This window comes from Undibacterium sp. Ji49W (genome assembly GCF_049340205.1).
Classification (GTDB): domain Bacteria; phylum Pseudomonadota; class Gammaproteobacteria; order Burkholderiales; family Burkholderiaceae_D; genus Undibacterium.
In genome coordinates, this window is sequence record NZ_JBMPOW010000008.1 from 173015 (window position 1) to 230685 (window position 57671).

Here is a 57671-nt window from a genome sequence, read left to right on the forward strand (position 1 = left end):
GGGCAGCCGTCAGGGTGCGCATGCATCACAACAAAGCCAGCCTATTGCCAGCCGCGATGTGCTGGAGCAGCAACTGGCGGCAGTAGTAAGTCAATTCGGAGATGCGCCACCAAGACCGGCGCATTGGGGTGGCTATCGCCTTGTGCCTGAGAAAATCGAGTTCTGGCAAGGCCGTAGCTCGCGCCTGCATGATCGTATCGTGTACATCCGCGACGCCAGCAATACCAGCGATATCAGCGACAATTGGAGTATCGTGCGTCTGCAACCTTAAGAACATCCGTCTGCAAGGCCCCAATTTTGGCGGGGGTCTTGCGGAGCATGGTATTCTCGGTGTTTTTTTATCATTTCGCCGATGCCCATGCAGAAGAAAAAAATCTTGTTATTAAGCGTTTCCGCTGGTGCCGGTCATAAGCGGGCCGCCGAAGCAATACGGGCAACGGCATTGCAACAGTCTGACGAACTGGAAGTCAGTCACCTTGATGTGATGGACTTTGTGACCGCCGGTTTTCGTAAGGTCTATACCGATTTTTATATCAAACTGGTCAACAAGGCACCGACCTTGTGGGGCTATCTTTACCATGCGACGAATGAGGCACAGGCTGACGGCACCATGGAAAAACTCCGGCGTGGGATAGAGCGCCTGAATGCGCGGCCACTGCTACAGGCGATTGCCGATTTCCAGCCGGATGTCATCATCTGCACACACTTTTTGCCGGCTGAAATGCTGTCGCGCCTGTTGCGCAAGGAAAGACTGCATTGCCCGGTGTGGGTACAGGTCACCGATTTTGATCTGCACCGCATGTGGGTGCATGAACACATGGCAGGTTATTTTGCCGCCAGCGAAGAAGTCGCTGACCGCATGCGGGCAAATGGCATCGCTGCCGCACAGATACATGTCACCGGCATCCCCATCATGCCCGCCTTTACCCAGCAACTTGACCGGACTGTCTGTGCCCGCGAATATGGACTGGACCCGGCATGCCAGACCTTCATGCTGATGGGTGGCGGTGCTGGCCTGGGTGGCCTTGACAAGGTGGCGGAACGCCTGTTGTCGCTACCAGGACGTTTCCAGTTGATTGTCATGGCAGGCAATAATGCTCCTGCCCTGCACGCCTTGCAACAACTGGCACAGCGCTATCCTGGCCGTCTTTTGCCCCAGGGATTTACGGACAAGGTGGAACGCCTGATGGCTTGCTCTGATCTGGTGATCACAAAGCCGGGTGGCCTGACAACCTCAGAATGCCTGGCCATGGGTTTGCCCATGATAGTCAATTCACCGATACCCGGGCAGGAAGAACGCAATGCTGATTTCTTGCTGGAACAGGGTGTGGCAATGAAGGCGTATGATGATGTCAGCCTGACGTACCGGGTCAATTATCTGTTGCAGCACCCTGACAAACTCAGGGACATGCATGACAAGGCCAGGGCATTGGGCAAACCCCATGCCGCCAGCCAGGTTTTGCAGCAGATTCTGGGCCAGGCATCATAAGCAGGGACAAGATGATGAAATCTTCATTCAAATCCTTTGTGCTGACATTTGTCTTCGCTGTTGTACTGGCTGTGTTTTTTGCCCAGGTAGAAATACAGATAGAGGGCAGCGCAGGCTGGGCCGCCAACTTGCCGACCTGGCGCATAGAAAAACACTGGCTGCTGGATATTTTTTGGGGTGGGCGCGCCATGACGGGCTACCACGCCTGGGTGTTTCCCTTCATCGCCCTGTTCTTCCATTTTCCGTTTGTCATGATGCAGCAATGGACGGGGAAGCTGGAATGCCGTGCCATCGCCAATATCATCACCTTCTGGATAGTCGAAGATTTTATGTGGTTCATCCTTAACCCAGCCTATGGATTTGCCCGCTTTAATCCACTGGAAGTGAAATGGCATGTCCACTGGCTGCTGGGCTTTCCAGTTGATTACTGGGCGGGCCTGATTGCCGGATTTTTTCTTTATCGTTTTTCTTATAAGACACATGCGCAAGTACACGCTTAAACTCGAGTCAAAATCTCTGCTGCAACTATTACTGACTTGCATGACAGCGCTCAGTATCAGTCTGCCGGCATCCGCCGCCATCGCTGAGGATGCCCGTCCTGCTGAATGGGCCAGCCCGGTAGCCACTACACAGAACCTGTTTCGCGTGACACCGGTGTTTTATCGCAGCGCCCAATTGCAAAGCAAGGACCTGGGACTATTGCAGGCGTTGGGTATCAAGACGGTAGTCAGCTTACGGTCCTTTCACTCTGATGATAAGGTACTGAAAAATTCCGGTATCAAGCTACAACGTATAGGTATCAATACCTGGGATATCAATGACAAGAATGTGATTGCCGCCCTGCGCGCATTGCAGGCCGCAGAAAAAGATGGCCCGGTACTATTGCACTGCATGCATGGTGCTGACCGCACCGGGCTGGTGACCGCCATGTACCGCATACTAAACCAGGGCTGGACCAAAGATCAGGCGCTGGAAGAGTTGACCAAGGGTGGGTATGGCTACCATAGCCTGTGGAAAAACATCCCTGATTATCTGCACAAAGTGGATATCGATAAAATTCGACAAGCTGTAGTTCAGCCATGAGTCCCTAAGTGATATCAACCATGACATCAACTTTGACATCAACCATGAAGATCACAAGACATGTATTCATCGCCTGCCTGCTGGCAGGTACACAGGCGGAAGCGGCCCAACTGGATGTCAGCAAATTCAATGAGACTGAAGTGCAGTTGCTGGACCAGAGCAAGCCCGACAGCAACGGCAAAACCTTTGCCGCAGGCACCATCTTGAATGCACCAGTCAGCAAGGTATGCGCCATATTGCAGGCATATGAAGATTATCCCAGCTTCATGCCGAATACCGCCAAAGCCAAAGTCGCGCGTCAGCCCGATGAATCTGCACTGGTAGATTTCACCCTGAACCTGCCGCTGGGCAAAGTAAAAAAATACCGCCTGAAAATGATGCCCAAGGCCAGCCCGGCCACTTGCTACCTGAGCTGGAAATTACAGCCATGGGAAGGTTTGAAACAGGAAGAAACCATTGCCGATACCAGCGGTTACTGGGACTTGACGACAGTGGCTGGCAATCCCAATAAAACAGTGGTCAAATACCAGGTCTTTACTGATCCAGGCCCGGTGCCAATGGGACTAGGCTGGATCGTTGACAGCATGAGCAAGGACAGCATACCGAAGATGATGGATGCATTGCGAAACAAGCTGCGCTGATCGTTATCTCCCACTCCTGTTACTCCTGTTTTTCCTCCGCTTCCTCTTCCTGCAATAAAAAAACGGGGAACCCAGGGTTCCCCGTTTTGACATCTGCTGCGTATTTTCTGAGCTTAAGTCTCCGGGGTATAGCCAGCCTTGGGATCATCGGACGCGGCCTTGGCGCCATCCGGCGCAGCCTTGCCCTGTTGCTCAGGGATTTTGAAGCCTGCATAAGTACCTGCACTCATCCCCAGCAATGTCAGGATATTGCCATCAAACAAGGGCATATCGAAGTGCTGTATCACGTAGACCAGGAACAACACGCCAATCAGGACATTGAATACCAGCATCTGGAAACGATGCAAGGTCAGACCCTGGCTATCACTAAGGATATCCTTGAAAAAGCCTTTGCTTTCACCAAACTGGTTTTGCTTGCTGACATCCACACCAGCTGCCGTCAGGTAAGTAGCGCTGCCTATGCCAAGCAAACCCAGAGCCTGGGGTGAAATGGTAGGAATGCCTTCAGCCACGATCCACAGCCAGATATACGATACCAGCACAATGAAGAACCACCACGCCATTTGTACGCGTGCCAGGCTGAAAGTACGTTCACCGACCGCTGCCGAGGAGCTGTCACGCAGCAAGCCAGAGTCGCGCCCCAGCCGGAACAGGGCATAGCCCACAATAGCGATAAACCCGAAACCGAATAAAACACAAATCGGCTTCAATACCTGGAAACGCAAGATTCCGCTTGCCAGAATACTGGTACTGCCACCATTTTTGAAGCTGACGTTGAACGGCAAGTCCCGATGGTAATTGTGTCGCATTTCCTGCCAGGGAGAACCCATCAGGGATTCACGTTCCAGCGCCGAATTGCCTGTATCTGCCTGCGGCAAATGAAAGACCAGCTTGTTCATGGCAGGATCAGGATTGCAGTCTTTCAGTTTTCGTTGACTGAGTATGCCATTGATACGCAGTTCAACCAGATCGTACTGGTCATTTGCCAGGGTGGCACAGACGCCGGGGGCCGGAATTTCGAAATCACCACTCAGTTCAATTTCTATCGGCCCACCAGGTTTGACGACCTCATTTGCCTGTACCAGACCAGCGCACAGGACCAGCGTACAAATCAGTATTTTTTTTAACAGGAGCGGCATCTTGTTCTCTCTTCAGTTGGTTACTGGCAATACAAACAAAGCACGTTCCGCGGCGCGACGTGTGACCAGTCCCGGCAATGTCTTGCCACCGGCCATGCTCCAGCGACCAAACTGGTCAGCGGCCCCTGCCCTGTCATTCGCATTGAGTTTTTTCAGAAGTGTGGAACTTCTCAGGTTGCCTATACCCAGGTTAAAAGTAAAACTGGTCAGCGCGCCATATTCATTGTCGTTCAGGGCCACCGTCACCACCGATAGCACGTCACGACCTGCACTCATCAAATCGGTCTGCAACAGGGCAGTGGCTTGCGCCAGGGTAATGCCATCCGGATATAAGGCTTTCACTTGCAGGCTATCTGCCTGCCCTTTCATAAAGCGCCCCTGATAGGTGATGGCATGGCCCCAGCCTATGGTCCAGATATTGACGGGGTCAAGATAGGGGTCGATATTGCTGGTGGCTGGATTGCCGTCTGGTATGCCTTCAAACTGCTTGACCAGATTAACCGTTGCCTGATTCACTTCACGAAGCGCCATTTTCTTCTCCCTGTTATTGGCATGGGTAAGCCATGCAAGGATGAAAAGCAGAGTGAACCTGATTATGGATCAGCAATCACCAACAGCATTCAGCACCTATGCACAGGCTGGGAGAATCATATCAAATAAACAAACAAGTATGACAATTTTTTAAGTTGTCTGTATTGATACTCAAATGCATGCTCGTGTGGCAAGGCAAACCCGTGGCGGGCAGGTATCATGCCTGGTTTCAGCGCTGCGCCGTTGCGGTCAGTGGCTGCAAGAAATCGCTGTTTTTGATTTTTTCTGCGTAACGGTATAAAACTTCCAGCCCGGGTTCCTTGCGCGGCGAGGTCAGATCTACCCCATCGCCCAGATACCTGGGTAATACATGCAGGTGCAGATGTGGCACGGTTTGCCAGCCAGCTTCGCGGTTGGCCTGCAAGACGGTAATGCCTTCAGGTTGATACACATCCTGTACCGCCCTAGCGATATAACGGGCGGCACGCATCATGGCCATGGCAGATGCTTCGTCAGCATCCATCAATGTCTGGTAGGGCTGACGCGTGGCAACCAGTACATGCCCAGGGTTGACCTGCCCTGCATCCATGAAGGCAAACACCAGTTCATCTTCATAGACGATGGCGCAGGGCAAGTCGCCCGACATCAGTCTTTCAAATATCGTGGGCATGGGCATATTTGTTTTCAGGCAATCAGCTTGCTGGCAAACAGTTTCCTCGCCTTTGCCACTTTCGGTGCCACGACGAAAGAGCAATAACCTTGCTGCGGGTTCTGGCGATAATAATTCTGGTGATAAGCTTCTGCCAGATAAAACACGGGGGCCGGGCTGATTTCAGTGACGATGGGGTCATCCCAGACTTTAGCCATGTCTGCCACCACCTGTCTGGCGGTTGCCTGTTGCTGTTCATCATGAAAGAAAATGACTGAACGATATTGCGTACCCGCATCATTGCCCTGGCGATTCAGCGTCGTCGGGTCATGAATGGTAAAGAATATCTGTAGCAAATCATGGTAGCTGACAACTGCCGGGTCAAAAGTCAGGCGCACAACTTCGGCGTGGCCAGTCCTGCCGGTGCATATCTGTTCATAGCTGGGCTGGTGCACACTACCGCCAGCGTAGCCGGATTCCACTTTCGATACACCACGGATTTGCTGGAATACCGCCTCGGTACACCAGAAACAGCCGCCGCCCAATGTGGCAAATTCAGTTGATGTCGTGTTCATTACATTCTCCCTGTCAAGACTCATTAGTCGTCATGGGGAGCATTTTCTTACAATTACAGGAAGTCTGCCCGCCATTATCAGGGAATGATTCGCTTTGATCCCACTCAGGCAAGCGCCTGTTCTATCTGCTCAATGAAAAGTCTGCCATCCTGGTAGGCTGCACTGTGATCAAGCCGCAGGAATTGTCCATTGGCTTCAAGGATAAATGTAGGGAAACCTTGCGCGCCCACCTGGCGCAATAGCTGATGAGCCAGCCTGGTCTGTCCCGGCAAATCTGCCTGCGCCTTGGCATAGCAATCCTTGAACATCTCTGCCGTGACATCGAGCCCGGCTGCCAGTTGACTGAGCAGCCACAGGTCACTGACATCTGCGGCATCGACATAATGGGCATGCTGGATTTTTTCCAGCATGCTGAGTCCGGCATCCGCGGCGATTTCGCCCACAGCAGCAAGGGCAGCCACACCGCTTACGGCAGTGGCTGCCGGCACGGAATAATAACTGAGCGAGGCAGTGGTTTTTACCTTGTTCAGGTAAGCAGAACCAAACAGCACGCCCGAAAGTTTGGCGATATGTTGATCGGCAGAAATAATATGCTCGCGATAGGCGGCAGGAATGACATTGATTTCGGGAAACAGCAAGCCGGGATGAAGCACCATCGTCAGGCGCTCAGCAAAATGTGTTTGCGACTGCCGCAGGAAAGGGCTGGCGGCATAACACCAGCCACAAAGTGGGTCAAACACGATATGTAATCTGGCTTCCATGCCGACGTCCTCTCAGTTTGAATGTTGTTGCTATTGTATACATTACCAGATGTAAGAAAAAGCGGGTATGATAAAAATCATCTTTCTTAAAAACAGAACAATCACAATGAATTCTTCGCATAATGCATTTTGATCAACTGCGCCGCATGGCCCTGTTTGCGCAGGTAGTACGCCACGGTTCATTCTCAGCCGCTGCCAGGGCGATGAATCTTGCCACTTCGGTACTTAGCACCGCAGTTTCTCAACTGGAAGATGAATTAGGCGTACGCCTGCTGCACCGGACCACCCGTCGCCTGTCGCTGACCGAACTTGGGCAAGATTTTTATAGCCGCTGCACAGACATGCTGGCATCTGCTGAAGCCGCGCAAAACCTGATCGCAGAAAGCTCGGGCGAAATCGCTGGCAGGCTGCGCATTTCTGCGGCCTCCGATGTTGCCGACAATATTCTGCTGCCGGCGCTGACACCGCTGACGCTGAAACACCCCAAACTTTTGCTGGATATACAGGTAGCTGACAATATCGTCGATATGGCAGCACAGCAGATAGATTTGTCGATACGCTCCGGCTGGATGCGTGATTCTTCATTGGTGGCACGCAAACTGGCAGACCTACACGAGGTGCTGGTGGCAGCCCCATCCTATCTACAGAAACGGGGCATTCCACAGACACCGGAAGATTTATCGCAACATCACATGATCGGTATGACAAGATTGAATGATCCTTGCACCCTGAACCTGAAAAACGCAGCAGAGCATACTGTCAAAGTCAGCCTGCCTGCGGCAGCCATGACGGACAGTGTGCGACTGTCTTCAGAAATGGCGATCAGCGGCTTTGGCCTGGCCCGTTTGCCTAGTTATGCAGCCGCTAACGCCCTGCGTGATGGCAGGCTGATTGCCGTGCTGAAAGACTGGACACTGCCGCTGGCCGGGGTGTATGCCGTCACGCTGAAACGTGCCCTGCAACCGCAAAAGGTACAAGCTGCCATTGAGGCTCTGGGAGATTTTTTGACACCCAGCACGACCTGAACCAGGCTTGATCCACCACGAATCAGCATCCATACCGAAAATGTAACTTCAATGCCATTTGCTTACAAAAAATTACACAACTATTTATATAGTTAAACTTAATATACGCATAGAATATCGAACCCGATTTTCTTGCTTTTTAGCAAAGATTCCTCGTACTTGCTCCTGAAAAAGTACATCAATGTGCAAATCATGAAGCACGGGTTTTATTCCAGGGTTGCTGCTTGCGCAGCATTGATTACTTTTCTGTTATTGAATTAAATGCCATGCTAATCGACGTCATCAAAAACAGTCTCAGAAATATTTTCAGGGTACGCAACCAGCGGGCGATCATACCGGCTGGCCCGAAACCTGCGTTTGGCAGCACCATTGTGCTCAAGCGCCTGAAAATGCAATTAATCGTTCCCATCGACTATGAGCAATGGGACTGGCTGACCGAAAAAGGCTGGCGCACGCTGGACATGCGCCAAAACCGCCGTCGTTACTTCCGGGTACAAAGAAAAGCCGTCACCCGCCTGCTGCACGCCAATCAGGACGACCGCGAAGCATTGCATCAGCAAATCGTGGAGTATCGCTACGACAAAAAGCGTCTGCACTGAGCAATCTTTTATATCATCTTCTTGAAATGCCATGGCAGGCGTCGTGGTGCGAAAACATATTTTTTTAACATCGAAAATATAGTCAACATAAGCCCTGAGCTGCTGCTGAATGCCGACAAGTTAATTTTCTAATACCACCAGCCGCTTGCAGGTGTAGAAAATTAAAATCCTGACAATACTCAAGCAGGCTGCAAGCGGTTAAAATGCCGCATGCAAAATTTTAGTGACGACGCTCACGTCCAGACCGGGGAAGACCTCGCTCTGCAGACGTATTTCAAAACTGGCATCACTCCTGACGACGTTTCCGCTGTATTCCCCCTGAGACGTGCCCAGCCTGTATTGCAGGCATTCACGGCGCTGTTTCATGGCGGATTCAACGGTGTATTGCTGCGCCTGCTGGTCTTGCGTGAACTGACCGCCGACGTGGAAACACCGTCGCTGAGCCGTGCCGATATCAATACCAAGCTGGCTTATCTGGAACCGGATGCGCTGGAGACCGTTCTATCGCGTCTGCGCACCACCGGTTTGCTGATCTGGGATGCCAGCCAGTCTGTATATCGCATTACCCCGACTGCCAGGAATGTGCTGGCGGCGCTGGAATCGCTGCTGCATATCGAAGAGCATAATGATCAGGCCGAAATGAGTTATATGCTGACCCAGGTCGCCGGTGCGCAGGCAGTGGGTGGCGTGTCGGTAGAACAGTTGCATCATCTGCTGGGACGGCTGATAGAACTGACAGAAGAATTTTCGGATGCGATTGCCTCCGGTTCCGAATTTCAATTGCGCACGGCCCAGCAAAAGTGGCATACCGCCTGCGACTGGGTAGAAAAAGGCTCGCAGATCATTCATGCCATCACCAATGACAGCCGGGCCGATTCGGCCACCCACAAAGCAGCGCAGGCCATAGGCCGTGCCCAGAGTGCGTTGCTGAACATGCAGGGCATGTTTTCGCGGGCCCTGAACCAGATCGAACGCCAGCGCGTGCATCTGGGGCAGTCAGGCCTGTCGACAACGGATATCAAGACCTGGCTCCTGCAAAAAGAAGACCTGGCATCTCTGGCAGACGATGCGCTGGCAAAACCTGTGACCCCCATGTTTATCACGCCGTCAGAAATGATAGATGTGGCAGAAAGCGAATTGCTGAGCCACCGCGTATCTGCCCTGGCCGGTGCCCTGCCTGCCGGTGAAAATGCACCGTCGGTCGCCAATGAAGACAGCGATGCCCTGCATGAACTGGATCACTGGCTGGCCTTGCTGACCGAAGCCGATGCCAGCGACAAGCCGATAGTCTTGCAGGACATCTTGCTGCCGTCGAGCTTTGCCATTGCTTCTTACCGCGCCTCGATGCTGCCCTTGCTGGGCGACGCCAATGAATCTGCCTTGCAGGGTGCCACGGCTATTCTGGCCCGTCTGCCGCTGGTATTCAATTCCAAAGACAAAATGCAAAAGGTACATGATGATCATGTGGCCGCGATTTCCATCGCCAGCCTGAGTGCCATACCGCCTGCAGCCAGCCCGTCGCCTGCTAAGGTAAAAGTGGCCACTACCACTGAACAGCCATTGCCTTCTGCCACCTCAGCACCAACGAGAGAAACACCATGACCGAAGATGCACAAATCCTGATCGCCCGCTTGCTGGCGCACCAGACCCTGCGCCGTGAAGACAAGCTGGTCAAACGCGCGCTGTCAGATGAAATATTCCGCACAGAAATCGACACACGTCTGAAAGCCTGCGGCATGAAGTTTGTCGATAACGTGTATGCCGACTATGTCACCCTGGCACTGACACGCGACAGTGAATCCAAAGTATTCGGCACCAAAGAAACCTGGCAAAACAATAATTTCGGCCTGGCACGCGATGGTGTGGCCCTGCTGGTCGTGTTGTGGTCGCTGATTATTTTGCCCAAGCGTGAACGCCAGGAAGCCCATCAACTGGCAGAAGAAGACCAGAACGATATGTTCGGCAAAGACAAACCAATGCCACGCGCGGAAGATACCTCGATAGGTATTTCTTACCGTGCCCTGCTGGCTGACTTTGGTGAAAAGCTGGGCAAGAAAACCCGTATGGACATGAACCTGGGCCAGTTGGCGCGCGTCGGATTTATCGAACGCAAGGCAGATCTGATACTCGAAGGCCCATTGCTGGATTTGCTGATGGATACCGATACCCTGAAAGACCGCATCATCAATGGTGCGCTGTCAGATATTTTCCAGATCCCGGCACCACGCACACCGGCCATCATTACTCCGGCTGCTGACACTGAGGCTGAAACGAATGAGATCAGCGCAGAAGTACCTGCCGATGCAGATGCAGATGCAGATGCCGAAGCGAACGCGAACACAAACGCCAATGTCGATCTCAACACCCATACCGGAAAAGAATAAGAACCATGTTTCATATCAAATCGCTGGAACTTGTCCATTGGGATTATTGGCAACGTATCAAGAACATCCCGCTGGATGCCAAGATCATCACCATCGCCGGACAAAATGGCTCGGGTAAAACCACGCTGCTGGATGCCTTGCGTACCCTGTTTGGCCTGGAATGTTCGATGGGGCGTTCGTATAAACATTATGCCCGTCACTCTGGTCAGCAAACAGCATGGATACGTGCTGTGGTGGATAACAGTGCGGTGGGTCCGCAGATTTCCAATCGCCCTTTCCGTATGTCGGGCCTGTATGAAGATGAAGTCACGCTGTTCTGCAAGATAGAAAAAAATGGCGGCGACTGGAAGCGTCAATACCTGATGCGCAGCGGCAAAACCGAAATAGAAGAAGTGCAGGAAGCGAATGACTGGCTGGGTGTGGAAAGCTATCGCAAGCGCCTGTCACATGCCGGCTTGTCGAATGCCATGGGCAAGGTGCTGGCACTGGAACAGGGCGAGACTGACAAGCTCTGTGAATACGCGCCACGCCAGTTGTTAGACCTGGTGTTCCAGGTGTTTGGTGACAAGGAAGTGCTGGATGCCTATGATGATGCAAAACGTCATCAGCGTGATACAGAAACCGAATTGCAGCGTTTTGAAACAGAACTTGAAGGCGCAAAAACCAACCTCGAAGGCTTGCGCCTGCGCGTCGCCAATTACCACCAGTACGAAAGCCTGAACAAGGAAAAACGCGACCTGCAGGAAGAGATACTGCCCACCCTGCAATACCATGAGGCACTAGAGCAGGCTGGCAGCACCAGCCAGACCCTGCGTGCCAGCAAACGTTTCCTGAAGACGCAAGATCATGCGCTGTCTGACCGTCGCCAGCACCTGGCGCAACAGGCGCAGCAAGTCACGGACGCCAAGCAGGCAGAAGCCGCACTGGAAGCAGAAGAATCATCCTTGCGTGAAAAGCTGGGACAGATCAACAGCAAACTGAAACCACAAGAAAGCCTGCTGGAACAAAAGGCGCGTTTGCAAAAACTGGCCGCCGAAGCGGATGCTGATGTCGCCAACATCGCTGACGATCTGGAGAAAAAAGAAGCCGAGCTGTCACGCCAGAAACTGGAACGTGATGCCCTGACCCAGCGTATCGCTGGCGAGATGGAAACCATCGCCGCCCTGCAAGGTAAATCTGCCCTGCCCGATCCGGAAAATGTCCGCCAGATGCGCCGTGCCCTGACGGATGCGAATATCCCGCATTGCATGCTGCCTGAGATCGTCGAAGTCACCGATCCAAAATGGCAGGCCGCAGTAGAAGGTGTATTGCGTGGCTATACCTCAGTCATCTTGCTGGACAAGGCAACTGACGCCTCTGCCGCTTACCGAATAGGCGAAAAACAGCGCTACAGCCACTTCATTGTGCCAGACCGCATCAGTGCACCCGTGGTCAAGGACCAGAGCCTGCTGTCGGTAGTCAACTTCACCGGTCAGGCACCTGGCTGGCTGATCGAGCAATTGCAGCGCATCGATACGGTAGGTTCGATTGAACTGGGCATGAAGTTGCCAAAGAACCAGGAATGGATCACGCCTGACGCCTATCATTTCGAGCGCCGTGGTGGCCGTTCGCTGTTCGTTGAAGTATCACGCTATCGCTTTGGTAATGCGGGCCGTACCCAGCGCCTGGAAGCCTTGCTGAAGTCTTTGCCGCGCCTGCAATCGCAGGAAGATGTGCTGACCATGCAGATCAGCAAGCTGGCAGGTGAAATCAGCGCCTACAAAGCACGCCTGGCAGGTGTGGATGCAGCAAAAGAACTGAGTGCCCGCCATGCAGAATTTGAAGAAGCCAGCCGCAATACCCAGCCGCTGAAGCAACAGCGCATGGAAGTCGGTGGCCGTCTTGGAGAAATCGCACCTTTACTGAAAGCCGCCACCGAACAACGCTCAGTCGCCCATCTGAAATGGGAACAGGCCAAGGCCGCCATCGCAGACGCAGAAGCGCAATTGCGTAGCGCAGAAAAGCGCCATGCCGATGAACGCAAGGCCCAGTTTGAAACCCTGCGTGCCGTGCGCGATACCTGGCATACCCTGCCACATAACTGGAAACGCGCCTCACATCGCAAAGAACTGGTGGCCGAACATGAAAACGTCCATCAGATCGAATTGCGCATACGCAGTCTGACGAATAACCTGGCGCGCGATGACTGGGAAACCGATTCCACCGTCGTCGATCAGTACACCCGTCTGAATGCCCTGCTGCAAGGCCGCCAGGCGGAAACCGATGAGCGTCGCTACCAGAATAACCGGGCGATAGAAGCCACCGTGAATGCCCGCGCCGCCTACATGGACAGACTGCGCTTTACGATCAAGTCGTACAGCAAGAACATCAAACAACTCGGTGAATTGGCGGGTATAGAAGTGCATACCGACCCGGTCAAGCTGGAAAATGACGACATACAACTGGCCCAGGCTGGTTTGCATGTACGCTTCAAGTTTGACGGCAAGGGCCCGATAGGCATGAATGACGGCGAAGCATCCGGTGGCCAGCAAGTCATGAAGTCGCTGATCCTTCTGATAGGCTTGCTGAAATCTGACGATGGTTCCGGTGGTTTTGTCTTCATCGATGAACCCTTCGCCCATCTGGATATACGTAATATCCAGCTGGTTGGAGAGTTCCTGAAAAATACCGATGCCCAGTATCTGATGACCACACCACTGACGCATAACACCGACGTCTATGACCCGTCCGAACTGACGCTGATCACCAGCAAGAAGAAAAAAGATACAGAATGGGCGCAGCCTATTTTTGTGTTGCAGAGGAAAGTGGAAAAACAGAAAGAAGGGCGCAATTGAGTATCCACGCGACGCGGTTCAAGTCCACTCGCAATTTATTCGATTAGTTGTTTCAGGAATGTTTGCGCTGAAAGTGTCCTTTTGACAAACAGCGGTGTTATTTATGCTATCCAGACAATATCGCCTGTTGTTTGGAAGAGAAACCCTGTAGAGTCCCTTGATGTTACAGACTGCACAGGCCTGCGATAGACAAAACAACCTACCTCAAGGTGCGTATGAAAAAAAACAGCAAGGCAGCGTGGTCTGAAAATCCAAAGCAAAACAGCATATTGGCAGCATTACCTGCGGCAGACTTTGAGCGCATATTGCCTGATCTGGAATTGGTCCCTCTTCCTTTGAAGTGGACCATGCTGGAATCTGGTGACCATGTCCACTTTATCTATTTCCCCATCTCGGGCATCGTTTCACTGATCTACGCACTGGAAGATGGCTCATCCAGTGAAGTGGCACTGGTAGGCAATGAAGGTATGGTGGGTATTTCCATTTTCATGGGCGGCGACAGTATGCCATCCAGCACGGAAGTACAAAGTACCGGCAAAGCATACAAACTCAGCAGAAAGGTCATGAAAAGGGAATTTTCCCTGGGCGGCAAGTTGCAGCAGTACTCTTTGCTGTATACGCAGGCCCTAATTTGCCAGACATCACAAACCGCCGTTTGCAATCAACATCATTTACTCGATCAGCAACTGTGTCGCTGGCTATTGATGAGTATGGATAGATTGCATTCAGAAGATATCGTCATCACTCAGGAAATGATTTCCCATTTATTGGGCGTACGTCGCGAGAGTGTGACGCAGGCGATTGGTCAATTGCAAAAGGATGGATTGATAGCCGTCACGCGTGGTCATATCAAAGTGATGGACCGCCCTGCAATGGAAGCCCGCGTCTGCGAATGCTATGAAGTGGTCCGCAAAGAATACGAACGCCTGCTACCACCGGTTCCTGATGCTGAACCAACAGTGTAAGGCCAGGAAATACCGGGAAGTACTGGAAATATAGTTTTTCCAGTACGATAGTGCTACATTAAAATCTGTATCGTTACGTCCTACCATCCAGACTACACCATCTATGTTAATCAACTGCGTCACTTACCAGGAAGGTCGTAAACTGTCCGATATATCCGTGGCAGAAATCAGCGACTATGTACAACATAAGGACCAGTTCGTCTGGGTGGCCTTGCGCGATGCTTCGGATGAAGAATTGCAGGAAATGCAGGTCGAGTTTGACTTGCATGAACTGGCTGTTGAAGATGCACGGCACGGTTATCAAAGACCGAAGATAGAAGAATACGGAGATTCCCTGTTTGCCGTCATCCACACGGTGGAAATGATCAATGGTGAATTGAACATCGGGGAACTGAATCTCTTTGTTGGTGAAAATTATGTACTGTCCGTGCGTAACCGCTGCCAGCAGAATTTCCTGGGTGTACGCCAGCGTTGTGAGCGTGAACCGCATCTGCTCAAGCATGGTTCATCCTTTGTCTTTTATGCATTGATTGATGCCATCGTTGACCGCTACTTCCCGGTAGTGGAAGCGCTGGAAAATGAACTGGAACTAATAGAAGAACAGATCTTCACCAAAGGCAGTGAACGCGCCAATATCCAGCGCCTGTATCAGTTGAAACGCAAGATCATGGTGATCAAACATGCTGTAACGCCGTTAATGGAAGCCAGCAGCAAACTGTTTGGCGGCCGCGTACCGGCCTTGTGCGTGAATACCCAGGAGTATTTCCGCGATGTGTATGACCATCTTTACCGTCTGAACACCTCAATCGAAACCATACGTGACACCATCAGCACGGCGATACAGGTGAACTTGTCGATGGTCGCGATTGATGAGAGTGAAGTCAACAAGCGTCTGGCAGCAGGTGCTGCGATTTTTGCAGTACCCACTGCTTTTGCCGGTATCTGGGGTATGAACTTCAAGGCCATGCCAGAACTGGAGTGGCATTATGGTTACCCAATGGCGGTCGGTATCATGTTCTCGGCCTGTGCTTATCTGTATTACCGTTTCAGGAAATCCGGCTGGTTGTGACAAGGCGGGATGTACAGGCTAGTGCCGTCATCGTTCACAAGTAAGTTCATGAAATTTATCAAAGCAAAACGCATTGCTATTCAAATGGCTGTGCTTTGACAGCACGCATGGCGTTTTCCAGCGCAGATGTATTCAACGGTTCGATAAAGCCTTTGATGTCTGCCGTTTGCGCGTCAGGGTCTGGTTGGGATGGGCGTGTACGGAATTGACTTTCCTGGTACTGGCATCGCCAGACACTCAGGATACCGCCATGGGAACAATCTCAACTTGCCTGCCGTCGCCTTGATTTTTGATACCACAATGGCGGGAAAAATCTTGGCACATTATCAAATCCACACCTGATTTTGTGCTATCTTGCCGGACTGAGGGAAGCTCAATATAGCGCACAATCAAAAAATCAGAGAGCAAATGTATGAACGTGGACGTGGAAATCGCGACAGATGTGGCAACAGCAGCCGTACTGGTCAACGAAGCACAAAAAAGCGGTGCACATGCAAGCAGCGCTGATGAGCATCATCATACCTGCGCCAATTGCAATACTGGCCTGCAAGGAGCCTTTTGCCATGCTTGCGGACAAGCGGCACATATACATCGCTCGCTCCTGCATTTGGTAGAAGAACTTTTACACGGTTTGTTTCACTTTGAGACCAAGGCATGGCGGACTATTCCCAAGCTGATCTGGTCTCCTGGAAAATTAACCCGCGACTATATAGAAGGCCAGCGCACACGCTATGTATCGCCTTTGGCCCTGTTTTTGTTTTTGATCTTCTTGATGTTCTTTGTGTTTTCTTTCACGACAAGTAATCCGCTCGAGAATATTTCTGACAAGCCGCAGACTAAAGCAGGTATCAGCAAGGCCTTAAAAAATAATCAGGCGAAGCTGACATCCCTGCAAAGTGAACGTGCTCAACTGCCGCCAGGAGACCCAAAACTGGAAGAACTGGATCAAAACATCTCCAATCTTCAGTCAGCGGTCACTGCACTGGAAAGCTCATTGAATTTACTCGGCTTGAACAATGGCGAAACCAGCCATACAAAAGCTGACGACAGTTATGATGGCATGGGAAAAATAGCGCAAAAACTGGATGAAAAACTGTTTAAAAAAATAGAAGAAAAACAGGCAAAAGAAGCAGAGAAAAAACAAAAGGTAACAGTTACCTCTTCTCTGCCAGGGATACAGGAAAAAATCAGGCATGCGGTCAATACGCCTGAATTGACCTTATACAAAATGAAGAGCAATGCATCGAAGCTTGCCTTCATGCTCATGCCTATCTCATTGCCGTTTTTATGGCTGCTATTCATCTTCAAGCGCAGATTCAGCATGTTTGATCATGCGGTGTTTTCACTGTATTCCCTATCCTTCATGACCCTGCTTCTGATGACGACGGCCATACTGAATACCTTGAGTTTCGGCAACGCAGCAATACTGCTATTTGTTTTTGTGCCACCCCTGCATATGTTCAGGCAACTACGTCAGGCCTATCAATTGGGAATAGCTGCCAGCCTGTGGCGCACGATAGCCTTGCTGTTCGTGGCAGGATGTTCTTTGCTCATTTATCTGTTACTGATTTTAAGCTTGAGCGCCTGATCAGTGTGTAGGGTGTAGTGTGTGGTGTGTAGTATGTACCCGGGAAAAGCCTGAACTCTAGGCTTCCCAGGTAACCCGGTTACGGCCATGACTTTTGGCTTGATATAAAGCCTTGTCCGCACGTTCCAGCAAGCGGCCAAGGCGATCGTCTTCGATTCTGTAGGTAGCGATACCGATACTGACCGTCAGGATGATCACTTCCCCCGAAGCCGATGTCAGCACCTGCGACTGCACATTGCTGCGTATACGCTCCGCCACCAACATCGCTTCGGTGCGACTGGCTTGCTGCAGGATGATGCAGAACTCTTCGCCGCCCAGCCTGCCGAACAGATCAGACTCACGCAGTTCCACCTTGACAGTTTCAGCAAAACGCAACAACACCTGGTCACCACACTGATGCCCGTACTGGTCGTTGATGTTCTTGAAAAAATCCAGGTCCAGCATCAGCAAAGTCATTTGTGTCTGATAACGCTGGCAACTTTTGAAGGTATGTTCGGCATATTCAAGAAAAGCACGCCTGTTGGCAATGCCAGTCAGCGAATCAGTGGTGGCCAGACGTTGCAGTTCGCGCTCCAGCATTTTGCGCTGGGTGACATCGCGACATATGCCTTCCACACCGGAAAACTGTCCCTCGTCGTCGTACAGTGCCTGGCTATTGACCGAGATATCAATCAGCGTGCCATCCTTGTGCAGCATGCGACCGGGGAAATCAGTCACCATGCCAAATTCAAGTATTGCCTTCATGAAGGCATCACGGTCAGTCATGGAGGGATAAAAAGCTTCCACTTCCAGCCCTTCTATCTCTTCCGGCTCATAACCCAGTACCGTGCGTATGGCCGGGCTGACCTTCTGGACTATGCCCCGGACATCGGTACGGTAGTAGACATCTTGCATATTTTCAAACAAACGCCGGAAATTGAATTCGCTCAGGCGCAGCTGTTCTTCCATCTCATTGTGTTCAGTCACATCCATACCGCTGATCATGACAGCCTCCTGGCCCTGAAACTGTATGGCGCGACTACGTACCAGCAGCATGCGGTAATTGTCCTTGCTGGTGTGTATGCGAAACTTGCTGGGGGCATTGGTCCAGGCTTCGCCCTGTTTCCTCAGGCGCCCCTGGGATCGTGGCTGATCCAGCGGATGAATAAAGTCGTTGACGGAAAGACCCAGCAAACTTTGTTCATCGCTGGCCTCAAGCAGGGACACTGCGGCCTGATTGAGTTTCACCAGCTTGTCATCAATGATGACTACAATAGCAGTCGGCGTGATGTCAAACAGGTAGGTGTCAGTAGTATCTTCGCTCAAGAATGACTCGATTTCTGGCAATGTTAAAGCTTAACAAAATCAAGCTTGCAAATTCATTTTACCGCCAGGTAACTAAGTGTAAAGTAATAAAATACAATTCTTGATTGAATGTTTTTGCTTCACAACACAAATAGCTGTCGCAATGACAATTTCAGTCTGGCTTGCGATTGTCTACTGCATGTTGTTGCGGCAGGTGTTAGCCAGCCTTCCCAGCCACGCCGACCAGAATGATAGTCGGCTTTTTTTTGCCAATGCATTTACGCTGGCTTGTTTGCCTGTTTCATCCACTTATTTTTGCTTTCATTTTTGTAACCAACCAGGACCTTATCTCATTCATGAAGACCCTACTGCCAGCCGCCTTGCGCACCACGCAGCCCATGCGTAGATTATTTTTACTGACCTGCCTTGCCGCCTCCAGCGCGCTGTGCGCTACGCCGGTTTATGCAGTTGAAAAACCTGCCCAGCCCAAGCTGGTGGTCGTGCTGGTGGTGGATGGCTTGCCACAAGAGCAGGTTGTACGTTACCGCGATCAGTTCGGTCAGGGTGGCTTTCGCCGTCTGCTGGACCAGGGTGCCTGGTTTAGCGATGCGCATCAGGCGCATGGCGTGACAGTGACGGCAGTCGGCCACTCTGCCGTGCTGACAGGTGCCTACCCTTACCAGCATGGCATCATTGCCAATAACTGGGTAGACCCGGTAACCCTGGCATCCGTCTACTGCACGGAAGATACGGCATACACCTATATCGGTGAAGAAACCAAGGTCAGCGATGGTACATCGCCAGCCAATCTGCGCGTCAGCACACTGGGCGACGAATTGCGTTATGCCAGCGGCGACCGCAGCAAGGTCATCACCGTATCCGGCAAGGACAGGGGTGCAATCCTGTTGGCGGGCAAGGCAGGTACGGCCTATATGTATATGGGAAAAACCGGCAATTTTGCCAGTTCCACTTACTACATGAAAAACCATCCTGAATGGGTGCAGCAATATCAGGCAGGCAAGCCGCAAGACCGTTTCTACGGCAAAGAATGGCGTCCTTTGCTGCCCGATGCAGCCTATGCCAATGACGCCAACGATAATCTGCTGAGCGATGCCGGTGAAAAGGACAAGCGTTTTCCTTTCACTTACACCAGCAAGTCTGGCAAACCCGATGCCGAATATTATGGCAAGCTGAACACTGGCCCTTATCTGGATGAAATGACCCTGGATTTTGCCCGTGCTGCAATAGAAGGCGAAAAACTGGGCCAGAACGGTGCTGGTGTGCCGGATGTACTGGGTATCAGCCTGTCCAGTCACGACTATGTGAACCACAGCTTTGGACCGGAAAGCCGCATGTCACATGACCACCTGCAAAGACTGGATCGTCTGCTGGCAAATTTCTTCAGTTATCTGGACAAGCGTGTAGGCCTGGACAACACTATGGTCGTGCTGACGGCTGACCACGGCTTCCCCAACGTACCGGAATTTTCTCAAGCGACCAGGCGTGATGCGCAAAGACTGGATGGCAAGAAAGTACTGGAAGGTATGAACAAGTACTTGTCCGAGAAATTTGGCCAGGACAAACTGGCGACCACCTGGACCAATCCCAGCATCCTGCTCGACTACAAACTCATAGAACAAAAAGGCTTGAAACGTGAAGACGTAGAAATGGCAGCAGCCAGATTTGCCATGACCGTACCCGGCATCGCCAACAGCTTTACCCGTACCCAGTTTGAAAACGGTACCCTGCCGCAAAACAGGCTAAGCACACTGATGCAACGTGCCTGGAACAGACAGCGCTCTGGCGACATCATGCTGGTTACCAAGCCTTACTGGTATTTCGGTAGTGGCGCACATGGTACTTCACATGGCTCCCCCTACAGCTATGACACCAACGTGCCACTGGTATTCATGGGCAAGCCATGGTTCAAACCAGGCGCTTATGGTCAATACGCCGAAGTCATGGACATAGCCCCGACCCTGGCGCATTTGTTAAGAGTACGTCCGCCATCAGGTTCAGAAGGCCGGGTACTGACAGAAACTTTGCGTTAAGAGTACCAACGACCACCAGTTAGCCAATAGCAAGCCAATAGCCAGCCAATAGCCAGCCAATACAAAAAAGCCGCATGATGATGAATCATGCGGCTTTTTGTTTAGCCCAGCTTACCGGAAGAATATTTCACCCGGCTTGCCGGTAATTATTTTGCATCTTGTAACCCCTTGCATACAGGGCAAACAGGAAAGCAGCAAGCAGGGCAAAGCCAGCAAAGAAGAACATCTGGAAGGCAGTAACGCTCATACCTGTGCTCTTGATCTGTTCGGTCACGGCATCGCTCTTGACACTGGAATTGGCCAGCAAGACCCACAGGTTACCGATAGTCACTGACAGATTCCAGAAGCTCATGATGACACCTTTCATTGCCAACGGTGCCTGGCTATAGGCAAATTCCAGACCAGTGGTCGATACCAGCACTTCGCCAAAAGTCAGCAAGGCATACGGCAGGATTTGCCAGGTAATTTCGATCGCATTGCCGCCATCGATAGCCAGTTGCATGAAACCGACGACAATCCAGGCCAGACCGGAAAATGCAATCCCCAGACCCATGCGACGCAAGGCTGTCAATTCCATGCCTTTGAGTTTCAGCAGCGGGTACAGGACCAGGTTATTGAATGGAATCAGCAACATCACCAGCATAGGATTCAGCGCCTGCATCTGTGCAGGTTCGAACCATTCCGGCTTGGTCATTTTATCTGCCTGCAATACCCAGGTTGATGCCTTTTGATCAAACAGGGACCAGAATGGTGTCACCAGGGCAAATACCACCAGTATGCGCAATACGGAACGGACACCATCTACCGCATGGTCAGGATGCACACCGCGGGCGCGTTCCAGTTGCATCCATGCGCCCATGCCGCCAAAACCGAGTACCAACACCAGCGCCAGGCACAAAGCAGCAACGATACCGACTTTAGGAATCAGGAACAGGGAGCCGACTGCCAGCAAGGCACCCAGCACAGCCATGTAGTAACCGCTCTTTGCCTGACCCGGTATATCAGTGGTTAATGCAGTACGCACGACGTTCAGGAAGGAATGCGGATCACGTGGTGCCGGTTTGACATGCACATACCTCTTACGACCAGACCAGAAAATAATGGTGGCAATCAACATCAACAAACCGGGGATACCAAACGCAATACTGGCACCCAGTTTCTTCAGGAAGATAGGCATTAGCAGCGATGCAAAGAAAGAACCGAAGTTGATGATCCAGTAGAAGCCGTCAAATACCTTTTGTGCCAGAGACCGGTTCGACTGGTCAAACTGATCGCCGACAAAGGACGTAACCAGCGGTTTGATGCCACCCGACCCTAAGGCAATCAAAAAGAGTCCGGTATAAAAACCGTTTCGATTATCTTCAAAAATCGCCAGACAGGCATGACCACAGCAATACACCAGACTCAGCCAGAACACCGTATTGTATTTACCAAAGAAACGGTCAGCCAGCCAACCACCCAGCAATGGGAAAAAATAAACACCGATGACAAAGGTATGAAACACTTCTTTTGCCATACCGGCACGCATGTTTTCCGGCATGGACAACAGCAGGCTGGTAATCAGAAATGGTGTCAGAATATTGCGCATGCCATAAAAGCTGAAACGTTCACAGCCTTCGTTGGCAATAATATACGGTATCTGTTTTGGCATTCGCGCCTGGTCGGCACTATCCACAGTCACGGATTGAGTCATTCGTCTCTCCTGTTCAATTGTTTTTATCACACCAAGACAAACGGCCTTTTTTAAAGGCCGGAATTATTTGCGATGGAAAGTAGACAGGTTTTGCTGGCTGTTCATGTGACGATCAACCAGAAAAACAGTGGGCGAAGTATCCGTATTTGCGGGGATGCCGTCAAGCCTGAAAATGCTACGGAATCCTGAAGAATATCGGGCACGGCGAGGCAAGACTTTCAGCCTGAGAAAAATGATGCCAGACGATCATTGAAATCATTGATCCGCTGACCACACAATCAGGTGAAAACCCGCATGGATAATGGCCATGCCATACGTCAACGCAAAATACTTATGGGTACAGATCAATATGGTTATGGATGGTTTCGCAGCAAATAATTTATAAATTATAAAAATTCTTTTTGTTGTGCAATGCCATACGAAACAAAAAAATACCCACCGGCAAGGTGGGTATTTTGCTTCAGATACTGCATCCGGCGGCTAGGCTGTAGCCGGACGCCCATTCATCAAGCGCCAGGCCTTGAACGGCAGGCGATAAATAAACCGTATCATCAGCAAGGTCAGCAAGGCTTCGATAAAGGTCAGCACGAAGGCAAAAAACGTATTCCAGCGCGCTTCGCGGCGACGGAATTTTGCCATCATGCGGTCAAAGCTGATTTCTATGCTGTCATAGAAAGTCGGTACGACCAGCAAGGTCAGGAAGGTTGATGTGATGGTGCCGCCAATGATCGCAATCGCCAGTGGGCGATAGAATTCACCGCCCTCACCCAGGCCAATGGCTACCGGCAGCATACCGGCAATCAGGGCAAAAGTGGTCATCAGGATAGGGCGCAGGCGCTTGCGGCCGGCATACATCAATGACTCTTCACGGTCAAAGCCCTCTTCTTCCCGCTTGCGGGCGCAATCCAGCAAGAGAATCGCATTTTTTGCCACCAGCCCCATCAGCATGATGATGCCGATGAAGCTCATCAGGTTCAAGGTGCCCTTAGTCAGCAGCAAAGCCACCACCACACCAATCAGGCTCAGCGGCAGCGACAGCATGACGGCGATAGGTGCAGTGAAAGAACCAAACTGCATGACCAGTATCAGGTACATCAGGCCTATGCCGGATACCAGCGCAATCGTCATTTCAGTAAACAGTTCTTTTTGAGAACGTGCAGCACCACCCAGTTCAATACCGAAACCGGTAGGGAAGTTGATTGACTTGGCGATTGCCAGCGCATCCGCTGTTACTTCGCCAGGCGATCTGCCCTGGGCATTGGCAGATACGGCAATCATGCGCTTGCCATCGGTATGCTGAATCTTGGCCGGCCCCTTGCCCATGGTGATGGTGGCAATCTGTTCCAGCGGAACCATCTTGTCACTGCCAGCCACGGCGATTGGCAGCCGTTCTATGTTTTCAGCGCTGATGCGGTCTTCCGGATGCAGGCGTACTGCGACATCGCGTGCTTCACCGGTAGGATCAACCCAGTCACCGATCTCGACACCGGCAAATGCCACACGCAGGGCCTGTGCCGCATCATTGACTGAAATACCGAGGGAATTTGCCAGACCACGATCCATTTCTATCTGCAATTCATCTTTCGGATCCTGCTCGGATAAACCGACGTCGACGGCACCATTGACCTTGCTCAGTTTTTCCATGAAGTCATTGGCGATCTGCATCAGCTTGCGCGAATCAGGACCAGAAAACTGTATCTGCACCGGCTTGCGGCCACCATTTTGCAAATCGTCCTGCACCACATATTCAGCTCCGATGATGCTGCCGACTTTCTTGCGCAATTCGACCGCGATCTCTACTGCTGACCGTACTCGTTCGGTACTCTTGCCAATATCCACATACACACGGCCACCAGTACTGTTGATGATGCTGTTGGTGACCTTGGTTTCCTTGATGGTACGTGCCAGCTCGGCTGCTTTTTCCACTTTCAGGCGGCCATACTCCAGGCTGGAACTGGATGGCGTGCGGACATCGATCATGATGGTGCCATTGTCAGCCGTAGGCAAAAAGCTGGTGCCACCCTTGGCCGCGTGCAGAGCCAGCGCGCCAGCAAAGCTAAGGGCAGCGATCAAGGCCATCCAGACGCGGTGATGCAAGGCCCAGGCGATGACGTTACCGTAACGGTCGGCCTGATGATCAAACCAGGTATTGAATCTGGCCAATACCAGGCTGATGCCGCGCTTGGGTTCCAGATGATGCCCGACCGGGTCGCCCCAGTAAGCAGACAGCATGGGGTCGAGCGTGAACGAAATAAACAGACTGACCAGAACTGAACTGGCCACCGTCAGTGCAAAGGGCCGGAACCATTCACCCGACACGCCAGGCATGAAAGCCACAGGAATAAACACGGCAATGATGGAGAAGGTGGTGGCGGCCACTGCCAGACCAATTTCCTTGGTACCGTTGCTGGCAGCAGTACGCCGGTCAGAACCCATTTCCATATGCCGCACGATATTTTCCCGCACCACAATCGCATCATCGATCAGTACACCAATCGCGAGCGACAAACCCAGCAGGGTCATGAAGTTGAGCGTAAAACCACACAGCCAGACCGCGATAAAGGCGGCGATCACCGAAGTCGGCAAGCTCATCGCGGTAATCAGTGTAGAACGCCAGGAATTCAAGAATACGTACACCACGAAGATCGTCAGCACGGCACCAAACATCAGCGATTCGATCACATTGTTCAGACTGCTTTGCGCATCCTTGCCGCCATCCTGGGTAACTTCAATTTTGGTACCAGCCGGTAAAGTCTTGTTGATGTCAGCAACCAGGGAGCGCACCTTGCCCGCAACAGTGACCGTACTGGCATCGCGTGAGCGGGTGATAGAGATACCCACGTTCGGCTGGCCATTACGCACACTGAAACCATTGATTTCAGCAAAGCTGTCGGCAATATCGGCCACCTGCGCCAGCCGGACCAGTTCATTACCACGTCGCTTGATGACGATGTTCTGGAATTCGGCAGGTGATTCTATGCGCCCTATCAGGCGTATGCTTTGTTCGTCCAGCCTGCCCCTGACCTTGCCTACCGGTGCAGTGGTGTTCTGGTTGCGCAGAGCGGTTACCACTTCTGCTACCGACACATTGTATTCGCGCAGTTTTTGCGCGCGCAACAAGACGGTCAGTTCTCGCTTCAAGGCTCCATCGACGGAGACTGTTGCCACGCCATCGATGGCACGGAACTTATCGGACAATTCATCTTCTGCCATGCGTGAAATTTCTGCATGGGTCAGGCCCTCCGACGTCAGCGCCAGTTGCATGATCGGCTGTGCCGAGGGATCCCGTCTTTCGATGACGGGCTCGCGCATTTCCACCGGCATCTTGTAGCGTATCGATGCAATCGCATTCCTGACCTCTTCCGATGCTTCAATCATGTTCTTGTTGAAGTTGAAGACGATGGTGATACTGGCACTGCCCTCATTGGCGGTAGAACGTACCTGGTACACGCCGGTAATGCTTTGCAGGGATTTTTCCAGGCGATTGATGATCTCGCGTTCGACGGTTTCCGGCGACGCACCCGGGTAAGGGATGCCTATGGACAGCACCGGTTCTTCCACATCGGGAATCTGGTTAACCTTGAGTTTCTTAAGCGCCAGCAAACCCACACACATCAGGGTGATGATGATCACGATCATCGCCACCGGGCGCTTGATACTGAAATCGGAGAGGAACATGGCTTATTTCCCGGCTGGTGGTGTGGAGGCTGTAGTTGCGGCTGCGGATGCGGATGCGTTTGAGGCTGAAGCTGAAGCTGACGCCGGATCAACTACAGGTGCAACAGCTGGTGCACTTGCGGTGGGGACATTGGATGCAACCGAGGCAATCATCTGCACCTTTTGCCCGTCCATCAGGGTCGATACCGGATTACGTACCACCTTGTCGCCGTTGACCAAACCGCTACGGACTTCAAAATCACCACGGCGTGGATCACGTTCGCCAACGATGAGGCTGACTTTTTTCAGCAAACCATCCTTGACACGCCAGGCATAGGCTTTGTCGCCATCCCGCAGCAGCGCAGTACTCTTGATCATCAAGGTCTGGGTGGAGCCGGTCTCGACACGCCCCTCGGCATACAGGCCAGAGACACGCGGTGGATTACTGTCGGCAAAAGCCACCAGCACCTCAACCTGCCTAGTCGTGGCATTCGCTGCCATATCAACTCGCTTGACCTTGCCGGTAAAACCCTGATTACCGTACCCATTGACGCGGAAGCTGACCATTTGCCCGATCTTGACATTGTTGACCTTGTCGGCAGACAGCAGGCCTTCAAAACGCATACTGGTCGGGTCTATCACTTTTACCAGTTCCTTGCCTATCTGGGCAGTATCACCGGCCGACACCTTGCGTTCGCTGACGACACCATCAAACGGTGCGCGGACTTCGGTGCGTTGCAATTGCTGTCTGGCCTGTACAGCACGCGCCTTGGCTGCCACCAGATCGCTCTGGGCATTATTGCGACGCATTTCTGCATCTTCCATTAATTGCGTCGATGTCATGCCGGAGGCACGCAGGGTTTTCAGACGCTGGAACTGGCGTTCTGCCTGTTCCAGTGTCTGGGCCGATGCGCGGGCCGCTTCTTCCGCCGAATGCAGGCTGTCGCGGATGGATGTATCATCCAGGCGCACCAGCAAATCACCACGTTTGACTGTTTCACCATTTTCTTTCAGTACCTGCAAGACCACGGTCGATAATTCAGACCGCAAATCTGCCTTCCGTTCAGGCTGTATCGAGCCGGTAATCACAGGGCCGGAAGACAGGGCGCTGTTTTGTATAAGCTGTAAGTCCTCTTCCGTTACCAGCAAAGGTTTATCCAATGCTTTGGCAGCTTTTGCCTGATCTGATTCCTTACTGTCTTTGTTTCCTTTGCTACAGGCACTCAAAGCCAGGGCAAGGGACAAGACAATCAGGCTGGGTCGCATCAGACTGGGTCGCAACATGGTGAATCTCCGTAATGAGTCATGGGAATAAGGCGGTAAAAACCTGATTTGTAACAAAAAGTTCCAATATGTTACGCAGTATCCATGAGCAGGCAGTGCGATGTCAATCGCGCATCATCACCTGAATTTTCCGACGGGAAATACGTGGGATTTGCTCCGTTACTTCTTGCAAAGTTGTCGCAAGTCCGGTAGGCTGCGCCCTCTTTCGCGTTCATCCAGCTTCTTATTGTGCCCGTATCAGCATCACCCACTGTCTCACCACCTGTCTTATTGATCGTCACGGATGTTTTTGGCAATACACCGGCGATTGCCAGCTTTGCCAGACAATTTCCCTTACCCTGCCTGATTGCCTCGCCGTTTAGCGGTGAAACCATACAGTACCCGGCCGAAACTCTGGCCTATCATGCGTTTATCGCTCAGGGCGGGGTTGCTGCCTATGCAGACAAGCTGTCCCGTTTAATCGGGGACAACCAGTCCAGCCTGCGCTATGCCATAGGATTTAGTGCCGGTGCCAGTGCGCTGTGGCTCAATAGCGAAAATCCAGTTATGGCAAATCTGCAACAGGCGGTACTGTTTTACGGATCACGCATACGTGATCACCGCGATATACAGCCAGGCTGCCCTGCGCGTCTGATCTTTGCCGAACAGGAAGCGGCCTTTGAACCGGCAGAACTGGTCAGTGACTTGCGCCGGCGCGGTCATGCGGCAGAGTTGGTCAAAGGTAGCAGGCATGGCTTCATGAATCCCTATTCCAGTGGGTTTTGCCTGAAAACCCAGGAACGCTATCTGCAAGAATTACTGGAACTGACGCAAATCAGCGCTGCTGCCTGAACCATATTCCACTGCCGTAGCCTCTTGGCAAGATTGAGTTTCCACCCCTCTTACCCTATACTGCGCAGCGCGTGACACAATCACCGACCCACGCTTTTGATTACACCAACCAGTGATCAAAGGCTTTTTTTATTTGCAGGCCAGCACCAAAAACTTATTCAATTTATTAACTTTTTTTGCGGTATGACCGCATCTGTCTGATCAGGCAGATCGTCTGGTTAATCCGCGCGGAGCCATAAGCATGACCGCCTTTGTATTTAATGAAATCAATTTCGACGACCACGAACAAGTCGTGTTCGCTTCTGAAGCCAAATCCGGCCTGAAAGCCATCATCGCAGTCCACAACACTAATCTTGGCCCGGCCATGGGTGGCTGCCGCATGTGGAATTATGCAGATGAAGCCGAAGCTGTACGCGATGTATTGCGCCTGTCGCGCGGCATGACCTACAAGAACGCAGTTGCCGGCCTGCCTATCGGTGGTGGCAAAAGCGTTATCATCGGCAACCCAAAGACTGACAAGACCCCTGCCCTGTTTGAAGCCCTGGGTGAAGCCCTGGAGCGCCTTGGCGGTCGTTATGTGACGGCAGAAGATGTCGGCACCAGCCCGGCCGATATGGCCAATGTTGCCAGCAAGACCAGGTACGTCGCCGGCTTGGGTGACCGTGGTGATCCATCCCCTTACACTGCGCTGGGCTGCTTTGTTGGTGCCCAGGCTGCGGTAAAACACCATTTAAAACGTGACAGCTTTGATGGCCTGACCGTGGCACTGCAAGGTCTGGGTCATGTCGGTTATGACTATGCACGTCAGTTGAAAGAAGCCGGTGCCAGACTTATCGTGACAGATATCGATCAGGCTGCACTGAAACGCGCGCAGGAAGAGCTGGGCGCAGAAGTCGTCGCAATCGACGCCATCTACGATGTGGAAGCTGATATCTATGCACCCTGCGCCCTGGGTGCCACCCTGAACCCGGACACGCTGTCACGTCTGAAAGCCAGGATCGTTGCAGGTGGTGCCAACAATCAGTTGGCAACACCGGAGATGGGTGAAATCTGCCGTCAAAAAGGTATTTTGTATGCACCTGATTTTGTCATCAATGCCGGTGGCATCATCAAGGTGTGCTATGAATACCTGAACACGCCGGAAGACGGCATGGTCGCCCACGTGCGCCGTATTGGTGACACGCTGGCTGAAGTATTTGCCCGCGCCGACGCTGAAGGTTTGCCAACCAGCGTTGTTGCCGATCGTATTGCGGAAGCGAAGTTCAAAAAATAGATCTATCGCAGTTGCAACCCCGGTTGCAAGTCCGTCCTGTTGAAATTAAAAGCCACCAGAACCATGTGTTGTGGTGGCTTTTTCAATTATGGGTACATACACAATTTGTATCTCTATTTGTATCTCAATTTGTATCTCCCTCAATTCCAGCGATCTGTATCTATTCCCTCCATCTTAAAAAGCTTATTCTGCCTGCTGACACAAAAACGGAGCAGAGAGCCATGACCGCGCTATCAAATATACGCATGCTGACCCATTACAAGGCCTGGGCAGATGACAAGATGTTTTCCATGCTCAATGCCATACCAGAGGAAGAAGTCCTGCGTCCCCGGGCGACGCGCTTTGGCAATATGCTGCACACCATGAATCATGTCCACGTCATCGACGATGTGTTTCGTGCGCATCTGCTGGGGCAACAGCATGGCTATCAGGATCGCAATACGGCCAGTACACCGCCATTGCACGAATTGTGGGATACCGTAAAAAATATGGATCAGTGGTACCGGGATTTCACCCGGGACCTCAGTGAAGCTGATCTGGAACGCGTCATCCATTTCAATTTCATCGGTGGCGGCCAGGGCGTCATGAGCTGCCAGGAAATGCTGATGCATGTCGTCAATCATGCCACTTACCACCGCGGCTTTGTCGGCGACATGATGTATCAGGCAGGTGTCATGCCCCAGTCCAGCGACCTTACCGTATTTGTCAGGGACGTGCTACGGGCCTGACGATTGTTTTGGTTCTGGCAGAAAACCGGGCAGTCTGCGGGGCACTTGAAACAGTCAGCTTTCGGGCTTACACTCACAGGCTTGTCCACTCCACCTTGTCAGACCATGACCATACTCACGACTGCACGCCTGCGCCTGGAACCATTTACTGACAGCCATTTTGAAGGTCTGTCGCGCATGAACAGTGAGCCTGAAGTCATGCGTTACATCACAGGCAAGCCGGAAACACCGGAAGAAACCCTGTCTGTCATAGAACGCGTCAAAGGACGCTGGGTAGAATTTGGTTTTTCCTGGTGGAGTTTTATCGAACTTGACACCAATGAAATCATCGGTGCCGGTTGCATACAATATCTGGGACGCGACCCGGCCAACCCACTGGAAATTGGATGGCGCCTGCGCAAGGATAAATGGAATAAGGGCTATGCCTCAGAAGCCGCACAGGCCATGGCAACATTTGCCTTTGAGACGGTCAAGGGTGACTCTTTATTTGCGGTCTGCCATCAGGAAAACCTGGCATCCGCGCACGTCATGAAAAAGCTGGGCATGCAGTACCGTGGCATAGAACGATGGTATGACATGGATACGGCAGTATACGTGATGAGTCGGGAAGACTGGCTCGCCCGCGCCTGACCTGTGAGGCACAGGTACAGCGCATAATAGGCTGACTTCAATGCGTGAATTCAATGCGCGAATTCAATGCGCGAATTTCAGTGCGCAGTTTTCAATATGCAGATCAGCCATCTACCGCAACGATGATGCGGTTACGACCGTTTTCCTTGGCCTGATACAAAGCCATGTCGCTGCGTGACAGCGACACATCTGCATCAATATCGCTGGCCTGCATGACGGCAATGCCTATGCTGACGGTGACGGGAATAATTTGTCCATTCGCATTGACCGGCGTTTCGCGCATTTGCTTTTGTACCCTTTGTGCAAACACGGTCGCTTCTGACACACTCGCACCAGCCAGGACGACGGCAAATTCTTCGCCGCCCACACGGCCAGCGTAATCTGTCTTGCGCAATTCATCGTCCAGGATATGGGCAAAATGTCTGAGTACCAAATCACCGACGGCATGACCATGGGTATCGTTGATGATTTTAAAATTGTCCAGATCACACATCAATACCGCAGATGCCTTACCGGCACCACGCTGTATGCGGGCCAGTTCTTCTTCCATGCGTCCCATGAAACTGCGCCGGTTAGGAATTTGTGTCAGAAAATCGATAGTCGCCAGTTCCTGCAATTCCTGTTCTATGCGCTTGCGTTCGGTCACATCAGTGATGAAACCATGCCACAGAGTTGCGCCATCCGGCAGGCGACGTGGTCGCGCATCCATCTGACGCCAGCGCATGCCTTGCTGCGGCAGATTGACGCGGTATTCGTGATGCAAATGTTCCAGACGACTTGACGATGTCAGGATAGCTGCCCGGTAAGCCGGAAAATCCTCAGGGTGAATACGTGCATGAATCAAGTCCACGCATTCCTTCATTTGTGCCGGCGTCAGTTCATAGATATCGCGTATGCCTTCGCTAACATAGGAAAAACACTCCTTGCCATCCGGCTGCATGCGGTACTGGTATGCCAGGCCAGGTACTTCATTGGTCAGGCAGGTCACCAGGTCAACACTTTGTTGCAGACGCTCTGACAGTGCGCGCATGGTGGTGATATCGGTCGTGGTGCCCAGCATGCGCAGGGGCTTGCCATCTTCTGCCCGGCTGACCACTTTGCCACGGCTGGATATCCATTTATAACTTCCATCCTTGCAACGAACCCGGTGTTCGACTGCATAGCTTTCTGTCTTGCCATCAAAATGCGCCTGTATGGTAGCCTGCACATAGGCTCGGTCTTCCGGGTGCAGGCGCGCATAACTGTCTTCTATGCGGTTGGATATCTCGTTGTCGGCATAGCCGAGTATGGCTTTCCAGCCGGGTGAGTAATGAATTTCTCCAGACTGGATATCCCGGTCCCAGATGCCGGTTGCACTGCCTTCTATCGCCAGTGCCATGCGCATCATATTGGCGTGACTTTTGCGCGAGATATCGTGTGCTGCCTGTATTTTTTTCTGATCGGCGCGGTATTCGGCGATAGTGGAAATCATGCCTGGAAGTTCGGACAACACCTCGGCCGGCAATCTGGTGAATGCCTGATCTGCCTGTTGCAGCAGTACCAACCCACCCAGCAAGGTTTGCCCGGCACGGCGGACAGGCACACAGCCAACAAGGAATAGCTGTGGCGTAAGCATCGTGCTATGCGGGCTGGTCTGTCGAAAAACGCTGGCTTCCAGCAAAGCTTCGGCCCCGACTATCTCTTCTGCCGACCTGTCCAGCATGGCAAATATGTCTTGCGCAGTTGACTGGGTGACAAGGCTATTCAGTTCGTCCTGATACAGGCTGGTGGCAAACCATTCTGTAAGCCTGTCTTCATCTGTACCGGCCAATATCAGAATAGCCACACAACCAGGATATTTCTGTTCCAGGCTGCCAATCAACTGTTGCAATAATTCATCATAGGGAACTTTATGCGCGATTCCCGACAGGATGAGGCGGTAAAGTGCCAGCACATGCTGGCTGCCATGCGGGTTGCCATTCTGGCTTTCAAACGAAGTATCCAAACTCATCAACCTCAGGCATCCTCTGGGGAAATACCCTGAACCTGCCTTGCCGACAAAGCAATAACAGCTATGTCATATTCTGGCATGTCAGTGCATTTCATAAAGGCAACAGCTTGCTGCACCGTGCCTGCCAATCATATACCAAAGTCACTTTGCGTGACGCGCGTGTTCTATCTGCCTGCTACCAGCCTTGTTGCTTCAATGCCTCAATTTCAAAATCGCCATCATCAAGCAGTCGTTCCCATCCGGCAAACTTGCCCAAGCCCAGGGTTTTTGCCATCGATAGCAAGAGACTCTGCCCTGCCGCTGCGCGTTCCGGAATCAGTTGATAGACTGGGTCTTTAAACGCTGTTGCCGGCGTGGTAAATGTCCAGCCCATGTCACGGAATTGTTGTATCACATCACCCAGCCACATGGCATTGATGAGGTTATGGTGCATCAGTATGATTTGTGGAATATCGCGCCCCTGTAATTGCCATGACAAGGCGCGATAAGCTTCTGCGCGTTGTCGCACATGGGCAAGGTAAGCCAGCTTGATGGGGGTCACATCCGCTTGCGGATTTTTTTCCAGCACTGCTGTCAGTTTTTCATTTAAACGCCAGTCGCTGGTGTCCAGGCTGACATAGGCATTCCTATAATTTTGCTGTTTTAAAAAACTGCGCATGCCATCACGTTTTTCTGGCGTATTGCCTTCGCGCAAATAGGTATAGCGATACCATTTCTGATAACCGGACAAGCTGCTGATGATCTTGTCGCAGTCGAGTATTTCTTGCTGGTATTGGGCCAGACTGACTTTCTCGCTATGCAGATCAGGGTGGGTCATGCTGTGGTTGCCTATCGCATGTCCGGCATCGGACCAGGCTTTGGCCAGCGCATAACCGGCAGGCTGATTCGCGCCATTGTCTCCCGTCACGAACAAGGCCGCCGATACGCCATGGCTGGCCAGGGCATCCAGCATGGCTTGATTGCGTTGCTGAGGACTGAGCTTTGGTGTCTGCTCCAACTGGGGACCATCATCAAAAGTGAAAGCGACTGTCTGTGCATGGCAATTGCCAACAAAAAGCAGCAGTGCCGTTATGCAGTTGCAACTGAATGAGGAAAGATCGTGGCGGAATATTTTCATTGTGATTCAGGAAGTTGAAATGCGGATCAAGGCAATAGCATAACACCAGGCTTTTACACGATGCGTTATAGCAATATCACGCACTACCGGGCGCAGCAATAAGTTGATGCAATCTGATGCAATAGTAGATAAATATTCCAATCTGACATCGGAGGCCTATAATTCTGCAAGCTCTGCCTGCGCTTCTGCGCTCCAGGATATGTGTCCGTAGTGTACACAGTGAACCAAAGTGAACAGTTGTGAACATATTCTGCTTCCAACCTGAGAAGATATCAACATGAGGAGATATGAACATGAGTACCGTTACTGCACACGAACCTGGCGCATTTTGCTGGGTAGAACTTGCCACCAATGATCAAAAGGCCGCCAAGGCATTTTACGGTGAACTTTTCGGCTGGACTGCCAATGACCAGGACATGGGACCAGAAGGCGTGTACACCATTTTCCAGCGCAAGGGTAACGATGCCGCTGCCGCTTATACCCTGCATGCCGAACGTCAGGCCGGCATCCCACCGCACTGGATGATTTATATATCCAGCGAGAACGCGGAAGCAACAGCAAAACGCTGTACCGAACTGGGTGGGGAAATCGTGATGCCTGCATTTGATGTGTATGATCTGGGCCGCATGGCGGTATTGAAAGACCCTGCCGGTGCATTTCATAATATCTGGCAACCCGGCAAGAACACGGGTCTGGGCGTCCACAATGAACCTGGTGCCTTTTGTTGGGGACAGCTCAATACCAGCGATACGGCAAAGGCAGAAGCGTATTACACCGCCTTGTTTGGCTGGGGTACCAGCACCGGTACAGGCGGTGGCATGACTTATACGGAATGGCAGCATAACGGCACACCGATAGGCGGCATGATGGCCTTGCCGGATGGTCTTATGGCACCATCACACTGGCTGGCGTATTTCAGTGTGGAAGACTGTGATGCGTCCGCAGCCAAAGCCCAGGCCCTGGGTGCCGCCACCTATGTCGCGCCCAGCGACATTCCCAATACTGGTCGCTTTGCGGTTCTGGCCGATCCGCAAGGTGCCGTGTTCGCGATTTACCAGCAAAGTTAAATGCCGCAATAAAGCCATCACAGCCCCGGCTTGCGTATTCAGCCTTGTTGCAAAAAACTGATTGCGCGTGCGACACCCAGCCTGGGGCTGGACAAGACTTGCTTGCCTACGTCGGCCAAAGCCAGTGCTGCGGCTGCCATGGATGCCTGTGCCAATACGATGACATCGATATCGGCTGCATGCTTGTGCATCTGGTTTCTGACTGCCGTGCTGATCGCTTGCAGATAAGCGTCGCTGTCGCCTTGCAGGAAATACGCCCATGCATCACTGACCAGCAAATTGCTGATGCTGACAGGCTTGCCCAGTGCATGGGCTGATTCCATCAGTAATTCAGTGGTTGGCAACAAGGTCGTTTCCAACGCTGCCACCAGCAAAATACGTGGGCCCAATATGACAGCATAATCAGCCATGGCGCGATCTATTCTGGCCGTTTGAAAGCCCGTATGCACTGACATGTGCTCTGCCACGCCACCTATGCTGGAACATGTGCACACTACCAGGCGTGCACCACTGGCCGCAGCCTCTTGCATTGCGCTCTCTACATCCTTGACAACCGTCGTATGAGCAGCGCCCAGTTGCTGGGCACTTGCCAGCAAGGATGGTGCTACCTGATGATGCACTTTGAGTCCCGGTGCCATTTCCTGCACCAGGGCTTCAAAGCCGGCCACATGTACAGGCGAGGTATGTAAAAAAGCGAGCTCATGCTGCATGCGGTCGGTTTTCCTTCAATTGAGTTTTTTCATATGGGCGACAAGCTGGTCGAGCGCGGTGCCCCAGCCCTGATGAAATCCCATGTCCATATGTTTCTGTTTGTCTTCTGCATTTTTATGCAGGACGACTGCCTTATACTTTGTTCCCGCGTCATGGGCTTCAAATGTGATGATGGCAGTCATGAACGCATTGCCGGTAGGGCGAAAGCCAGGGCCAAGGGCATCGGTGAATACCAGTTTCTGACCATGAATGACTTCCAGGTAACAGCCTGTATTGTCGTGATCAACACCTTCGGGTGAACGCATGACCGTACGGAAGATACCGCCAGCTTTCAAATCAATTTCACAGTCTACGGTTTTCCAGGGTGCTGGCGTAAACCATTCGACCAGGTGCGCAGGCGTGGTCCAGGCCGCCCAGGCCAGCGATGGCGGGATATCGACGATACGTTCAAGTACCAGATCAAATTTGTTTTCTTCTTTGTTTTCCTCTGCACTCACTTCAGACATCGCGATTCTCCTTCATGTTGTTCAGATATTCATCGAGTTGATTAAAGCGGCTTTCCCAATCGCTGCGCTGCCGGGATAACCAGAGTTCGGCCTCTTTTAAAGCCTGTGGTGCCAGTTGATACGTCCTGACCCTACCGTTTTTTTCCGACATCACCAGGCCAGAATCTTCAAGTACCCGCAAATGCTGGGTAAATGATGGCAATGCCATGTCGAAATCCTGCGCCAGTTCGCTCACCGCTGCCGGTCCGCGACACAGACGTGCCAGTACGGCTCGCCGGGTCGTATCACCGAGAGCTGAAAACAGGTGGTCGAGTTGCTGGTCTAGCTGAGTATCAAGCTGAGTGCCGAGCTGAGTGCCGAGGTGCAAATGATGAGCAGACATGCATATTAATATAGTCCAGATTAATACTTAGGTAAATACCTTTGTGTTAAAAACGACTTATTGCGCGATTTTTTCTTCTTGCCGCAGATGCTTGAGACTTTGATCAAAGATATCTTGCAGATATCTATAGCGGGGAGACAGGTAAATATAGACCGGCTTCACAAACAGGTCTTGTAGGAAATAGCTATCCGCAGCTTGGTGATTGTCTTCAAGAACCTTGCGCGCCATGGACATGGTCATAATGCAGGCATCACCCAATTTTCTTAACACCATGCCGGCACAATCCTGTTCAGAGTTGACTGCAATTAATTGCTCCACTTCCTTGCGTGCTGCAATAGCAGCGTTGCCACGTACATAAAATACTTTATGTTTGCTCAGATCATTCAGGGATTTGACGATGAATGTCTTGTCATGAGTCAGCACCCCAAAGCTCAACTGTCCCAGAGCAGTAGGCACACGAATCGCCGTTGGTGCCATATTCTGAAACTCTTCAAACCGTGGCAATTCACCAGCGATTTCACCATCCTGCAACATCTTGATGGCACGTCCGGATGGGTAAGCTGTCAGGCTGCATACCAGGCCATGTAGATGACACAGTTTTTCCAGCAAACGCTTGCTGTCGGCAAAGGCTTCACCAGCTTCGCTAAGAGAAGAAGAAAAATGCAATACCTCGCGCTCACTGGCCTGCTGACGGCAACTTCCATCAGCACAGACCAAAAATAAAAGCAGCAAAAGAATTCCACGCACAATCGACAGCTTTCAAATGAAGGCTGGTACTTCGTCTGCTACATCGGGAATGGCGATAACGCATTTCATAAACAGGGATGAAGCGCGCTCCAAAGGACAGAGACGGAGATTATGGAACCAGTTAAATGGCAGTATTTAACAATACCAGTCGGCTGACAAGCGCAACCTGAGATAGTGTTGCAGGGCAGATGAAGACCGGTAATTTCCGCAAAAAAATGATGGCTTCGACATGTCAAATCCATCATTTTCCCAGGAACCTGTCAGCACGGCCCTGTAGGTCAGTGCTGACGTGCAACTGATTGTGTCATCTATGTCATCTATGTCATCTATGTCATCTATGTCACCTATGTCACCTACGCCGCCTTTGCCAATTCGACCGGTTCTGCTGCCAGTGCCTCTGCCGTGCGTTCAGCATTGTAAAGTTCCAGATTCAGCAAACCCAGACGCTTGGCGACAATGGTTGGCACCAGGGCCTGGCCGGCCACATTGACGGCAGTACGCCCCATGTCGATGATGGGTTCCACCGCCAGCAACAAACCTACGCCTTCAAGCGGCAAGCCAACGGTAGACAGGGTCAGCGTCAACATGACGGTTGCACCCGTCGTACCAGCAGTCGCTGTAGAGCCAAGTACTGACACCAGGGCAATCAGGCCCAATTGCGTGACATCGAGATGCAAGCCATAAAATTGCGCGATAAAAATCGCCGAAATCGCCGGATAAATCGAAGCGCAGCCATCCATCTTGGTGGTTGCCCCCAAGGGCACGGCAAAAGCGGCATATTCACGTGGCACGCCCAGATAACGTTCTGTGACACGCTCAGTCAGTGGCATGGTGCCCATGGATGAACGCGAAACAAATCCCAGTTGCACTGCTGGCCAGACACCGCTGAAATACTGGCGCACTGACAAGCCATGGATGCGTATCAGCACAGGATACACAATAAACAATACCAGCAACAGGCCAACATACACTGAAGCACTGAAACTGGCGAGTGAACCCAGCGCATCCCAACCATAACTGGCGACTGCATCACCCAGCAATGCCAGCGTGCCCAAGGGTGCCAGGCGAATAATCCACCATAATATTTTCTGCACTACGCCACCGACTGCATCGACCAGACGCAACAAGGGTTCTGCACGATCACCGATCTTGATTGCGGCAATCCCCACGGCAATGGAAATCACCAGTAACTGCAAGACGTTAAAACCAAGCTGCGTACTGGCAACTGCCTTCTCACCTACCAGTTTCACTGAACTGCTGGCTGTCATACCAAGAATATTCCCCGGCAGCAGCTGATTTAAAAAAGCCCACCAGGAACCTGTCCTTGATGGCGCCCCTGCCTTGGTCACGTCGACCACGGCACCGGCACCCGGATTCGCCAGCAGGCCAATCGCCAAGCCGATCGCAACAGCGATAAAAGCCGTAATGGCAAACCAGATCAGGGTTTGTGTCGCCAATTGCGCCGCATTTTGCAAACGCCGCAGATTGGCGATACTGCTGACTACCGCAGTCAGAATCAGTGGTGGAATCATCAGTTTCAACAAGCCAACATAGGCATTGCCTACCGCACCCAGAGCAACCTGCAACCAGTTCGCCTCTGTTCCTTGTGTGCCCATGTTACGCGCCACCAGACCAACCAGTATCCCGGCGACCAGACCGACCACGATTTGCGGCCCGAAAGATTTCCACCAGCGTGCACCATGTCCACTGGGCAATGCCGATACACCTGCCTTGTTATTTGAAGTTTGCATATCCTTATTCCCTATCCTCAGAAGCAACTATATTGATGCCTGTATCATGCACCAAAGCCGCCTCTATTAGAACTCATTTCTCAATAGAAGCGCATGCGTTTACCTCATAAGACAAGGCTGGCAGGATACGTGAGGTAAACCCTTGGTGGATTCACTGGTTCAGGTGCATTGCTGCGGTATCCGGATCAGTAAGCTGTTTGTGTTTACCGCCATTTAAAAAACCTTTCATAAAACGGCGGCGCACCAGAAAATGATAGCTGAGCAGACAAAACAATGTCGTTAGCAGGATATTGCAAGTCATTCTTGCTACCGCACCCAGGGGGCTGTGATACAGCAAAATACCAAATCCTATGGTTCCCAGCATGTGTACCAGATAGACCCAGTAAGAACTGTCGGCCATATAGGTGAGCACGCGATTCTGGCCGGGCAGATAGCGCAGGAATGCGCCAATCAGGCCAAAACTCCAGAGCCAGCTGACGCAATTATATAAATATGCCATTACCCACTGCATGCCATAGCTTACCGGTTCTGCGTCACCAACATGCTTGATCACACCCAAAAACACGATGAACACTGGTAAGCCAGCAATCATGTAAAACCAGCTTTTGCGTGCAAAATTTTCCAGCAACTCGCTCTGATAGTGATAAAGAAAAACACCAAATGTGAAAAATAGACCGCTGTGTATCAACTCTGCCGGATGAGGCACAAACGACCCCAGCGGAGTAACAACACCGCTGCGATAAAAACCACCCGCTACAGCCAGCGGCAAGGCCAGCAAGAATATACCCCACCAGTTCATGCCCAGTACTTTCCAGACTCTGGCAAAGCTTCCCTGCCACCCAGAGGGAACATGGACCGACAGGCGCAGCAGCAAAGCATACGCCAGACAATACAAAAACAGATAATAGATGAACCACAAATGCAGCAACGATACCTGGGGCCGGTCCGGAATTTGCGGAATAAGCGCGAAATCCACCCCTATCGTTCCATACGCATTCAAATGCGCATACACCGCCACCAGCAAACCCATGGCGATAGACAGTGCGGGCCAGAACAGCAAAAAAGGCCAAACCAGCTTGCGCACTCTTTGCCGCAACATGGCCGCAGTTCCACGCCGTGCAGCCAGCATGGCAACAAAGAAACCAGCCAGTATGAAAAACACCGGCATGCGAAAAGCGTGGATAAAAATAATCAACAAATCTGCCAGCAAACTGGTCTGACTGTCACGCCAGGGTGTAGGTGCCGGATTCACCATGTAATTGACCGACACATGCACCACGATGCCCAGCCACATCATGATGGCACGGAGATTATCGAGGGAATGCAGGCGCTGATTAGTATTCATATATTCCTGCTCTCAAGATTTGGAAACTGCTACAAACGATACATCCAGTCGCTTTCCCTGTTCCTGGCATCGTTCAGCAATTGTTGTGGACTGCGACCTGAGATATCTTTGCAATCGCGGATCAGGTGAGATTGATCGGCATAACCCTGGGTGCTGGCATGTTCAGCCCAATTCGGCACATGCCCCTGTGCCAGGCCCAGCAAAATCTGGCTATGGCTGCGCTTGGCACGCCACAATCTGGACAAGCCCAATAAAGGTAAACCTGCTTCCTTTCTGGCCCGTCTTTGCACCTGACGTTCACCGACACCAAGCAAACTGCAACTCAGACGCAGGCTCAGATTCTTCCCCATCTTGCGCAAGCGCGACCAGGGGTTGGCACACAAAGGACTGGCATATTGCGCCACATGGCTTTCTATTAGTTGACGCCGTTCTGCATCATCGCTGGCCAGGGCAACCGCTTCCAGCAAAGCCCGGCCCTGCAAATTCAAACTTGCCCGGGCATCAACAAAGCGATCTTGCACTATCGATAAATCCAGTTCAAACAAGGCATGAAAAGCATCCGCATAAAACACCGCCATAAAACTATGCCGCTCACCGATATTCACGGAAATCCCATACTGACTCTGACACCCAGCCAGAAATATCTGCGGCAAACGCTGGTCACGTTCCGCTTCACCTTGTTGCACCAGAGCAAGTTCCCCTTCCAGCATCCAGGTAATGCAACAAAAAGGCGAAGCAGGAAAATGATTCAACTGATCCAGCCCATCCAGACCACTACCACGGGTATCACGCACCACATACATCAACACATGCTCAGCCACCTGCCCACTGGCCGGCCAGATATGAGTTTGCGCCTTGGTGCTTATGTCAGTCTTATGCATGATGTGGATGCTACCCGCTTGATTGCAGTATGTATTGTACGTTTACGACATTTTTTGGATTGTTTAAGGAAATTTGTATTTTATTTGTGAGCTTCTTACTGGATAGCCAATCAATTCGTACAGGACTGTAAAGGTGGAAATTGAGAAGAACGATGCGTGAAACGTGGTGAGGCTGTGGCTGTGGCTGTGGCTGTTGCTGTTGGCTTTGTTTTTGTTTTTGTTTTTGTTTTTGACTTTAATCCGCTTGGGACGATGTAATTTGTGCTTCACAGAAAATGGAAAAAGAAGATCCGATGTTTGAGCGAAGCGAGTTGCGGATCTTCCCATTTTTTGGGATGCACAAATTATGCTGAAGCGTAGCGTAAGCACCCGAAGGGCGAGTCTGCGGTCGCCTTTTCTTTGGATACTTTATTTTGGCGAAGCAAAAGAAAGTATCTCGGCCGCCGGGCCGAGACCCGGCTTGTCTCCACGAAGGGCAATCATTTAATCAAAGTACGGCATACAACAAACGCCACTAGGCTCCAGCCTTCGCTGGAGCGACGATATGATGATTGCTGTTAATTGACTGAGACCCGGCTTGTGTCCACGAAGGGCAATCTTTCAATCAAAGTACGATATACAACGAACGTCGCTGGAGCGCCAGCCCGGTAGCCTCCTGCCTACGCAGGAGCGACGAGACTGCGATTGCCGTTGATTACCTCGAACCCGGCCTGGTTCTACGAAGGGCAATCATTTAATCAAAGTACGGCATACAACAAACGCCACTAGGCTCCAGCCTTCGCTGGAGCGACGATATGATGATTGCTGTTAATTGACTGAGACTCGGCTTGTGTCCACGAAGGACAATCATTTAATCAAAGTACGGAGCACACAACGAACGCCGCTGGAGCGCCAGCCCGGTAGCCTCCATCCTGCGCAGGATCGACGATATGATGATTGCCGTCTATTGACAAAACCCCATCCTCATCCCCACCTTCTCCTTGAAGGAGAAAGAGCCAACAACAATTCAAGGTTCACAATATGCCAGATAGCAAAGAGCCATGAATGGCCCTGCCATGCTATTCAGCCTTCGCCCCCACAGGCTTGAACTGCCCCATCACATCCCTCTTCCCCCGCTCCAGATAAGGCACCGGCTTATCCATCCATTCCGGACGCGGGCTACCCAGCAAATAATGGTCAAAGAATTCCGCCATGTGCACGGTGTAATACTTCATGTTGTCGCGCTCTTTCAAGCCATGCTTTTCACCGTTGAAATTGAACCAGTAGGCTTCCTTGCCCAACTGGCGCAAGGCGGTGAAAAATTCTATGGCCTGGTACCAAGGTACTGCATCGTCATCATCATTGTGGATAGTCAGATAAGGAGTCTGTACTTTTTCGATATGGAATATCGGTGAATTTTCTATATATTCCGCAGTCTTGTTCCAGGGTGCACCACCCATGCGACTTTGCTGTTTTTCATACTGGAAGGCCCGGCTCATACCGGTGCCCCAGCGTATGCCGCCATAACCACTGATCATATTCGCCATCGATGCGCCAGCTTCCACCGCGCGGAACATATTGGTTTGGGTGATCAGGTAATTGATCTGGTAAGCACCCCAGCTATGACCCTGTATGCCGACACGTTTGGGATCGACATAGCCTTGCGCCAGCACTTTTTGTACTGCCGGTATCACGGCGTTATAGGCGCTCTTGCCTGGATGACCGGTCTTGTACACGATGTCCGGACGCAACACGATGTAGCCATTGCTCAGATAACGGGTGACATTGATGTTTTGACTCGGTGCAGGCGGAACATAGCGATGCAGATTGTCCGACATGTTTTCATAGATGTAGACCATCATCGGGTATTTTTTTGCCGGATCAAAATTCTCAGGCTTGGCCAGCAGTGCTTTCAGCTTCTTGCCATCCAGACTGGTATATTCAATCATCTCTTGCTTGCCCCAGTTGAATTGGGCTTGTTGCGGATTGGCATTGCTGATTTTTTGCGGGTTCTGCAAAGCCAGGTTACTACTCCATAAATCTGGAAACTCTGTAAAACTTTGCTGCGTGAACAAGACCGTGTCTGCGTTCTTGGCCTTGATCAGGCCGGCAATCATTTTGTCTGCGTGCATCAGTTTTACTGGCTCACCTGATTTTGGATTTTGCTGATAATAACCAGTGGAACGATTCGTTTCATTGGTCGCAGCCAGTATCCAAGAATCAGTCGGCAAGGCCTTGGCTTCGGCAACTGGCGAAGGTTCGTCGGCAGGTGGTTTCTTCTCCATGTCGACAGGTACATAGCGCAGTTCCAGACTATGTTTGCGACCATAACCAGCAGTCAGGTTACGACTGGACTGGTTTTGCGGATTGACTTCCCACAAATCGAATTGATCATACAAAACCACACTGGCATCGTCTTCAGTCCAGCCAGCAAAACCATAGGCATCCTTGACCTCTGGCGTGTCACGTTTGGCATCTTCAAAGCGTGCCTTGATTTTTCCGGTCAGGTTGGTCTTGCTGCCATCGGCGGTGGACCAACTGAACCAGGTACTGTTATTCGCATCGAAAGCCAGCACATATTTTCCGCCAGGTGACAGGCTCGGTACGTAACGCAATTTTTGCACCAGCAGGCGCGCCTGGCCAGTTTGCAAATCTACCGCATAGGCGTCGTGATACAGGGCATCCCAGGATTGTTGCATCTTGTAAGGCACATCACTGGCACCCATGGCAAAACGCGGATTATCATTCACCAGCACATTGGGAATGGTTTTATTGGCGAGCTGCACGAAACGTTGTTCGCCTACATGGAATACGGCCTTGTAGCTACGCTGTTTTTCTTTTTCTGCCTTGACCTTTTGCATGGATTGCAGCTCGGGGTCCTTCCAGTGCCAGAGATCAACCTTGAATGGCTCTGGTGCATCTTTAGGATCGGCCTTTGCCAGTTCTGCGGTACCAAAGAACAGGCGCTGTCCATCCTTGCTGAAACTCAGGCTACCGTGTTCACTGGGTAACCAGCCAGCTGGCAAACCTGCTGTGTCTGCCGTGACGATGGCTTTGGCTTCTGTATCGCCAGCACGCCAGTAATACAGGTTGAAGGCGGTGATGTCCTTGTCTGCTTTATCAGACTTATCAGACTTATCTGCATCAGCATTTTTTTTTCCGGCCTTATCGGCTTCAGCACGTTTCTTCGCCAGGTCGTCGCGATTGCTGACAAAGGCCAGTTGGCGTCCTGCCTCATCAAAGCGCAGGTGTTTGTAGCTGCCCGCGCCTGCCATGATGTAGCGTGCCGTGGTTTCTTGTGGGCTGACGAGATAAATACCTTCGCGCGCACCTTCTTTGGTGGCATCTTTGGTCAGCACATTAAAGGCCAGCAATTCACCATTCTTGGCCCAGGTAAAATCTGCCACGTCCTTGTAGCTAGTGCGTTTCGCATTGGCGACGTCAATCAACAAAAATTCTGTGCCTGATTCTTTTTTCTTGGCGGCAGCGGCAGCCGCGGCAGCGGCAGCCGCAGCAGCGGCCTGTTGATCATTGTCAGCATACTCATCATCCTTGCTGGCAGCTTCTGCTTCTTTCTTCGCGTCTTTCTTTACTTCTTTCGGTGCATCCAGCAAGACGGCGAGGAAATTGCCACCTTCTTCCGGCCAGGCGAAACGCTTGACGCGTTCTATATGTTCGACTTTACCAGTGGCAAGGTCCATGATACCCAGGCCAGATTTGGGAAGGTCATCCCCTTTCTTCTTTTCTTTCTTTGCCTTGTCCAGTTCCACGCGTGTGGCAGCCACTGCAAAAGCCACATAGCGACCATCTGCGCTGAACACTGGCGCGGTACCACGCGGGGCACGCCATTCGCGGCCATCCTTAAGATTCTTTACGACGACCTCACCGTCCGACTCTTGTCCGACCAGGGCATAGGCCGCCCAGTTACCATCACGGCTGATGACATTGCCCTGTATGCTGCGCCAGTTGGCATACACATCATGGGTGATGATTTTTTTGGCAGATACCGGGATTGCGCTGCCAACAGTAGCCTCAGTCTGCAAGGCAGCCGCATGGACAGCCGGGGTATGCATACCAAAACTCAGACCTATCAGCAGAGCGATGGCACAAAGCTGGCGCGTTGAAGATGGGATGGAGGGCATATCAGAAAATGGCAAAAAACGTGGATGCACGATGTTCACTGAGAAAACCTTTCTTCTTGTTTTGTTGGTGTTAATTGATGTTGGTTGGCATTACTTAAATTAATGACACGAGCAGACAGGACCACAGTTGTCTGCAAAAAAAAATTATATTATCCGGCTTATTTTGTGATTCAGGATTGCAGTTGCAAAGTTTTTGTCACGCGCATTTCCCCTTTTTCACCGGCACCTGAACCGCTGTTATGCGTTTCTTTTTTTATAACGATGAGACGATCACCGCTCAGGCCATAGACCAGATCTTCTTCATTTTTTGTTTCGAAACTGATGACGACAAATGCACGTCCTGAAATAGCCTGATGCATGCGACTGGCAATGGGGGTGCCATCAGCAGCGATCCAGATATCCAGGCTGCCTTCAAATTTCTTTACGTACTTGCGTTCTTTTTCGGTCAGCTTGTCGACTGGTATATCGAAGCTCAGCAAGCGTGCCGACTTGCCATTGTAGGTTTCTGTCTTTTCGGTTTTGAATATGGCTTTTTCCATTGCCCGCGTCAGATTGCCCACCGCTGAAATCATGGGGCGCAATTCGGATGCATTGACTTCGCGTATGGCAGCCAGACCGGGGGTTTTGGCTTTGGGGTCTTTTTCACGCGCGCGTTCTTCCACTTCCAGCCGGGCCAGCAAATCCTTGCCAAACAAGAGCTGCAAGCCACGCGGGCTGTCTTCCAGCAGGATGCTGGCCTGACCGTTCTGTTCTTCCTGCTCTTTACCTTCGCCCTGGCGACTCCAGGTTTTTGCTTCGACCAGGGCTTTGACTGGCGATTGTCCTGGCAAACGGGCCAAAGCAGCTTTCAGGTCACTCAATCCATCGGCTCTGGCCGCAGTAGCGGCCGCACTGAGCAGGCAGGTCGCACTCAATACCAGCAACTTCTTTTTTAGCGACATGAAATCCCCATTGCATTATTCAAGAATCAGCCGGGTCAGACCATCGCTACGCGGAATAGTTCAGCCTGGACGACCGGATAACCATTTGCGGTAAACCAGCAATGCCACTTGTGCATCATTGGCGGCATACATGATTTGCCTGTCATTCAATGGAGCAGCCCAGTTGGAGGTTGAAGTTTTCTTTGATTTTTGCAGATTCATGCCAAAAAATTTGGCAACTGCCGCCTTGGCTCCCATGTCACGCTGCTTGCTTTCGCGCATGACGCGTGCCAGGTCAAGGACATTCAACGGGGTGATGCCCAGCTTGATTTTTAGTCTTTTAACATCATCACCCAGGCCAAAACCAACCTTCAGTATTACTTTGGATTCGAGCAAGGCGCGTACGGCATCGGTATTGATGGCCTTCACCACTGGAAACAAATACGCCCTGGTGTCGGTTGCCAGTTGTATCAGATGGGGACCATCGGATTGCTGGCCTTTAAAAAAGACCGGCTTGGATTCGGTATCAAAACCCAGGATATCGGCATCACACATATGCGCGTACGCCTGTTCAGCATCTGCTGCTGTCTGTACCAGGAACACGTCACTGGCCTGTATGCCCGGGTAAGGGGGGAGGGAAATTACCTGATCTTCTGTCATGCCAGCATGATAAGGGAAATGCGGGTATCTGGCTGTCGCAGTGGGCAACACAGCTTGAAAAAATCTGGAAATTCCTTTTTAAAGCCCCCCATACCCAACAAATCAATATCTTTTTTATAATTTCCTGAAGATATCCTTACTCGTAACATGCGCAGCAAAGACCACAGGTAAAGAGCATGAAGTTGCCATATGAACATCATCAGTACAAATAGTTGGTCTCGCTCCTTTCGTGCTTTTCGTACTGTTCTGCGTGCTGTTATGTGTACTGTTCTGCGTGCTAATCGGATGGCAAAACAGCGGCTTCAGGCAATGCATCTGCTTGATCCGCTTTCAAAGGATCAATACGCCGTCTGCGTGGTCTGCTGCTGGACAAGGCCTCAATGATCAGTGCCTGACCATCGGGCAGTGAAATCGCCAGCTTTTCCTGTCCGTCATGCTTGAAATGGTAGACCGTGGCCGCGCCAACGGCAGCCGACTTCTCCAGGGTTGCCAGCATCAGCAAGTCTGGCAATTCTGTCACTTTTCCGGTGCGCCAGAGTAGTTTATTCATTGACGTGCTCGCGGAATTTGATAGTAAAACCGGCAGCATCCATGGGGCGGCCAAAATAATAACCCTGCACCTGGTTGCAGCCCATTTTGCGCAAAAGTTCAGCCTGCTCTTTCTTCTCAACTCCTTCGGCAACCACGCTCAGACCCAGGCTCAGCGCCATCGCAATGATGGCGCTGGCAATGGCTGCATCGTCCGGGTTTTCATGGATATCGTTGATGAAGGACTTATCGATCTTCAGTTCATCAATAGGAAAGCGCCGCAAGTAGGACAGACTGGAATAGCCGGTACCAAAATCATCAAGCGAAATGGAAAGACCGAGATTTTTTAAAGCACGCAGTGCCACCAGGGTGCTGCTGACATCCTGCATCACCATGCTCTCGGTCAGTTCCAGTGTGACTTGTGCGGGATCGGCACCGGTTTCAGTAAAAATACTGGCCACCCGTTCGGACAGGTCTTCTTGCCGGAACTGCCGGGGCGACATATTGACGGCAATTTTCAGGTCTGCCAGACCGGCTTTTTTCCAGCTCACCTGCTGCCGGCAGGCTTCGGCCAGAACCCATTCGCCCAGGGGTATGATCAGCCCGGTTTCTTCTGCCAGTGGAATAAATTCTATAGGGTGTATCAAGCCTATCTGCGGGTGATGCCAGCGCACCAGCGCCTCGGCACCAACAATACGGCCACTGGCCAGTTCTATCTTGGGCTGGTAATGCAGGGTAAATTCATGCCGCTCCAGCCCGCGTCGCAAGGCACCCTCCATGTTCAGGCGGCTGATGGCTGTCACACCCATTTCAGGGATAAACTGGCGCACGCTGTTACGTCCATGTTCCTTGACGCGGTACATGGCGATATCGGCATAGCGCAACAGTATCTCGCCATGGTCACCGTCCCTGGGGTACAGGGAAATGCCGATACTAGCCGTCACAAATACATCATGTCCATCGATTTCAAACGGGCGCGACAATGCACCCAGGATTTTTTCGGCAACAACATCCACATCACTGGTTTCAGGCAAATCGGTGAGTATGACGACAAACTCATCTCCGCCCAGGCGGGCGACGGTATCGGTTTCGCGCACACAGTGACTGAGCCTTTGCGCAACCTGTTTCAGCATTTCATCGCCAGCACCATGACCGGATGCATCGTTGATGAGTTTGAAGTGATCCAGATCAAGCAGCATCAGGCCCACCGACAGATCCTGGCGTTTGGCCCAGGCAATAGCCTGGGTGATGCGGTCATTTAATAAATTGCGATTGGCGAGACCGGTCAGACTGTCATGCGTGGCCTGGTATTCCAGCTCTTTCTGGTAATTGACACGTTCGCTGACATCATTGATGACACTGACGAAATGCGTGGTGGCTGCACCACTGGCATCCTTGACGGGTGAAATGTGCAATTCATTCCAGAACTGTGTACCATCCTTGCGGTAATTGCGCAATAGCGCGCAACCCGCTCTTTTTTCACGCAGGGCAGAGCGTATCTCTTGCAAATCAGGCTGGGCCAGATCTTCCCGGACCAGGAAGCGCCCTTCCCGCCCTATAACTTCCTGCGCCGTGTAGCCGGTGATTTTCTCGAAAGCCGGGTTCACATAGACAATCGAATGATCGCTGTCATCGCTACGGGTAATCATGATGCCATTGCTGCTCGACACCAGTGCCTGTTCGCGCAAGAGCAAAGCCTGCTCGACTTCCTTCAATTGGAATTTACTGTCAGTGATGTCCTGCTTGACGGCAACCAGATGTGTGATCACCCCATCCGTATTGCAGAGCGGGCTGACGATCTGCCTTTCCCAATACGTCGTACCGTCCTTGCGATGGCTGAGCACTTCACCCTGCCAGTGTTCACCGACTTTCAGGGCAAGAATAACCCGCATGACTTTCTCGTCCGCTGGATCACCAGAATTCCAGAACACATGCTGGCCCAGGACTTCACTGAGCTGATAGCCAGAAATGCGGCAAAAGCTGTCATTGCCATATTCCAGTTCGCCGCCGGCATTGGTGATCACCACGGCAAATGGACTTTGCTGCACAGACAATGCCAGCATTTCCATATTGTCTTGTAAATCATGGCGTTCATGTGTGCTACTCAGGGAGTGAACGGCGTGCGCCAGTTCTTTTGCGAAGCGGCTGAGTATATTGTAGGCATCACTGCTTTTGCCAAGGTCAAATTCTGCGCCCACCCGCAACTGCGCCAGCGCATGGCCATAATGCTGTAGCGGCAACACCAGATATTGCGTGCCTTGTTCTGCTTGCCTGTCAGCACGAAAACGATAGATTTCTGACTTGTCACCCAGGTCCAGTTCGATTTCAGCACACAGATAACCGGCACGCTGCACCAGGATGCGACAAAAACCACGCAACATCTCTGGTAACGCTGACGAATACCACAGGCAATGGGAAATCTCCCCCAGCAACAGATACCACTCTTCGAGCCGATGTGACTCGACATCCAAAGCATTCGTTTGGTCGATAATAGCCATTGCTTTGCGGTCTCCTGTTCAACACGCTGTTTTTATTGGCAAGTGAATTTTTATACCTTGTAGCCACACGAATTGCAACAAAAACCGCCAAAGCAGCGCTGTCTATTTATGCTGCAATTGCGTTTAAACAAATAGAAAATTGCTGAGATTTTTAAAAAATATTTACAAAAAGAATAATTTCCCTATTTTTATCTTTTCCGGTTTTCTCTTGAATTTCTCTGTGCCTCTGTGTCTCTGGGGTGAAAGGTCTTTAGTATTTCAACAATCTACAGGTTAAAATTAATAAAACAACATCAAGCAAATTCGCCTATACAGCGCAAAAGCCGTTAAAATCTAAGGTTTGGCAAACTTTATTCATCGCTTCTTAAAGAAGTGACAAAGGCAGATAGCACGATGCTCACATTTCAACAAATTATCCTGACATTACAAGATTACTGGGACAAACAAGGCTGCGCCCTGTTGCAACCTTACGATATGGAAGTGGGTGCGGGTACGTCGCACACAGGTACTTTCCTGCGCGCCATCGGGCCGGAACCATGGCGTGCCGCCTATGTACAGCCTTCCCGTCGTCCTAAAGACGGCCGCTATGGCGAAAACCCTAACCGTCTGCAACACTATTACCAGTATCAGGTGGTGTTGAAACCGGCACCGGAAAATATTCTTGATCTGTACCTGGGTTCATTGAAAGCCCTGGGTCTGGATTTGCAGCAAAACGACATTCGCTTTGTGGAAGATGACTGGGAAAACCCTACCCTGGGTGCCTGGGGTTTGGGCTGGGAAGTCTGGCTCAATGGCATGGAAGTCACGCAGTTCACTTATTTTCAGCAAGTCGGCGGCATTGATTGCAAGCCTATCCTGGGTGAAATTACTTACGGCATCGAACGTCTGGCCATGTATTTGCAAGGCGTGGAAAATGTATACGACCTGGTATGGACAGAACGTGAAGAGAATGGCCAGACCGTGCGCCTGTCTTATGGCGACGTCTTCCATCAAAATGAAGTCGAACAATCGACCTTCAATTTTGAATATTCCAATACCGATTTCCTGTTCTCTTTATTCACCAACTACGAAGCAGAAGCCAAGCGCCTGCTGGAAGTGACCGAGAAATCGCTGGCGCTGCCAGCCTATGAAATGATTTTGAAGGCTGCACATACCTTCAACTTGCTGGATGCGCGTGGAGCGATATCCGTGACCGAGCGTGCCGCCTACATAGGCCGCATCCGCAATCTGTCACGTGCCGTGGCTGCGGCTTACTATGCATCGCGTGAAGCACTGGGCTTCCCCATGTGCGCTGCGGATGACAGGCACAAGCCTGCTCCCGCCGCTGTAACTACAACTACAGTCGCCGCTGCATAAGCACCGCATAGCCAACAAGAACATCATTAAACAGATTCTGGCACAGCGCCGGAACGTAGGATAAGAAACATGAGCCAAACACTGTTAGTAGAATTATTTACCGAAGAGTTGCCACCCAAGGCACTGGCCAAACTGGGTGAAGCATTCAGCGCCGGCATCGTATCTGGCTTGAAATCACGCGATTTCCTGGAAGCTGAATCCGTCGCCACCAGCTATGCATCACCACGCCGCCTGGCGGTCAGTATCACAGGCGTACGTGCCACATCGCCAGACAAACTGATGCGTGAAAAAGTCTTGCCGGTATCCGTTGCACTGGATGCAGCGGGCAATGCCACACCACCGCTGGCCAAGAAACTGGCAGCGCTGGGCTTTCCCAATTTGCAAGTCAGTGATCTGGAACGTGCTGTTGATGGCAAGGCGGAGAGCTTCTTCTACAGCTATACAGCCGCAGGTACCGCGCTGGCACCGGCAGTACAAACTGCGCTGGAAGAAACCATAGGCAAGCTACCTATTCCTAAAGTCATGAGCTACCAGCGTCCTGATGGCGAGACTGTGCATTTTGTGCGCCCTGTGCACAAAATCATTGCCCTGCATGGTGCCGATATCGTACCCCTGTCTTTGCTGGGTTTGAACAGCGACCGCATTACCAAAGGCCATCGTTTCCTGTCTGCTGGTGAAGTCAGTATTGCCAAGGCTGAAGACTATGCCGCCAGTCTGAAAACCGAAGGCAAGGTCATCGCCAGCTTCAATGAGCGTAAAGAACAGATACGTGCTGCCCTGCTGGGCAAAGCCGGTGGCGATCAGGTACTGATGCCAGAAGCTCTGCTGGATGAAGTCACTGCCCTGGTGGAATGGCCAGTCGTGTATGAATGCAATTTCGAGCAGGAATTTTTGGCGGTACCGCAAGAATGTCTGATCCTGACCATGCAGACCAACCAGAAATATTTTGCCCTGACGGATGCCAATGGAAAATTGCGTTCACGTTTCCTTATCGTCTCGAACCTGGAAACCAGCGACCCGCAACATATCATCCAGGGTAATGAACGCGTCGTGCGTCCACGCCTGTCAGATGCTAAATTCTTCTTTGAGCAAGACAAGAAAAAGACCCTGGAATCACGCCTGCCTTTGCTGGCAAATGTGGTCTATCACAATAAACTGGGTAGCCAGGCAGAACGTACGCAACGCGTTAAAACCCTGGCAGGACAGATTGCTGCCGGCCTGAACGGCGATGTCACCCTGACCGAACGCGCCGCCCTGCTGGCCAAGACCGATTTGCTGACCGACATGGTGGGTGAATTCCCTGAGCTGCAAGGCATCATGGGTACCTACTATGCCCAGCACGATGGCGAGCATGCTGATGTCGCCGCTGCTGCATCTGAACATTATCAGCCACGTTTCGCCGGTGATGCGCTGCCAGCAACGCTGACAGGTACCGCCGTAGCCCTGGCAGACAAACTGGAAACCCTGGTCGGGATCTGGGGCATAGGCTTGCAGCCTACCGGTGACCGTGACCCATTTGCGCTGCGTCGCCATGCGCTGGGCATCTTGCGCATGCTGGTAGAAAAACGCCTGAACCTGTCGCTGAACACCTTGCTGACACAAGCGGTAGCACTGTTCGCTGGCAATGCCAATTTCACTGATCCGACAGCCGACGTGTTGAACTTCCTGTTTGATCGCCTGCGTGGTCAATTGCGTGACAAGGGTTTTTCACAAAGTGAAGTGGAAGCCGTAGTTGCCCAGCAACCAGACACGCTGGATAACATCGTTGAACGCCTGCAAGCCGTACAAGCCTTTGCTGCCCTGCCAGAATCAGAAGCGCTGGCAGCTGCCAACAAGCGTATTACCAATATCCTCAAGAAGGCCGAAGCTGCACCAGGCGCGGTGAATCCATCGCTGTTGCAGGAAGCTGCAGAACAGGCGCTGGCCAAAGCAATGGCCGATGTCAAACCGGAAGTGGATGCAGCCTTTGCCAAAGGCGACTTCACCAGCGCCCTGAAAACCCTGGCCGCGCTGCGTGCAGCCGTGGACAGTTTCTTCAATGATGTGATGGTGAATGCAGAAGACCTGGCCTTGCGTAACAACCGCCTGGCATTGCTGGCCAGCCTGCACGGCATGATGAATCAGGTAGCCGACATTTCCAAGCTGGCTGCCTGATAAAGTTATATAGTACAAACCAAGACCATGCAGATGACAGTAGTGCCGAGAACACCGGTACTACTGTTGCAAGCTTACGCAAACTGATGACCAATGAGAAGGACAGGCTATGAAACTCATCATTCTTGACCGGGATGGCGTCATCAATCAGGATTCGGATGACTTTATCAAGTCACCCGAAGAATGGAAACCCATTCCCGGTTCGCTACAGGCAATTGCTCGCCTGAACCAGGCGGGTTACCGCGTGGTCGTGGCCACCAATCAGTCTGGCGTGGGCCGCAAATTGTTTGATATGGCGACCCTGAATGCCATACACCAGAAAATGCATACTGCAGCTCAACAACTGGGTGCCACCATCGATGCGATTTTTTTCTGCCCGCATATGGCCGATGAAAACTGCGACTGTCGCAAACCCAAGCCCGGCATGTTGCAGGAAATTGCACGCCGCTATGACATTAATCTGAAAGGTGTGCATTGCGTAGGCGATTCGCTGCGCGATCTGCAATCGGGTTTTGTTGTCGGCTGTATCCCGCATCTGGTATTGACCGGCAAGGGTGCCAAGACCCAGGAAAAAGGTGGACTGCCGCCTGGCACGCAGGTCTATCCCGACCTGGCAGCGATGGTCGACAAACTGGTGGAAAACTCACCATCCGAATTTAATATCGCGATCTGAACGCGTTCAGCATCGCCGCAACTGGAGACTACATGCTTCGTTTTACCCTTTTTGTACGCTCACTGATATTCTTGCTGGTAATGGGCATAGTGACCATCGTCTGGGCCCCCATCAGCATGCTGTTTGCGTTTTTGCCGTATAACCAGCGCTATTACATCACGGCCCGCTGGAATGTCACCATTATCTGGGCAGCAAAAGTCATTTGCGGTATACGCTACCAGACCAAAGGCTTTGAAAATTTCCCTGATGGACCGGCCATTCTGCTATGTAAACATCAGTCAGCCTGGGAAACCATCTTTCTGTTGATGGCAACACCACGCCCGCTGGTATTCGTCTTCAAAAAAGAAATCACCTATATCCCTTTCTTTGGCTGGGCAATATCCATGCTGCGCATGATTCCTATCGACCGCAGCAAGGGCAAGGATGCCTTCGCCCACGTCGTCACCCAGGGCCGCAAGCGCCTGGCCGATGGTCAGTGGATCATCATGTTCCCCGAAGGTACGCGTATCCCGGTTGGTAAAAAAGGCCAGTACAAAGGCGGCGGTGCCCGTCTGGCAGTGGAAACCAATACGCCTGTTGTACCTGTCGCGGTAAATTCTGGCGAATGCTGGCCCAAAAACTCTTTCACCAAATTGCCAGGTACAGTCACTGTATCCGTCGGCAAGCCGATTCCGCCGAATGACATGAATGCGGTTGAGTTAATGGCTGAAGTGGAAAAATGGATAGAAGCAGAAATGCGCGTGATTTCACCGCAGGTGTATCAATCTGAGCAAGCCAAATAAGCTATCCGGGCTGATGCGATCTGCGTCGGCCCACTCCCTCTGTTCTCAAGAAATTCTCAATTTCAGCCACAAAAACACGAAACCCTGAAAATAGGTCACACTATTGAATATGTCAGCAAAAAATGCTGACCAAAAGTTCCATGTGATATTGAATCAGGATTACCCAGGCTGAAATGAAACCCCGCATTCCATCTATTGGCAAAGCCATACAAATGGCTTTGCAACTGGATTTATTCAGTGATTTTCTGGTGCCGGACAAACTGCGTCCCGCACCTGCCAGTCCCCCCACTCCAGCCAAAGACAGTATCCAGAAGGATGAAGTGCGTCCGTCAGTGCCGCCACCGTCCACCTTTGTCAACACCAGCAACAAGCGGCGCATCCTGATACAGGATTATTTGCTCGAATATGATTTGCAGCGTTCGAAACGCCGCAGCATCGGTTTTCTGATCAATGAAGATGGCTTGCGCATCACGGCACCGCGCTGGGTGACCGTAGCTGATATTGAAACAGCCATACACGAGAAACAAAGCTGGATATTGCGCAAGCTGACCGAGCGCCGGGACCGTACGCAGCGTCAGCTGGAACCAAAAATGCACTGGAAGGATGGCGCAAAACTCCCCTATCTGGGTGGCGAGATCACGCTACAGATAGCGCCAGCCTCTGTCAGTGGCACCCATTTCCTGGCAGACCAGGGTACGCTGATCATCAACCTTCCTTCCGATGCAGGCGAACAGCAGTTGAAAGACCGTGTACAAGCCTGGTTGCAGCAGGAGGCCAAACGGGTATTCAATGAACGCCTGCCGGTCTTTGCAGAAAAACTGAATGTACGCTATCAGAGCATGGCGCTGTCAGCAGCGACCACGCGCTGGGGTTCTTGTACCTCACAAGGAAAAATACGCCTGAACTGGCGACTGATCCATTTTTCACCGATGATTATTGACTATGTCGTCGCGCATGAACTGGCACATCTGCGGGAAATGAATCACAGTCCGCGTTTCTGGGCGACGGTACAATCCGTATTCCCCGACTTTGAACTGGCACGCAACAAGTTGCGCCAACATGCCAGCGCCGATCTGCCCGCCTTTTAAGTCTTGATTGCCAATCCTGCACGGATGGACCCGGCAGGATTGGTCAGAACCCGGACAAGCTAACGCACCTCACAAATCAGGCTACCCGATTTGTTTTCATTACTGGCATTTTCCTGGCTGTTACCAGCCGGGAAGCTGACCGGCGGACTGAATTGCATGCCTGGATTATTCGGTAACAGTACCGGCGGTTTCGAGAAGCTGACGGCATAGGCAAACTGTCCGGCTGATACCTCGAGCAAGCCGGCATCGTTTTTCAGGAAGATCGTCCCATCCAATACCTGGACATACAGGCCGGGCGGTCTGCCTGCACCCTGCGGATCATTGGCACCTGATAATTCAGGCGGTACATATTCGGCAATGAAGGTGGTGCCGCGTATGCCTATCGATGCCGTTGGGGTATTCAGGCCAAATCTTTCCTTGTTGCGCTTACCCAGAATACCGGTCACTGCACGCATGCCACCCTTGATCAGGGTCATGGCAAAACCGTCATTAGCTGGTTTGTCTTCTTCAAAAGAAAACTGGTCTATGCGCAATTGCGTATTGGGACGCAGGGTGACTTCACTGTTATCGGCAAACTTGATACGGGCATAGGTATCTTTTTCTGCAATCAGGATATCGCCCTGCTCGACCGTAGATTTTTGTGTCAATACCTTGACCGTACCATCAGTTTTCTTGACGAGCAAAGGCCCGCTCAGGTGCGTGACGGTACCTGCAACCTGTGCTGCGAAACTGAATGCGCAGCTCAGGCATAACGACAACAGGAAAAGAAACTTAATTGCAGTACAGTTTTTTATCAGTAGCATTTTTTGATACTCCGTTATCACTTGTGCCGGCAATACTGCTTCTTTGTTCGAACCTGGTTTCACGACCTGAATCACCGTTGCCACTCTCAAAGAAATTCGATGAATTGGTGATGGCATTGGTAATGGCCAGGGTGGAACTGATGTAACTGTTCAGGGCAGCATTGATGGAATTGGTCAGCACATTGCCAGTCCTGATATCACCGATAGGCAAGACGATCGTGCAGCCCAGCAAACCGGGATTGGCCGCACATTGCGCCAGTGTAGGCAAGACTGCCGAGCAACCGGCTATCGCCGGGTTGGCTGCGCAACTGGCCAGACTTGGCAATACCACGTTGCAGCCGGTAACAGTTGGTCTGGCGATACAGGCATTCAAGCTTGGCAATACCGCGCTGCAGCCAGCCGCAGATGGTGTGGCAATACAGGCTGTCAGACTTGGCAAGACCACACTGCATCCTGGCAAGGCAGGATTGGCCACGCAGGCACTCAAGCCTGGCAACACTGCCGTACATCCTGCCGTACCCGGATTGATGGTACAGGCAGCCAGGGTCGGCAATACCGCAGCACAACCTGCCAGCGCAGGGTTAGCCGTGCAGGCTGCCAGGCTTGGCAATATCACGCTGCAACCTGGCGTAGAAGGTGCTGCAATACAGGTCGCCAGTGTCGGCAAAATTTGTGAACACCCCGGCAGACTCTGGTTGGCTACGCAACTGACAATGCTTGGCAATACCACGCTGCAACCTGGCAGTGTTGGTGTGGCGAGACAACTGGCCAGGCCAGGCAGAACGCTGCTGCAACCGGCCAGCGTCGGTGTCGCTATACAGGCGCTGA

Annotated in this window: 49 protein-coding genes (2 of these 49 running past the window's edge); 24 read left to right on the forward strand and 25 right to left on the reverse strand. The window is 51.8% G+C overall.

Going from position 1 to position 57671, the window contains the following annotated elements; all coding sequences use genetic code 11:
* From pdxH to ACO0LK_RS11985, 5 genes are all read left to right on the forward strand, one after another.
* On the forward strand, window positions 1–271 hold the 3' portion of the coding sequence (pdxH, locus tag ACO0LK_RS11965) for a pyridoxamine 5'-phosphate oxidase (RefSeq protein ID WP_422975303.1). 383 nt of this gene lie to the left of the window's left edge; the window shows 271 of its 654 coding nt (coding positions 384–654); the start codon falls outside the window, past its left edge; its stop codon occupies window positions 269–271.
* An 87-nt stretch (window positions 272–358) separates the two neighbouring features.
* Window positions 359–1489 carry an MGDG synthase family glycosyltransferase gene (locus ACO0LK_RS11970; RefSeq protein ID WP_422975305.1) on the forward strand — a complete coding sequence of 377 codons (1131 nt, stop codon included), beginning with the start codon at window positions 359–361 and terminating at the stop codon, window positions 1487–1489.
* An 11-nt stretch (window positions 1490–1500) separates the two neighbouring features.
* Entirely contained in the window at window positions 1501–1989 is a 489-nt protein-coding gene (locus tag ACO0LK_RS11975) for a hypothetical protein (RefSeq protein ID WP_422975307.1), read from the forward strand.
* A 40-nt stretch (window positions 1990–2029) separates the two neighbouring features.
* Window positions 2030–2572, forward strand: a complete 543-nt coding sequence (locus ACO0LK_RS11980; protein WP_422975309.1) for a dual specificity protein phosphatase family protein — start codon at window positions 2030–2032, stop codon at window positions 2570–2572.
* 44 nt (window positions 2573–2616) lie between these two features.
* On the forward strand, window positions 2617–3213 hold the full coding sequence (locus ACO0LK_RS11985) for a hypothetical protein (RefSeq protein WP_422975311.1): 597 nt from the start codon (window positions 2617–2619) through the stop codon (window positions 3211–3213).
* 113 nt (window positions 3214–3326) lie between these two features.
* Here ACO0LK_RS11985 and ACO0LK_RS11990 read toward each other — a convergent pair whose 3' ends face one another.
* From ACO0LK_RS11990 to ACO0LK_RS12010, 5 genes are all read right to left on the reverse strand, one after another.
* On the reverse strand, window positions 3327–4352 hold the full coding sequence (locus ACO0LK_RS11990) for a hypothetical protein (RefSeq protein ID WP_422975313.1): 1026 nt from the start codon (window positions 4350–4352) through the stop codon (window positions 3327–3329).
* Window positions 4353–4364: 12 nt separating this feature from the next.
* Window positions 4365–4883 (reverse strand): lysozyme, encoded by a 519-nt coding sequence (locus tag ACO0LK_RS11995; RefSeq protein ID WP_422975315.1) that lies wholly within the window; start codon window positions 4881–4883, stop codon window positions 4365–4367.
* 229 nt (window positions 4884–5112) lie between these two features.
* Window positions 5113–5553 (reverse strand): HIT family protein, encoded by a 441-nt coding sequence (locus ACO0LK_RS12000; protein ID WP_422975317.1) that lies wholly within the window; start codon window positions 5551–5553, stop codon window positions 5113–5115.
* Window positions 5554–5567: 14 nt separating this feature from the next.
* The gene (msrA, locus tag ACO0LK_RS12005; protein WP_422975319.1) at window positions 5568–6107 is read right to left on the reverse strand and encodes a peptide-methionine (S)-S-oxide reductase MsrA; all 540 of its coding nucleotides are present in this window, start codon (window positions 6105–6107) and stop codon (window positions 5568–5570) included.
* Window positions 6108–6211: 104 nt separating this feature from the next.
* Entirely contained in the window at window positions 6212–6868 is a 657-nt protein-coding gene (locus ACO0LK_RS12010) for a DsbA family protein (RefSeq protein WP_422975321.1), read from the reverse strand.
* A 122-nt stretch (window positions 6869–6990) separates the two neighbouring features.
* Here ACO0LK_RS12010 and ACO0LK_RS12015 point away from each other — a divergent pair, with 122 nt between their 5' ends.
* The 8 genes from ACO0LK_RS12015 (at window position 6991) to ACO0LK_RS12050 (ending at window position 17332) form a co-directional block, all read left to right on the forward strand.
* On the forward strand, window positions 6991–7893 hold the full coding sequence (locus ACO0LK_RS12015; RefSeq protein WP_422975323.1) for a LysR family transcriptional regulator: 903 nt from the start codon (window positions 6991–6993) through the stop codon (window positions 7891–7893).
* A gap of 266 nt (window positions 7894–8159) precedes the next feature.
* The gene (locus tag ACO0LK_RS12020; protein WP_422975325.1) at window positions 8160–8492 is read left to right on the forward strand and encodes a hypothetical protein; all 333 of its coding nucleotides are present in this window, start codon (window positions 8160–8162) and stop codon (window positions 8490–8492) included.
* Window positions 8493–8702: 210 nt separating this feature from the next.
* Window positions 8703–10094 carry a hypothetical protein gene (locus tag ACO0LK_RS12025; protein ID WP_422975326.1) on the forward strand — a complete coding sequence of 464 codons (1392 nt, stop codon included), beginning with the start codon at window positions 8703–8705 and terminating at the stop codon, window positions 10092–10094.
* A complete protein-coding gene (locus tag ACO0LK_RS12030) occupies window positions 10091–10876 on the forward strand; it encodes a hypothetical protein (protein ID WP_422975328.1) in 786 nt (261 codons plus the stop codon). Before ACO0LK_RS12025 ends, ACO0LK_RS12030 begins: the two co-directional genes overlap by 4 nt.
* Window positions 10877–10881: 5 nt before the next feature.
* Window positions 10882–13710, forward strand: a complete 2829-nt coding sequence (locus ACO0LK_RS12035; RefSeq protein ID WP_422975330.1) for an ATP-binding protein — start codon at window positions 10882–10884, stop codon at window positions 13708–13710.
* Between the two features lie 215 nt (window positions 13711–13925).
* Window positions 13926–14675 (forward strand): Crp/Fnr family transcriptional regulator, encoded by a 750-nt coding sequence (locus ACO0LK_RS12040; protein ID WP_422975332.1) that lies wholly within the window; start codon window positions 13926–13928, stop codon window positions 14673–14675.
* A gap of 103 nt (window positions 14676–14778) precedes the next feature.
* Window positions 14779–15744 carry a magnesium/cobalt transporter CorA gene (gene corA / locus ACO0LK_RS12045; RefSeq protein ID WP_422975334.1) on the forward strand — a complete coding sequence of 322 codons (966 nt, stop codon included), beginning with the start codon at window positions 14779–14781 and terminating at the stop codon, window positions 15742–15744.
* A gap of 412 nt (window positions 15745–16156) precedes the next feature.
* Entirely contained in the window at window positions 16157–17332 is a 1176-nt protein-coding gene (locus ACO0LK_RS12050; RefSeq protein ID WP_422975336.1) for a DUF3667 domain-containing protein, read from the forward strand.
* 57 nt (window positions 17333–17389) lie between these two features.
* On the opposite strand, the gene ACO0LK_RS12055 is transcribed toward ACO0LK_RS12050, so the two are convergent.
* Window positions 17390–18637 (reverse strand): sensor domain-containing diguanylate cyclase, encoded by a 1248-nt coding sequence (locus ACO0LK_RS12055; RefSeq protein ID WP_422975338.1) that lies wholly within the window; start codon window positions 18635–18637, stop codon window positions 17390–17392.
* 335 nt (window positions 18638–18972) lie between these two features.
* Here ACO0LK_RS12055 and ACO0LK_RS12060 point away from each other — a divergent pair, with 335 nt between their 5' ends.
* Window positions 18973–20667: an alkaline phosphatase family protein gene (locus tag ACO0LK_RS12060; protein WP_422975340.1), complete on the forward strand. Its 1695-nt coding sequence runs from the start codon at window positions 18973–18975 to the stop codon at window positions 20665–20667.
* A gap of 127 nt (window positions 20668–20794) precedes the next feature.
* Here ACO0LK_RS12060 and ACO0LK_RS12065 read toward each other — a convergent pair whose 3' ends face one another.
* The 3 genes from ACO0LK_RS12065 to ACO0LK_RS12075 all read right to left on the reverse strand — a co-directional run bounded on the left by ACO0LK_RS12065 (window position 20795) and on the right by ACO0LK_RS12075 (window position 27301).
* The gene (locus ACO0LK_RS12065; protein ID WP_422975342.1) at window positions 20795–22360 is read right to left on the reverse strand and encodes an oligopeptide:H+ symporter; all 1566 of its coding nucleotides are present in this window, start codon (window positions 22358–22360) and stop codon (window positions 20795–20797) included.
* A 480-nt stretch (window positions 22361–22840) separates the two neighbouring features.
* On the reverse strand, window positions 22841–26038 hold the full coding sequence (locus tag ACO0LK_RS12070) for an efflux RND transporter permease subunit (protein ID WP_422975344.1): 3198 nt from the start codon (window positions 26036–26038) through the stop codon (window positions 22841–22843).
* 3 nt (window positions 26039–26041) lie between these two features.
* Window positions 26042–27301 carry an efflux RND transporter periplasmic adaptor subunit gene (locus ACO0LK_RS12075; protein WP_422975346.1) on the reverse strand — a complete coding sequence of 420 codons (1260 nt, stop codon included), beginning with the start codon at window positions 27299–27301 and terminating at the stop codon, window positions 26042–26044.
* Between the two features lie 228 nt (window positions 27302–27529).
* On the opposite strand from ACO0LK_RS12075, the gene ACO0LK_RS12080 reads away from it, so the two are divergent.
* The 4 genes from ACO0LK_RS12080 to ACO0LK_RS12095 all read left to right on the forward strand — a co-directional run bounded on the left by ACO0LK_RS12080 (window position 27530) and on the right by ACO0LK_RS12095 (window position 30763).
* Window positions 27530–28132 carry a hypothetical protein gene (locus ACO0LK_RS12080; protein ID WP_422975348.1) on the forward strand — a complete coding sequence of 201 codons (603 nt, stop codon included), beginning with the start codon at window positions 27530–27532 and terminating at the stop codon, window positions 28130–28132.
* A gap of 241 nt (window positions 28133–28373) precedes the next feature.
* A complete protein-coding gene (locus ACO0LK_RS12085) occupies window positions 28374–29405 on the forward strand; it encodes a Glu/Leu/Phe/Val family dehydrogenase (RefSeq protein ID WP_422975350.1) in 1032 nt (343 codons plus the stop codon).
* 221 nt (window positions 29406–29626) lie between these two features.
* Window positions 29627–30133: a DinB family protein gene (locus tag ACO0LK_RS12090; protein ID WP_422975352.1), complete on the forward strand. Its 507-nt coding sequence runs from the start codon at window positions 29627–29629 to the stop codon at window positions 30131–30133.
* 105 nt (window positions 30134–30238) lie between these two features.
* The gene (locus ACO0LK_RS12095; RefSeq protein ID WP_422975354.1) at window positions 30239–30763 is read left to right on the forward strand and encodes a GNAT family N-acetyltransferase; all 525 of its coding nucleotides are present in this window, start codon (window positions 30239–30241) and stop codon (window positions 30761–30763) included.
* A gap of 103 nt (window positions 30764–30866) precedes the next feature.
* On the opposite strand, the gene ACO0LK_RS12100 is transcribed toward ACO0LK_RS12095, so the two are convergent.
* The gene (locus tag ACO0LK_RS12100) at window positions 30867–32753 is read right to left on the reverse strand and encodes a sensor domain-containing diguanylate cyclase (protein ID WP_422975356.1); all 1887 of its coding nucleotides are present in this window, start codon (window positions 32751–32753) and stop codon (window positions 30867–30869) included.
* A gap of 175 nt (window positions 32754–32928) precedes the next feature.
* Window positions 32929–33870: a polysaccharide deacetylase family protein gene (locus ACO0LK_RS12105; protein ID WP_422975358.1), complete on the reverse strand. Its 942-nt coding sequence runs from the start codon at window positions 33868–33870 to the stop codon at window positions 32929–32931.
* Window positions 33871–34163: 293 nt separating this feature from the next.
* Here ACO0LK_RS12105 and ACO0LK_RS12110 point away from each other — a divergent pair, with 293 nt between their 5' ends.
* On the forward strand, window positions 34164–34937 hold the full coding sequence (locus tag ACO0LK_RS12110; protein WP_422975360.1) for a VOC family protein: 774 nt from the start codon (window positions 34164–34166) through the stop codon (window positions 34935–34937).
* A gap of 38 nt (window positions 34938–34975) precedes the next feature.
* On the opposite strand, the gene ACO0LK_RS12115 is transcribed toward ACO0LK_RS12110, so the two are convergent.
* From ACO0LK_RS12115 to ACO0LK_RS12170, 12 genes are all read right to left on the reverse strand, one after another.
* Window positions 34976–35647, reverse strand: coding sequence for an Asp/Glu/hydantoin racemase (locus ACO0LK_RS12115; RefSeq protein ID WP_422975362.1), 672 nt, complete (start codon window positions 35645–35647; stop codon window positions 34976–34978).
* Window positions 35648–35662: 15 nt separating this feature from the next.
* Window positions 35663–36154 (reverse strand): SRPBCC family protein, encoded by a 492-nt coding sequence (locus tag ACO0LK_RS12120; RefSeq protein ID WP_422975364.1) that lies wholly within the window; start codon window positions 36152–36154, stop codon window positions 35663–35665.
* Window positions 36147–36536, reverse strand: a complete 390-nt coding sequence (locus tag ACO0LK_RS12125) for an ArsR/SmtB family transcription factor (RefSeq protein ID WP_422975366.1) — start codon at window positions 36534–36536, stop codon at window positions 36147–36149. The genes ACO0LK_RS12120 and ACO0LK_RS12125 overlap by 8 nt, the downstream gene beginning before the upstream one ends.
* 57 nt (window positions 36537–36593) lie before the next feature.
* Window positions 36594–37268 (reverse strand): hypothetical protein, encoded by a 675-nt coding sequence (locus tag ACO0LK_RS12130; RefSeq protein WP_422975368.1) that lies wholly within the window; start codon window positions 37266–37268, stop codon window positions 36594–36596.
* 368 nt (window positions 37269–37636) lie between these two features.
* Window positions 37637–39034, reverse strand: a complete 1398-nt coding sequence (locus tag ACO0LK_RS12135) for a dicarboxylate/amino acid:cation symporter (RefSeq protein WP_422975370.1) — start codon at window positions 39032–39034, stop codon at window positions 37637–37639.
* A gap of 151 nt (window positions 39035–39185) precedes the next feature.
* Window positions 39186–40379: an acyltransferase family protein gene (locus tag ACO0LK_RS12140; RefSeq protein ID WP_422975372.1), complete on the reverse strand. Its 1194-nt coding sequence runs from the start codon at window positions 40377–40379 to the stop codon at window positions 39186–39188.
* A gap of 29 nt (window positions 40380–40408) precedes the next feature.
* Window positions 40409–41260, reverse strand: coding sequence for a hypothetical protein (locus ACO0LK_RS12145; protein ID WP_422975374.1), 852 nt, complete (start codon window positions 41258–41260; stop codon window positions 40409–40411).
* A 1058-nt stretch (window positions 41261–42318) separates the two neighbouring features.
* Window positions 42319–45420: a prolyl oligopeptidase family serine peptidase gene (locus ACO0LK_RS12150; RefSeq protein ID WP_422975376.1), complete on the reverse strand. Its 3102-nt coding sequence runs from the start codon at window positions 45418–45420 to the stop codon at window positions 42319–42321.
* A gap of 131 nt (window positions 45421–45551) precedes the next feature.
* Entirely contained in the window at window positions 45552–46322 is a 771-nt protein-coding gene (locus ACO0LK_RS12155) for a hypothetical protein (RefSeq protein WP_422975378.1), read from the reverse strand.
* Between the two features lie 60 nt (window positions 46323–46382).
* The gene (locus ACO0LK_RS12160) at window positions 46383–47009 is read right to left on the reverse strand and encodes a 3'-5' exonuclease (protein ID WP_422975380.1); all 627 of its coding nucleotides are present in this window, start codon (window positions 47007–47009) and stop codon (window positions 46383–46385) included.
* A gap of 229 nt (window positions 47010–47238) precedes the next feature.
* A complete protein-coding gene (locus ACO0LK_RS12165) occupies window positions 47239–47511 on the reverse strand; it encodes a hypothetical protein (RefSeq protein ID WP_422975382.1) in 273 nt (90 codons plus the stop codon).
* Window positions 47504–49987 carry an EAL domain-containing protein gene (locus ACO0LK_RS12170; protein WP_422975384.1) on the reverse strand — a complete coding sequence of 828 codons (2484 nt, stop codon included), beginning with the start codon at window positions 49985–49987 and terminating at the stop codon, window positions 47504–47506. Before ACO0LK_RS12170 ends, ACO0LK_RS12165 begins: the two co-directional genes overlap by 8 nt.
* A 393-nt stretch (window positions 49988–50380) precedes the next feature.
* On the opposite strand from ACO0LK_RS12170, the gene glyQ reads away from it, so the two are divergent.
* The 5 genes from glyQ to ACO0LK_RS12195 all read left to right on the forward strand — a co-directional run bounded on the left by glyQ (window position 50381) and on the right by ACO0LK_RS12195 (window position 56040).
* Window positions 50381–51343 (forward strand): glycine--tRNA ligase subunit alpha, encoded by a 963-nt coding sequence (gene glyQ, locus ACO0LK_RS12175; protein ID WP_230412239.1) that lies wholly within the window; start codon window positions 50381–50383, stop codon window positions 51341–51343.
* A 69-nt stretch (window positions 51344–51412) separates the two neighbouring features.
* Window positions 51413–53497 carry a glycine--tRNA ligase subunit beta gene (gene glyS / locus ACO0LK_RS12180; protein WP_422975386.1) on the forward strand — a complete coding sequence of 695 codons (2085 nt, stop codon included), beginning with the start codon at window positions 51413–51415 and terminating at the stop codon, window positions 53495–53497.
* A 109-nt stretch (window positions 53498–53606) separates the two neighbouring features.
* Window positions 53607–54170, forward strand: a complete 564-nt coding sequence (gmhB, locus tag ACO0LK_RS12185) for a D-glycero-beta-D-manno-heptose 1,7-bisphosphate 7-phosphatase (RefSeq protein ID WP_422975388.1) — start codon at window positions 53607–53609, stop codon at window positions 54168–54170.
* 32 nt (window positions 54171–54202) lie between these two features.
* A complete protein-coding gene (locus tag ACO0LK_RS12190) occupies window positions 54203–54952 on the forward strand; it encodes a lysophospholipid acyltransferase family protein (protein ID WP_422975390.1) in 750 nt (249 codons plus the stop codon).
* A 173-nt stretch (window positions 54953–55125) separates the two neighbouring features.
* Complete coding sequence (locus tag ACO0LK_RS12195; protein WP_422975392.1) at window positions 55126–56040, forward strand: M48 family metallopeptidase; 915 nt, start codon at window positions 55126–55128, stop codon at window positions 56038–56040.
* Between the two features lie 59 nt (window positions 56041–56099).
* On the opposite strand, the gene ACO0LK_RS12200 is transcribed toward ACO0LK_RS12195, so the two are convergent.
* Together ACO0LK_RS12200 and ACO0LK_RS12205 are read right to left on the reverse strand one after the other, a co-directional pair.
* Window positions 56100–56843: a FecR family protein gene (locus ACO0LK_RS12200; RefSeq protein ID WP_186948124.1), complete on the reverse strand. Its 744-nt coding sequence runs from the start codon at window positions 56841–56843 to the stop codon at window positions 56100–56102.
* Window positions 56812–57671, reverse strand: the 3' portion of a protein-coding gene (locus tag ACO0LK_RS12205; RefSeq protein WP_422975395.1) for a filamentous hemagglutinin N-terminal domain-containing protein. It continues 5470 nt past the right edge of the window; only the last 860 of its 6330 coding nucleotides appear in the window; its start codon lies beyond the right edge, outside the window; it ends in the stop codon at window positions 56812–56814. Before ACO0LK_RS12205 ends, ACO0LK_RS12200 begins: the two co-directional genes overlap by 32 nt.

Bases quoted from the DNA above. Each gene is read 5' to 3' on its own strand.
- ACO0LK_RS11970 (WP_422975305.1), top strand. From the start codon at position 359: ATGCAGAAGAAAAAAATCTTGTTATTAAGCGTTTCCGCTGGTGCCGGT.
- ACO0LK_RS11975 (WP_422975307.1), top strand. From the start codon at position 1,501: ATGATGAAATCTTCATTCAAATCCTTTGTGCTGACATTTGTCTTCGCT.
- ACO0LK_RS11980 (WP_422975309.1), top strand. From the start codon at position 2,030: ATGACAGCGCTCAGTATCAGTCTGCCGGCATCCGCCGCCATCGCTGAG.
- ACO0LK_RS11985 (WP_422975311.1), top strand. From the start codon at position 2,617: ATGAAGATCACAAGACATGTATTCATCGCCTGCCTGCTGGCAGGTACA.
- ACO0LK_RS11990 (WP_422975313.1), bottom strand. From the start codon at position 4,352: ATGCCGCTCCTGTTAAAAAAAATACTGATTTGTACGCTGGTCCTGTGC.
- ACO0LK_RS11995 (WP_422975315.1), bottom strand. From the start codon at position 4,883: ATGGCGCTTCGTGAAGTGAATCAGGCAACGGTTAATCTGGTCAAGCAG.
- ACO0LK_RS12000 (WP_422975317.1), bottom strand. From the start codon at position 5,553: ATGCCCACGATATTTGAAAGACTGATGTCGGGCGACTTGCCCTGCGCC.
- msrA (WP_422975319.1), bottom strand. From the start codon at position 6,107: ATGAACACGACATCAACTGAATTTGCCACATTGGGCGGCGGCTGTTTC.
- ACO0LK_RS12010 (WP_422975321.1), bottom strand. From the start codon at position 6,868: ATGGAAGCCAGATTACATATCGTGTTTGACCCACTTTGTGGCTGGTGT.
- ACO0LK_RS12015 (WP_422975323.1), top strand. From the start codon at position 6,991: ATGCATTTTGATCAACTGCGCCGCATGGCCCTGTTTGCGCAGGTAGTA.
- ACO0LK_RS12020 (WP_422975325.1), top strand. From the start codon at position 8,160: ATGCTAATCGACGTCATCAAAAACAGTCTCAGAAATATTTTCAGGGTA.
- ACO0LK_RS12025 (WP_422975326.1), top strand. From the start codon at position 8,703: ATGCAAAATTTTAGTGACGACGCTCACGTCCAGACCGGGGAAGACCTC.
- ACO0LK_RS12030 (WP_422975328.1), top strand. From the start codon at position 10,091: ATGACCGAAGATGCACAAATCCTGATCGCCCGCTTGCTGGCGCACCAG.
- ACO0LK_RS12035 (WP_422975330.1), top strand. From the start codon at position 10,882: ATGTTTCATATCAAATCGCTGGAACTTGTCCATTGGGATTATTGGCAA.
- ACO0LK_RS12040 (WP_422975332.1), top strand. From the start codon at position 13,926: ATGAAAAAAAACAGCAAGGCAGCGTGGTCTGAAAATCCAAAGCAAAAC.
- corA (WP_422975334.1), top strand. From the start codon at position 14,779: ATGTTAATCAACTGCGTCACTTACCAGGAAGGTCGTAAACTGTCCGAT.
- ACO0LK_RS12050 (WP_422975336.1), top strand. From the start codon at position 16,157: ATGAACGTGGACGTGGAAATCGCGACAGATGTGGCAACAGCAGCCGTA.
- ACO0LK_RS12060 (WP_422975340.1), top strand. From the start codon at position 18,973: ATGAAGACCCTACTGCCAGCCGCCTTGCGCACCACGCAGCCCATGCGT.
- ACO0LK_RS12065 (WP_422975342.1), bottom strand. From the start codon at position 22,360: ATGACTCAATCCGTGACTGTGGATAGTGCCGACCAGGCGCGAATGCCA.
- ACO0LK_RS12070 (WP_422975344.1), bottom strand. From the start codon at position 26,038: ATGTTCCTCTCCGATTTCAGTATCAAGCGCCCGGTGGCGATGATCGTG.
- ACO0LK_RS12075 (WP_422975346.1), bottom strand. From the start codon at position 27,301: ATGTTGCGACCCAGTCTGATGCGACCCAGCCTGATTGTCTTGTCCCTT.
- ACO0LK_RS12085 (WP_422975350.1), top strand. From the start codon at position 28,374: ATGACCGCCTTTGTATTTAATGAAATCAATTTCGACGACCACGAACAA.
- ACO0LK_RS12090 (WP_422975352.1), top strand. From the start codon at position 29,627: ATGACCGCGCTATCAAATATACGCATGCTGACCCATTACAAGGCCTGG.
- ACO0LK_RS12095 (WP_422975354.1), top strand. From the start codon at position 30,239: ATGACCATACTCACGACTGCACGCCTGCGCCTGGAACCATTTACTGAC.
- ACO0LK_RS12100 (WP_422975356.1), bottom strand. From the start codon at position 32,753: ATGAGTTTGGATACTTCGTTTGAAAGCCAGAATGGCAACCCGCATGGC.
- ACO0LK_RS12105 (WP_422975358.1), bottom strand. From the start codon at position 33,870: ATGAAAATATTCCGCCACGATCTTTCCTCATTCAGTTGCAACTGCATA.
- ACO0LK_RS12110 (WP_422975360.1), top strand. From the start codon at position 34,164: ATGAGTACCGTTACTGCACACGAACCTGGCGCATTTTGCTGGGTAGAA.
- ACO0LK_RS12115 (WP_422975362.1), bottom strand. From the start codon at position 35,647: ATGCAGCATGAGCTCGCTTTTTTACATACCTCGCCTGTACATGTGGCC.
- ACO0LK_RS12120 (WP_422975364.1), bottom strand. From the start codon at position 36,154: ATGTCTGAAGTGAGTGCAGAGGAAAACAAAGAAGAAAACAAATTTGAT.
- ACO0LK_RS12125 (WP_422975366.1), bottom strand. From the start codon at position 36,536: ATGTCTGCTCATCATTTGCACCTCGGCACTCAGCTCGGCACTCAGCTT.
- ACO0LK_RS12135 (WP_422975370.1), bottom strand. From the start codon at position 39,034: ATGCAAACTTCAAATAACAAGGCAGGTGTATCGGCATTGCCCAGTGGA.
- ACO0LK_RS12140 (WP_422975372.1), bottom strand. From the start codon at position 40,379: ATGAATACTAATCAGCGCCTGCATTCCCTCGATAATCTCCGTGCCATC.
- ACO0LK_RS12145 (WP_422975374.1), bottom strand. From the start codon at position 41,260: ATGCATAAGACTGACATAAGCACCAAGGCGCAAACTCATATCTGGCCG.
- ACO0LK_RS12155 (WP_422975378.1), bottom strand. From the start codon at position 46,322: ATGTCGCTAAAAAAGAAGTTGCTGGTATTGAGTGCGACCTGCCTGCTC.
- ACO0LK_RS12165 (WP_422975382.1), bottom strand. From the start codon at position 47,511: ATGAATAAACTACTCTGGCGCACCGGAAAAGTGACAGAATTGCCAGAC.
- ACO0LK_RS12170 (WP_422975384.1), bottom strand. From the start codon at position 49,987: ATGGCTATTATCGACCAAACGAATGCTTTGGATGTCGAGTCACATCGG.
- glyQ (WP_230412239.1), top strand. From the start codon at position 50,381: ATGCTCACATTTCAACAAATTATCCTGACATTACAAGATTACTGGGAC.
- glyS (WP_422975386.1), top strand. From the start codon at position 51,413: ATGAGCCAAACACTGTTAGTAGAATTATTTACCGAAGAGTTGCCACCC.
- gmhB (WP_422975388.1), top strand. From the start codon at position 53,607: ATGAAACTCATCATTCTTGACCGGGATGGCGTCATCAATCAGGATTCG.
- ACO0LK_RS12190 (WP_422975390.1), top strand. From the start codon at position 54,203: ATGCTTCGTTTTACCCTTTTTGTACGCTCACTGATATTCTTGCTGGTA.
- ACO0LK_RS12195 (WP_422975392.1), top strand. From the start codon at position 55,126: ATGAAACCCCGCATTCCATCTATTGGCAAAGCCATACAAATGGCTTTG.
- ACO0LK_RS12200 (WP_186948124.1), bottom strand. From the start codon at position 56,843: ATGCTACTGATAAAAAACTGTACTGCAATTAAGTTTCTTTTCCTGTTG.